This is a genomic window from Streptomyces griseicoloratus (genome assembly GCF_014534645.1).
In the GTDB taxonomy this organism is placed as follows: Bacteria; Actinomycetota; Actinomycetes; order Streptomycetales; family Streptomycetaceae; genus Streptomyces; species Streptomyces griseicoloratus.
In genome coordinates this window covers 111,937-167,146 of the sequence record NZ_JACVQF010000182.1, presented here as the reverse complement: position 1 = coordinate 167,146, position 55,210 = coordinate 111,937, and the positions used below count along the sequence as shown (strand labels likewise).

51 protein-coding genes and 1 pseudogene (1 of these 52 cut by a window edge) are annotated in these 55,210 nt (G+C 73.1%); 39 read left to right on the top strand and 13 right to left on the bottom strand.

Annotated elements, in window-relative coordinates; translation table 11 throughout:
• Window positions 1–181: 181 nt before the first annotated feature.
• A complete protein-coding gene (locus tag H0H10_RS39810) occupies window positions 182–1,084 on the bottom strand; it encodes a hypothetical protein (protein ID WP_223179735.1) in 903 nt (300 codons plus the stop codon).
• A gap of 54 nt (window positions 1,085–1,138) precedes the next feature.
• Between H0H10_RS39810 and H0H10_RS39805 the strand changes: the two genes are divergently transcribed.
• The gene (locus H0H10_RS39805) at window positions 1,139–1,882 is read left to right on the top strand and encodes a tetratricopeptide repeat protein (RefSeq protein ID WP_223179734.1); all 744 of its coding nucleotides are present in this window, start codon (window positions 1,139–1,141) and stop codon (window positions 1,880–1,882) included.
• Between the two features lie 66 nt (window positions 1,883–1,948).
• On the opposite strand, the gene H0H10_RS11320 is transcribed toward H0H10_RS39805, so the two are convergent.
• A complete protein-coding gene (locus H0H10_RS11320) occupies window positions 1,949–3,241 on the bottom strand; it encodes a DUF1015 domain-containing protein (protein WP_188180754.1) in 1,293 nt (430 codons plus the stop codon).
• A gap of 71 nt (window positions 3,242–3,312) precedes the next feature.
• On the opposite strand from H0H10_RS11320, the gene H0H10_RS11315 reads away from it, so the two are divergent.
• The 4 genes from H0H10_RS11315 to H0H10_RS11300 all read left to right on the top strand — a co-directional run bounded on the left by H0H10_RS11315 (window position 3,313) and on the right by H0H10_RS11300 (window position 7,399).
• Complete coding sequence (locus H0H10_RS11315; protein ID WP_188180753.1) at window positions 3,313–4,344, top strand: HAD hydrolase-like protein; 1,032 nt, start codon at window positions 3,313–3,315, stop codon at window positions 4,342–4,344.
• Window positions 4,345–4,440: 96 nt separating this feature from the next.
• On the top strand, window positions 4,441–5,484 hold the full coding sequence (locus H0H10_RS11310) for a FecCD family ABC transporter permease (RefSeq protein ID WP_188180752.1): 1,044 nt from the start codon (window positions 4,441–4,443) through the stop codon (window positions 5,482–5,484).
• On the top strand, window positions 5,481–6,518 hold the full coding sequence (locus H0H10_RS11305; RefSeq protein ID WP_188180751.1) for a FecCD family ABC transporter permease: 1,038 nt from the start codon (window positions 5,481–5,483) through the stop codon (window positions 6,516–6,518). The genes H0H10_RS11310 and H0H10_RS11305 overlap by 4 nt, the downstream gene beginning before the upstream one ends.
• Window positions 6,515–7,399: an ABC transporter ATP-binding protein gene (locus H0H10_RS11300; RefSeq protein ID WP_188180750.1), complete on the top strand. Its 885-nt coding sequence runs from the start codon at window positions 6,515–6,517 to the stop codon at window positions 7,397–7,399. Before H0H10_RS11305 ends, H0H10_RS11300 begins: the two co-directional genes overlap by 4 nt.
• A 165-nt stretch (window positions 7,400–7,564) precedes the next feature.
• On the opposite strand, the gene H0H10_RS11295 is transcribed toward H0H10_RS11300, so the two are convergent.
• Window positions 7,565–7,912, bottom strand: a complete 348-nt coding sequence (locus H0H10_RS11295; protein ID WP_188180749.1) for an SCP2 sterol-binding domain-containing protein — start codon at window positions 7,910–7,912, stop codon at window positions 7,565–7,567.
• A 41-nt stretch (window positions 7,913–7,953) separates the two neighbouring features.
• Between H0H10_RS11295 and H0H10_RS11290 the strand changes: the two genes are divergently transcribed.
• The 6 genes from H0H10_RS11290 to H0H10_RS11265 all read left to right on the top strand — a co-directional run bounded on the left by H0H10_RS11290 (window position 7,954) and on the right by H0H10_RS11265 (window position 13,994).
• Window positions 7,954–8,220 (top strand): hypothetical protein, encoded by a 267-nt coding sequence (locus H0H10_RS11290; protein ID WP_188180748.1) that lies wholly within the window; start codon window positions 7,954–7,956, stop codon window positions 8,218–8,220.
• Window positions 8,221–8,245: 25 nt separating this feature from the next.
• Window positions 8,246–9,061 (top strand): hemolysin, encoded by an 816-nt coding sequence (locus H0H10_RS11285; protein ID WP_188180747.1) that lies wholly within the window; start codon window positions 8,246–8,248, stop codon window positions 9,059–9,061.
• On the top strand, window positions 9,058–9,963 hold the full coding sequence (locus H0H10_RS11280) for an NAD kinase (RefSeq protein WP_188180746.1): 906 nt from the start codon (window positions 9,058–9,060) through the stop codon (window positions 9,961–9,963). The genes H0H10_RS11285 and H0H10_RS11280 overlap by 4 nt, the downstream gene beginning before the upstream one ends.
• A 193-nt stretch (window positions 9,964–10,156) precedes the next feature.
• The gene (recN, locus tag H0H10_RS11275; RefSeq protein WP_188180763.1) at window positions 10,157–11,875 is read left to right on the top strand and encodes a DNA repair protein RecN; all 1,719 of its coding nucleotides are present in this window, start codon (window positions 10,157–10,159) and stop codon (window positions 11,873–11,875) included.
• 32 nt (window positions 11,876–11,907) lie between these two features.
• Complete coding sequence (locus tag H0H10_RS11270) at window positions 11,908–12,669, top strand: hypothetical protein (RefSeq protein WP_188180745.1); 762 nt, start codon at window positions 11,908–11,910, stop codon at window positions 12,667–12,669.
• Window positions 12,670–12,854: 185 nt separating this feature from the next.
• Window positions 12,855–13,994 (top strand): glycosyltransferase family 4 protein, encoded by a 1,140-nt coding sequence (locus tag H0H10_RS11265; RefSeq protein ID WP_188180744.1) that lies wholly within the window; start codon window positions 12,855–12,857, stop codon window positions 13,992–13,994.
• On the opposite strand, the gene H0H10_RS11260 is transcribed toward H0H10_RS11265, so the two are convergent.
• Together H0H10_RS11260 and H0H10_RS11255 are read right to left on the bottom strand one after the other, a co-directional pair.
• Window positions 13,991–15,628, bottom strand: a complete 1,638-nt coding sequence (locus H0H10_RS11260) for a PucR family transcriptional regulator (protein ID WP_188180743.1) — start codon at window positions 15,626–15,628, stop codon at window positions 13,991–13,993. The two genes, H0H10_RS11265 and H0H10_RS11260, sit on opposite strands and share 4 nt — an antisense overlap.
• A 280-nt stretch (window positions 15,629–15,908) precedes the next feature.
• The gene (locus tag H0H10_RS11255) at window positions 15,909–17,711 is read right to left on the bottom strand and encodes a glycoside hydrolase family 15 protein (protein WP_188180762.1); all 1,803 of its coding nucleotides are present in this window, start codon (window positions 17,709–17,711) and stop codon (window positions 15,909–15,911) included.
• Window positions 17,712–18,226: 515 nt separating this feature from the next.
• Here H0H10_RS11255 and pyrG point away from each other — a divergent pair.
• The 12 genes from pyrG to H0H10_RS11195 all read left to right on the top strand — a co-directional run bounded on the left by pyrG (window position 18,227) and on the right by H0H10_RS11195 (window position 31,966).
• Window positions 18,227–19,876, top strand: coding sequence for a CTP synthase (pyrG, locus tag H0H10_RS11250; RefSeq protein WP_188180742.1), 1,650 nt, complete (start codon window positions 18,227–18,229; stop codon window positions 19,874–19,876).
• An 82-nt stretch (window positions 19,877–19,958) separates the two neighbouring features.
• Window positions 19,959–20,585 carry an NUDIX domain-containing protein gene (locus H0H10_RS11245; RefSeq protein WP_188180741.1) on the top strand — a complete coding sequence of 209 codons (627 nt, stop codon included), beginning with the start codon at window positions 19,959–19,961 and terminating at the stop codon, window positions 20,583–20,585.
• A 162-nt stretch (window positions 20,586–20,747) separates the two neighbouring features.
• Window positions 20,748–22,775: a tetratricopeptide repeat protein gene (locus tag H0H10_RS11240; RefSeq protein WP_188180740.1), complete on the top strand. Its 2,028-nt coding sequence runs from the start codon at window positions 20,748–20,750 to the stop codon at window positions 22,773–22,775.
• Between the two features lie 143 nt (window positions 22,776–22,918).
• Window positions 22,919–24,034 carry an alanine dehydrogenase gene (gene ald, locus H0H10_RS11235; RefSeq protein ID WP_188180761.1) on the top strand — a complete coding sequence of 372 codons (1,116 nt, stop codon included), beginning with the start codon at window positions 22,919–22,921 and terminating at the stop codon, window positions 24,032–24,034.
• Between the two features lie 414 nt (window positions 24,035–24,448).
• Window positions 24,449–25,576: a ParA family protein gene (locus H0H10_RS11230; RefSeq protein ID WP_188180739.1), complete on the top strand. Its 1,128-nt coding sequence runs from the start codon at window positions 24,449–24,451 to the stop codon at window positions 25,574–25,576.
• A gap of 41 nt (window positions 25,577–25,617) precedes the next feature.
• Window positions 25,618–26,130, top strand: a complete 513-nt coding sequence (locus H0H10_RS11225) for a hypothetical protein (RefSeq protein ID WP_223179699.1) — start codon at window positions 25,618–25,620, stop codon at window positions 26,128–26,130.
• Between the two features lie 534 nt (window positions 26,131–26,664).
• Window positions 26,665–27,648 carry a segregation and condensation protein A gene (locus H0H10_RS11220; protein ID WP_309141772.1) on the top strand — a complete coding sequence of 328 codons (984 nt, stop codon included), beginning with the start codon at window positions 26,665–26,667 and terminating at the stop codon, window positions 27,646–27,648.
• On the top strand, window positions 27,645–28,337 hold the full coding sequence (gene scpB / locus H0H10_RS11215) for an SMC-Scp complex subunit ScpB (protein ID WP_188180737.1): 693 nt from the start codon (window positions 27,645–27,647) through the stop codon (window positions 28,335–28,337). Before H0H10_RS11220 ends, scpB begins: the two co-directional genes overlap by 4 nt.
• Window positions 28,337–29,398, top strand: a complete 1,062-nt coding sequence (locus tag H0H10_RS11210) for a pseudouridine synthase (protein ID WP_188180736.1) — start codon at window positions 28,337–28,339, stop codon at window positions 29,396–29,398. The genes scpB and H0H10_RS11210 overlap by 1 nt, the downstream gene beginning before the upstream one ends.
• 73 nt (window positions 29,399–29,471) lie before the next feature.
• Window positions 29,472–30,191 carry an NUDIX hydrolase gene (locus tag H0H10_RS40520; protein ID WP_188180735.1) on the top strand — a complete coding sequence of 240 codons (720 nt, stop codon included), beginning with the start codon at window positions 29,472–29,474 and terminating at the stop codon, window positions 30,189–30,191.
• A complete protein-coding gene (locus H0H10_RS11200; protein ID WP_188180734.1) occupies window positions 30,188–31,210 on the top strand; it encodes an ADP-ribosylglycohydrolase family protein in 1,023 nt (340 codons plus the stop codon). Before H0H10_RS40520 ends, H0H10_RS11200 begins: the two co-directional genes overlap by 4 nt.
• A 3-nt stretch (window positions 31,211–31,213) precedes the next feature.
• Window positions 31,214–31,966, top strand: a complete 753-nt coding sequence (locus H0H10_RS11195; RefSeq protein WP_188180733.1) for a nucleotidyltransferase domain-containing protein — start codon at window positions 31,214–31,216, stop codon at window positions 31,964–31,966.
• On the opposite strand, the gene H0H10_RS11190 is transcribed toward H0H10_RS11195, so the two are convergent.
• Complete coding sequence (locus tag H0H10_RS11190; protein WP_188180732.1) at window positions 31,892–32,635, bottom strand: nucleotidyltransferase domain-containing protein; 744 nt, start codon at window positions 32,633–32,635, stop codon at window positions 31,892–31,894. The genes H0H10_RS11195 and H0H10_RS11190 overlap by 75 nt on opposite strands.
• 22 nt (window positions 32,636–32,657) lie before the next feature.
• Window positions 32,658–33,116, bottom strand: coding sequence for a Rieske (2Fe-2S) protein (locus tag H0H10_RS11185; protein WP_188180731.1), 459 nt, complete (start codon window positions 33,114–33,116; stop codon window positions 32,658–32,660).
• A 238-nt stretch (window positions 33,117–33,354) separates the two neighbouring features.
• Between H0H10_RS11185 and aroH the strand changes: the two genes are divergently transcribed.
• The 5 genes from aroH to der all read left to right on the top strand — a co-directional run bounded on the left by aroH (window position 33,355) and on the right by der (window position 37,809).
• Window positions 33,355–33,717 carry a chorismate mutase gene (aroH, locus tag H0H10_RS11180; protein WP_188180730.1) on the top strand — a complete coding sequence of 121 codons (363 nt, stop codon included), beginning with the start codon at window positions 33,355–33,357 and terminating at the stop codon, window positions 33,715–33,717.
• Window positions 33,714–34,799, top strand: a complete 1,086-nt coding sequence (locus H0H10_RS11175) for a prephenate dehydrogenase (RefSeq protein WP_188180729.1) — start codon at window positions 33,714–33,716, stop codon at window positions 34,797–34,799. Before aroH ends, H0H10_RS11175 begins: the two co-directional genes overlap by 4 nt.
• A 111-nt stretch (window positions 34,800–34,910) precedes the next feature.
• Window positions 34,911–35,606, top strand: coding sequence for a (d)CMP kinase (gene cmk / locus H0H10_RS11170; protein ID WP_188180728.1), 696 nt, complete (start codon window positions 34,911–34,913; stop codon window positions 35,604–35,606).
• Window positions 35,603–36,256, top strand: coding sequence for a lysophospholipid acyltransferase family protein (locus tag H0H10_RS11165; protein ID WP_188180727.1), 654 nt, complete (start codon window positions 35,603–35,605; stop codon window positions 36,254–36,256). Before cmk ends, H0H10_RS11165 begins: the two co-directional genes overlap by 4 nt.
• A gap of 74 nt (window positions 36,257–36,330) precedes the next feature.
• On the top strand, window positions 36,331–37,809 hold the full coding sequence (der, locus tag H0H10_RS11160; RefSeq protein WP_188180726.1) for a ribosome biogenesis GTPase Der: 1,479 nt from the start codon (window positions 36,331–36,333) through the stop codon (window positions 37,807–37,809).
• Between the two features lie 62 nt (window positions 37,810–37,871).
• Here the strand turns inward: der and H0H10_RS11155 are convergent, their stop codons facing one another.
• Both H0H10_RS11155 and H0H10_RS11150 read right to left on the bottom strand, forming a co-directional pair.
• On the bottom strand, window positions 37,872–38,186 hold the full coding sequence (locus H0H10_RS11155; protein WP_188180725.1) for a hypothetical protein: 315 nt from the start codon (window positions 38,184–38,186) through the stop codon (window positions 37,872–37,874).
• A gap of 74 nt (window positions 38,187–38,260) precedes the next feature.
• Entirely contained in the window at window positions 38,261–39,043 is a 783-nt protein-coding gene (locus H0H10_RS11150; protein WP_188180724.1) for a DUF8842 C-terminal domain-containing protein, read from the bottom strand.
• A gap of 537 nt (window positions 39,044–39,580) precedes the next feature.
• Between H0H10_RS11150 and H0H10_RS11145 the strand changes: the two genes are divergently transcribed.
• The 5 genes from H0H10_RS11145 to H0H10_RS11125 all read left to right on the top strand — a co-directional run bounded on the left by H0H10_RS11145 (window position 39,581) and on the right by H0H10_RS11125 (window position 43,366).
• Window positions 39,581–40,222 carry a LysM peptidoglycan-binding domain-containing protein gene (locus H0H10_RS11145; protein ID WP_188180723.1) on the top strand — a complete coding sequence of 214 codons (642 nt, stop codon included), beginning with the start codon at window positions 39,581–39,583 and terminating at the stop codon, window positions 40,220–40,222.
• Window positions 40,223–40,572: 350 nt separating this feature from the next.
• Window positions 40,573–40,899 carry a hypothetical protein gene (locus H0H10_RS11140; RefSeq protein ID WP_188180722.1) on the top strand — a complete coding sequence of 109 codons (327 nt, stop codon included), beginning with the start codon at window positions 40,573–40,575 and terminating at the stop codon, window positions 40,897–40,899.
• A gap of 100 nt (window positions 40,900–40,999) precedes the next feature.
• Window positions 41,000–41,806 carry a hypothetical protein gene (locus tag H0H10_RS11135; RefSeq protein ID WP_188180721.1) on the top strand — a complete coding sequence of 269 codons (807 nt, stop codon included), beginning with the start codon at window positions 41,000–41,002 and terminating at the stop codon, window positions 41,804–41,806.
• A gap of 46 nt (window positions 41,807–41,852) precedes the next feature.
• Window positions 41,853–42,851, top strand: a complete 999-nt coding sequence (locus tag H0H10_RS11130) for a helix-turn-helix transcriptional regulator (RefSeq protein ID WP_188180720.1) — start codon at window positions 41,853–41,855, stop codon at window positions 42,849–42,851.
• 299 nt (window positions 42,852–43,150) lie between these two features.
• The gene (locus H0H10_RS11125) at window positions 43,151–43,366 is read left to right on the top strand and encodes an I78 family peptidase inhibitor (protein ID WP_188180719.1); all 216 of its coding nucleotides are present in this window, start codon (window positions 43,151–43,153) and stop codon (window positions 43,364–43,366) included.
• Window positions 43,367–43,474: 108 nt separating this feature from the next.
• Here the strand turns inward: H0H10_RS11125 and H0H10_RS11120 are convergent, their stop codons facing one another.
• Together H0H10_RS11120 and H0H10_RS11115 are read right to left on the bottom strand one after the other, a co-directional pair.
• Window positions 43,475–44,491 (bottom strand): phosphatase PAP2 family protein, encoded by a 1,017-nt coding sequence (locus H0H10_RS11120; protein ID WP_188180718.1) that lies wholly within the window; start codon window positions 44,489–44,491, stop codon window positions 43,475–43,477.
• Between the two features lie 237 nt (window positions 44,492–44,728).
• On the bottom strand, window positions 44,729–45,919 hold the full coding sequence (locus tag H0H10_RS11115; RefSeq protein WP_188180717.1) for a glycosyltransferase family 39 protein: 1,191 nt from the start codon (window positions 45,917–45,919) through the stop codon (window positions 44,729–44,731).
• Window positions 45,920–46,178: 259 nt separating this feature from the next.
• On the opposite strand from H0H10_RS11115, the gene H0H10_RS11110 reads away from it, so the two are divergent.
• On the top strand, window positions 46,179–47,774 hold the full coding sequence (locus tag H0H10_RS11110; RefSeq protein ID WP_188180716.1) for an MFS transporter: 1,596 nt from the start codon (window positions 46,179–46,181) through the stop codon (window positions 47,772–47,774).
• Between the two features lie 192 nt (window positions 47,775–47,966).
• Entirely contained in the window at window positions 47,967–49,160 is a 1,194-nt protein-coding gene (locus H0H10_RS11105) for an acyl-CoA dehydrogenase family protein (protein ID WP_188180715.1), read from the top strand.
• 39 nt (window positions 49,161–49,199) lie between these two features.
• On the opposite strand, the gene H0H10_RS11100 is transcribed toward H0H10_RS11105, so the two are convergent.
• The gene (locus H0H10_RS11100) at window positions 49,200–49,637 is read right to left on the bottom strand and encodes a cell division protein SepF (RefSeq protein WP_188180714.1); all 438 of its coding nucleotides are present in this window, start codon (window positions 49,635–49,637) and stop codon (window positions 49,200–49,202) included.
• A gap of 290 nt (window positions 49,638–49,927) precedes the next feature.
• On the opposite strand from H0H10_RS11100, the gene H0H10_RS11095 reads away from it, so the two are divergent.
• Entirely contained in the window at window positions 49,928–51,106 is a 1,179-nt protein-coding gene (locus H0H10_RS11095; protein ID WP_188180713.1) for a DUF5685 family protein, read from the top strand.
• A gap of 23 nt (window positions 51,107–51,129) precedes the next feature.
• Here H0H10_RS11095 and H0H10_RS11090 read toward each other — a convergent pair whose 3' ends face one another.
• Complete coding sequence (locus H0H10_RS11090) at window positions 51,130–52,083, bottom strand: ABC transporter substrate-binding protein (protein ID WP_188180712.1); 954 nt, start codon at window positions 52,081–52,083, stop codon at window positions 51,130–51,132.
• A 392-nt stretch (window positions 52,084–52,475) separates the two neighbouring features.
• On the opposite strand from H0H10_RS11090, the gene H0H10_RS11085 reads away from it, so the two are divergent.
• The 3 genes and pseudogenes from H0H10_RS11085 to H0H10_RS11075 form a co-directional block, all read left to right on the top strand.
• The gene (locus tag H0H10_RS11085) at window positions 52,476–53,333 is read left to right on the top strand and encodes an amino acid ABC transporter permease (protein ID WP_188180711.1); all 858 of its coding nucleotides are present in this window, start codon (window positions 52,476–52,478) and stop codon (window positions 53,331–53,333) included.
• Window positions 53,330–55,113: pseudogene (locus H0H10_RS11080) on the top strand (FAD/NAD(P)-binding protein). Before H0H10_RS11085 ends, H0H10_RS11080 begins: the two are co-directional and overlap by 4 nt.
• Window positions 55,113–55,210: the start of an amino acid ABC transporter ATP-binding protein gene (locus H0H10_RS11075; protein WP_306420941.1), read on the top strand. The gene runs 664 nt beyond the window's last position; the window shows 98 of its 762 coding nt (coding positions 1–98); its start codon is at window positions 55,113–55,115; the stop codon falls past the right edge of the window. Before H0H10_RS11080 ends, H0H10_RS11075 begins: the two are co-directional and overlap by 1 nt.

The window sequence follows — 55,210 nt, the reverse complement described above, 5'->3', positions numbered from 1 at the left end:
CCTTACAGCGCCGATGGTACTGCAGGGGGGACCCTGTGGGAGAGTAGGACGCCGCCGAACAATCTTTGGAAGGACCCCTGGTCACCAGCGTTCAGCTGGGACCAGGGGTCCTTTGTGTTTTTCCGAAGCGCACCGGGCAGCCGGCTGCGCAAGAATTGACTTGCGGTACCGAAGACAGGAGTCACCGATGTCCACCAACTCTCCCGACGACCGACCGGAGCGCGACCAGCGGCGACGGGACAGTGGTGACCGGGGTGACCGGAGCGGTCGCCGCGGGGACCGCGGCGGCTTCCGTCGCGACAACGACCGTGGCGGCTACGGCCGTCGTGACGGCGATCGTGGTGGTGACCGTGGCGGCTTCCGCCGCGACGACAACCGCGGGGGCGGATACGGGCGGCGTGACGACCGTGACCGAGGGCCGCGCCGTGACGACCGTGGAGACCGTCCTTCCTTCCGCCGTGACGACCGCGGCGACCGGGGTGACCGTCCTTCCTTCCGCCGTGACGACCGCGGCGACCGGGGTGACCGTCCTTCCTTCCGCCGTGACGACCGCGGCGAGCGCGGCGAGCGGGGCGGCTACCCCCGGCGTGACGACCGCCGGGGCGACGAGCGCGGGCAGCGCGGTGGGTTCCGCCGCGATGACAGGCGTGACGACCGCCGTGACGACCGCCGCGATGACAGGCGTGACGACCGCCGTGACGACCGGCGTGACGGTGACCGCGGGTACGGGCGGCGTGACGACCGTGACCGTGGACCGCGTCGTGACGATCGCGACCGTGGGTTCCGGCGTGACGACCGGGGCGACCGTCCCTCCTTCCGCCGTGACGACCGCGGTGACCGCGGTGACCGCGGCGGGTTCCGCCGTGACGACAGCCGCGGTGAGCGCGTCGAGCGGGGCGGCTACCCCCGGCGTGACGACCGCCGCACCGACGAGCGCGGCGGCTACGGCCGCCGCGACGACCGCCGTGACGACCGTGGCGACCGCGGTGGCTTCCGTGGGCGTGACGACCGCGGGGGGCGTGGCCCCCGGCGCGACGACCGCGGCGGGCGTCCCGGCGGGTTCCGCGGGCGTGACGACCGGCATGGTGGCGGCCGCTTCCGCGAGGAGCGGGACCGGGATCGCGAGCCGATCAAGCGGCTGCCGATCCCCGAGGACGTCACCGGCGAAGAGATCGACAAGGACGTACGGCAGGAGCTGCAGAGCCTGCCGAAGACGCTCGCGGACGACGTCGCCAGGAACCTGGTGATGGTCGCCCGGCTCCTCGACGAGGACCCCGAGGCGGCGTACGGCTACTCCAAGGTGGCGCTGCGGCTGGCGTCGCGCGTCGCCGCCGTGCGCGAGGCCGGCGGGTTCGCCGCGTACGCCAACCAGAAGTACGGCGAGGCCCTCGCGGAGTTCCGGGCGGCCCGGCGGATGACCGGCACCGTGGACCTGTGGCCCGTCATGGCCGACTGCGAGCGCGGGCTCGGGCGTCCGGAGAAGGCGCTGGACATGGCCGGGGCCCCCGAGGTGCAGAAGCTGGACAAGGCCGGGCAGGTCGAGATGCGGCTGGTGGCGGCCGGCGCCCGGCGTGACATGGGGCAGCTGGACGCGGCCATCGTGACCCTGCAGAGCCCCGAGCTGGCCTCCAACTCCGTACAGCCCTGGACCGCCCGGCTGCGGTACGCCTATGCGGACGCGCTGCTGGCCGCCGGGCGGGAGCGGGAGGCGCGGGAGTGGTTCGCGAAGGCTGTGGAGTCCGACCGGGACGGCAGCACCGACGCCTCCGACCGGCTCGCCGAGCTGGACGGTGTGGAGTTCACGGACGCCCTCGACGAGAGCGAGGGCGACGGCGAGAACGGCGAGGTGAACCCCTCCGCCGAGGACGGCGGCCGGGACTGACGCCGACGGCATGACGAAGGGGCGGGACCGCGCGGTCCCGCCCCTTCGTCATGTTCTCGTACCGCCTCACAGGTCCAGTGCGCGCAGCACCAGACCCGACGCCGGCTTCGGTCCGAACGACGTCGACTTGCGGGGCATCGTGACGCCCTGCCGGGCCAGGTCGCGGACGACGTCCTCGCGGACCGGGTGCAACAGGACGGCCGTGCCGCCGTCGCGTTCCGCCTTCTCGACCGTGGCGGCGGTGTCGTGGATGTAGGAGATGTGCGCGGCGGAGTCGTCGGGAACGCGCCAGACGTGGGCCAGGAGCGTGGCGTGCAGGACCGTCGCGTCGAGCGTGCGCCACGCCTGCGGGCGGTCGGTGGGGACCGTGCGGGCCAGTAGTGCCGGGTCCGGCCGGTCGACGAGGTGGAAGGCGCCGTCGCCGGCGAGCAGGAAGGCGTTGCCCTCCCCGGCCGCGGCCGCGAGGGCGTCCATGGCCTCGGCCAAGGGCGCCCCGAGGCGGCGGACGCGGAAGCGGCCCTCCAGGGCGGTCAGAGCGTCGCTCACCGGCAGGCCGTGCAGGAGGCGGTGGATGGCGCGGACGCGGAGCGGGTAGCGGGCCGTGTCGACCAGGAGGACGAGGCCGTAGTCCCAGGGGCTGGGGGAGGGGTGTTCGGCGCGTAGCGTGCGGTACGTGGCCCAGCGGTGGTGGCCGTCGGCGATGAGCGCCTGGTGCTGTTCCAGTTCGGACCGGACGGCGGCCATGTCGCCGGGATCGGTGACCGACCACAGGCGGTGGCGGAAGCCGTCCTCCGTGGTCGTCGACAGCAGCGGTGGCAGGCCGGCGGCGCGTTCCACGACGGTGGTCGTGGCGGCCGTGTCGCCGTTGCCGCGGTAGGTCAGCAGCAGGGGTTCGAGGTTCGCCGAGGTGGCCCGCATGAGGGCGGCACGGTCGGCGACGACGTGCGGCATGACGTCCTCGTGCGGCAGGACGACCCGGTCGGCGGGGTCCGACACGCGCAGGGCGCCGATGATGCCGCGTTGCAGCAGGCCGTCGCCGTCGCTCTGCTCGTAGACGTACAGGCAGGGTTCGGGGTCGGCGGTCAGGACGCCCTCGGACAGCCAGCGCCGCAGCGTGCGGGCGGCCTGCTCGTTGCGGGCCTCCGGCGTGGCGGCCTGGGGGAGGATCAGGCGGACGATGTTGTACGGGTCGGCGGATTCGAGGTGGAGCAGGCCGTCGGGGCGGACGACGACGTCGTACGGCGGGGATGTCACGGCGGCAAGGCTGCCGACCCGGTGGGGGTCGTATCGGAGGCCTCGGAACGGGGTGAGTTCCAGGCCCCGGCGCGCCGTTGCTTCCGGGTGACCTGCAGTGTCCATCCCGGCATCGTACGTGTGTCAGTGGCATGGGGGATGATCGGGGAAAGGCGTCGAACGAGGAGCGATGTGCAATGAGCCGGAGCGTCAGGACGAGGCCCGAGGGCAGTGGGCGGGGACTGAGCGAGGCGTACGACACGGCGCTGCTCGATCTGGACGGCGTGGTCTACGCCGGGGGGAACGCGATCGTCCACGCGGTCGAGTCGCTGGCCACGGCCCGCGCGGGCGGCATGCGGCTCGCGTACGTCACGAACAACGCGCTCCGTACGCCCGACGCGGTGGCGGCGCACCTGACCGAGCTGGGCATACCGACGGTTGCGGACGACGTCATCACGTCGGCGCAGGCGGTGGCCCGGCTGATCGCCGAGCAGGTGCCGGCGGGCGCCCGGGTCCTGGTGGTCGGCGGTGAGGGGCTGCGGGTGGCGCTGCGCGAGCGCGGCCTGGAACCGGTGGAGTCGGCGGACGACGATCCGGCGGCGGTGGCGCAGGGGTACGGCGGGCCCGAGCTGCCGTGGGGCCGGTTCGCGGAGGCGTGCTACGCCATCGCGCGCGGCGTGCCGTGGTACGCCTCCAACACCGACCTGACGATCCCGAGCGCGCGCGGGATCGCTCCGGGCAACGGCGCGGCGGTGCAGGTCGTGCGGACGGCCACCGGGGCGGAGCCGCAGGTCGCGGGGAAGCCGCTGCCTCCGATGCACCGGGAGACGATCCTGCGGACCGGGGCCCGGCGGCCCCTGGTGGTGGGGGACCGGCTGGACACGGACATCGAGGGCGCGTTCAACGGGGAGGTCGACTCGCTGCTCGTCCTGACCGGTGTCACCGACGCGGCGCAGTTGCTGGCCGCGCCGCCGCAGCACCGGCCGACGTACGTCGACGCCGATCTGCGCGGGCTGCTCGCCGGGCAGGCCGAGGTCACCGGGGACGAGGACGGTGGGTTCCGCTGCGGTGGCTGGACGGCGACGGCCGGCCGTGAGCGGCTGGAGTTGGAGGGCGACGGCGAGGCCCTGGACGGGCTGCGGGCGCTGTGCGCGGCGGCCTGGACGGCGGCCGGGGAGGGCAGGTGCGAGCTGGACCCGGGGAAGACGCTGGCGCGACTGGGGTTGTGAGGCACCGTCGCGGGGAAGGAGCCCGCCGCGGGGCCGGCCTGCCGGGCCGCGTCCTGGGGATCGTGATCGGTTGGCAGGGTAGGCTAACCTAACTGCGTGTTGGTCGACAGTCCCCCCGAACAGCGCGCGGAGACCGCCCCCGCGCCCCCGAAACGCCGGGCGATACGTGCCGTTGGGTTGCTCGTCTCCGTGGCGGTCCTGGTGGTCGTCGCGTTGGCGAGCATCGCGATCGGTGCGAAGGACCTGGCCCTGGACCAGGTCTGGCACGGTCTGTTCCACGACTCGGGCACCTTCGGCGACGTCGTCGTCGGCGAGCGCCTGTCGAGGACGGTGCTCGGTCTGCTCGCCGGTGCCGCGCTCGGACTGTCCGGGGCCGTGCTGCAGGCGCTCACCCGGAACCCGCTGGCCGACCCCGGCCTGCTCGGCATCAACGCCGGGGCCTCCGCGGCGGTCGTCACGGCCATCACCTTCCTCGGCGTCACTTCCCTGACCGGCTATGTGTGGTTCGCCTTCCTCGGTGCGGCGGCGGTCGGTGCGCTGGTGTGGTTCCTGGGCGGCAGCCGGGGCGCCACGCCGGTGCGGCTGGCGCTGGCCGGCACGGCGATCAGCGCCGCGCTCTTCGGCTACCTCCAGGCCGTGATGATCATGGATGACGCGGCGCTGGGCAGGATGCGCTTCTGGACGGTCGGTTCGCTGTCCTCGGCGACCGACGAGATCATCTGGGAGGTGCTGCCGTTCTTCGTGGTGGGCTCGGTCCTCGCCCTGGCGCTCGCCCGGCCGCTCAACGCCATGGAGATGGGCGACGACACGGCCAAGGCGCTCGGCGCCAACCTGAACCGCACGCGCGCGCTGTCCATGCTCGCCGCGACCGTGCTGTGCGGGGCCGCGACCGCCGCCTGCGGCCCCATCGTGTTCGTGGGCCTGATGGTCCCGCACGTCGTGCGCTCCTTCACCGGGCCCGACCTGCGCTGGATCCTGCCGTACGCGGCGATCCTGTCGCCCGTGCTGCTGCTCGGCGCGGACGTCCTCGGCAGGATCGTCGCCCGGCCCGCGGAGCTCCAGGTCGGCATCGTCACCGCGGTCCTGGGCGGCCCGGTCTTCATCTACCTCGTACGACGGCGGAGGACGGCTCAGCTGTGAAGACCAACCGTGCTGTGCGGAGCCCGGGAGGGCTCTCGGTCCGCCTCGACGTGCGGACCCTCGTCGTGGTCGTTCTGCTGCTGGTCGCCGCGCTCGCCGCGAGCGTCGTGCTGATCGGCACCGGCGACTTCGAGATCCCGGCCGCCGATGTGCTCAGGACCCTGTTCGGCGAGGGCAACGCCAGCCAGGAGTTCATCGTCAACGAACTGCGGCTGCCGCGGGTCCTGGTGGGGCTCCTGGTCGGCGCCTCGCTCGGACTGGGCGGTGCGCTGTTCCAGGCCATCTCCCGCAATCCGCTGGGCAGTCCGGACGTGCTGGGTCTCGGGCAGGGCGCGACGGCCGGTGCGCTCACGATGATCGTGCTGTTCTCCGGGGGCGCGACGCAGGTGACCCTCGGGGCGCTGATGGGCGGCCTGGTGACCGGACTCGGCATCTACCTGCTCGCCTGGAAGCAGGGCGTGCACGGCTACCGACTGGTTCTGGTCGGCATCGGCATGTCCGCGATCGTCACGGCGATCAACGGCTATCTGCTCACCCGGGCCGACATCGTCGACGCCGCCCGCGCGGTCGTGTGGATGACCGGATCCCTCGACGGGCGTGACTGGAACCAGGTCTGGCCGCTGCTCGCGCTGTGCGCCGTGCTGGTGCCGCTCGTCCTCGCCAACGGCCGGGGGCTGCGGATGATGGAGATGGGCGACGACATCTCCTACGCCCTCGGAGTGCGCGTCGAGCGGGTACGGATGCTGCTGCTGGTGGCCGCCGTGCTGCTCACCGCCGCCGCCACCGCCGCGGCGGGACCGGTCAGCTTCGTCGCGCTCACCGCGCCGCAGCTCGCCCGCCGCCTGACCCGCTCGCCCGGACCCAACCTGCTGCCGTCCCTGTGCATGGGCGCCGCCCTCCTGGTCACCGCGGACTGGATCTCCCAGCGGGCCTTCGGCGCCGACCAGCTGCCCGTGGGCGTGGTCACCGGTGTCCTCGGCGGCGTCTACCTGCTGTGGCTCCTCGTCACCGAGCGCAAGGCGGGCCGGATATGAGCGCCGGCGCCGGCACCCGCAGCGGGCTGAACAACCAAAGGAGCATCGTGAACCGCCTGTCCGCCGAGAACGTCACCCTCGCCTACGACCAGCGCGTCATCGCGGAGAAGCTGTCGGTGGAGATACCCGACAACTCCTTCACCGTGATCGTCGGCCCGAACGCGTGCGGCAAGTCCACCCTGCTGCGGGCCCTGTCGCGGATGCTCAAGCCCAGCCAGGGCCGGGTGCTCCTCGACGGCGAGGTCATCCAGTCGATGCCCGCCAAGCAGGTCGCCCGGACCCTCGGCCTGCTGCCGCAGTCGTCGATCGCTCCCGACGGCATCACCGTCGCCGACCTGGTCGGCCGCGGCCGCTACCCGCACCAGGGCCTGCTGCGCCAGTGGTCGACCGAGGACGAGCGGGTCGTCCAGGAGTCGATGGCCCAGACGGGCGTCGCCGAACTCGCCGACCGCTACGTCGACGAGCTCTCCGGCGGTCAGCGGCAGCGCGTGTGGATCGCCATGGCGCTCGCCCAGCAGACCCCGCTGCTGCTCCTCGACGAGCCGACGACGTACCTGGACATCCAGCACCAGATCGACGTCCTCGACCTGTGCGCCGAGCTGCACGAGGAGCAGGGCCGCACCCTCGTGGCCGTCCTGCACGACCTCAACCACGCCGCCCGGTACGCCACCCACCTCATCGCCCTGCGCGGCGGGGAGGTCATCGCCGAGGGCGCGCCGAACGACATCGTCACGTCCGAGCTGGTCGAGGAGGTCTTCGGGCTGCGCTGCCAGGTGATCGACGACCCGGAGACGGGTACGCCGCTGGTGGTGCCTGCCGCGCGCAAGGCCCGCGGGCGCGGCGCCGCCGAGCCCGAGAAGGTGGCCGCGGAAGCCTCCTGAGCCGGACGCCGGACGCCGGTGGTCCGGACCGGCCGTACGGCAGCCGTCCGGGCCGGAGGCCACGGCGCGCTCTCCCGGGGCCGGACGCCTGCGCGGCGGTGGTTCGGGGCGGGCGTGCGGCAGCCGTACGCGCCGGACGGCGCAGCGGCTCTCCGGGGCCGGACGCTACAGCAGCTTTCTGAGCCGGAACAGGTCGCGCAGGCCGGCCTCCAGCCGCACCCGGCCCGAGCCCCAGGCCCTGGCGAAGTTCAGCTCGCCGTCGACCAGGGCCACCAGGTCGTCGCCGGTCATGGCCAGCCGGATCTCGGCCTTCTCGCGCGGGGGCCCGTCAAGGGTCTCGCGCACGTCGATACGGCCGTCCGCCATGCGTCCGGCGAAGGTGACGTCCAGGTCGGTGATGTGGCAGCTCACCGAACGGTTCAGTTCGGCGGCCGCCCGGACGTCGCCTTCGGCGTCCTGCATGTTGTCCGAGAGCTTCTCGAGTGCGGCGCGGCACTCCTCAGTCGTCGCCATCGCGACCGACCGTATCGCAGCGGTTCGGGTAGCGTCGGGGCATGAGCGACGCAGTTCCGCAGCCCGTGGCGCGGGAGGCCGGGGCGGAGGCGCAGCCGGCGCACGATCCCGCCGCCCCCGCCCCGCTGCACGTGCCCCGCACCCCCACCGGCAACGCCGAGGTGGACGCCCGGCTGGCCCGGCTGGCCGACGCCGACCACCTGGCCACGGACGGGCACGTCGAGGTGTACGAGGATGTACACAGGGGGCTGCGCGACGCGCTCACCGCGCTCGACGCCCGCCCGGGACCTCCGGCGCCCCCCGCCTGAGAAGCACAAGGGAGCTGAACCGAACGTGGCAGGAGTCGCACGCCGCCGTCTCGACGCGGAGCTGGTCCGCCGGAAGCTCGCGCGCTCACGCGAGCACGCCAGCCAGCTGATCGCCGCCGGGCGGGTCACCGTCGGCAAGACCGTCGCGACCAAGCCCGCCACGCAGGTGGAGACCGCCGCGGCCATCGTCGTCAGCCAGGACGACAGCGACCCCGACTACGTCTCGCGCGGCGGCCACAAGCTGGCCGGCGCCCTGGCGGCGTTCGTACCGCAGGGCCTGGTCGTCGAGGGACGCCGGGCGCTGGACGCCGGTGCCTCCACCGGGGGGTTCACCGACGTACTGCTGCGGGCGGGCGCCGCGCACGTCGTCGCGGTGGACGTCGGATACGGACAACTCGCCTGGTCCCTGCAGCAGGATGAACGCGTCACCGTCAAGGACCGTACGAACGTACGCGAGTTGACGCTCGAAGCGATCGATGGGGAGCCCGTGGACCTGGTCGTGGGGGATCTGTCCTTCATCCCGCTCGGACTGGTGCTGCCCGCCCTGGTGCGGTGCACGCGGCCGGACGCCGACCTGGTGATGATGGTGAAGCCGCAGTTCGAGGTGGGCAAGGAGCGGCTGGGCAGCGGGGGAGTGGTACGCAGTGCGCAGCTGCGGGCCGAGGCCGTGCGGGGCGTCGCCCGCAGGGCATGGGAGCTCGGGCTCGGCGTGAAGGGGGTCACCGCCAGTCCGCTGCCCGGTCCCTCCGGCAACGTGGAGTACTTTCTGTGGCTGCGGGCCGGGGCCGGCGAACTGGACCCGGCGGACGTTGACCGTGCAGTGGCGGAGGGGCCGCGTTGACACAGAACCGAGCTCGTACTGTTTTCCTGCTCGCCCACACCGGGCGCCCGGCGGCCGTGCGCAGCGCCGAGCTCGTGGTCAAGGGGCTGCTGCGCGCCGGGCTCGGCGTCCGCGTCCTGGCGGCCGAGGCACGGGACCTGCCGTTGCCGGACGAGGTGGAGCTGGTGGGCGAGGCCACTCCGCAGTGCCTCGACGGGTGCGAGCTGCTGATCGTGCTGGGCGGCGACGGGACGCTGCTGCGGGGCGCGGAGTTCGCCCGGGCCTCCGGAGTGCCGATGCTCGGCGTCAACCTGGGCAGGGTCGGTTTCCTCGCGGAGGCCGAGCGGGACGACCTCGACAAGGTCGTCGACCGGGTGGTGAGCCGGGCGTACGAGGTCGAGGAACGGATGACCATCGACGTCACCGTGCACCGCAACGGCGACATCGTGCACACCGACTGGGCGCTGAACGAGGCGGCGGTGCAGAAGGTGTCCGCCGAGCGGATGCTGGAGGTCGTGCTGGCCATCGACGGGCGGCCGGTGACCGGGTTCGGATGCGACGGGATCGTGCTGTCGACGCCGACCGGGTCGACGGCGTACGCCTTCTCCGCCGGGGGACCGGTGGTGTGGCCGGAGGTCGAGGCACTGCTGATGGTGCCGATCTCGGCGCACGCGCTCTTCGCGAAGCCGTTGGTGACCTCGCCGGATTCCGTGCTCGCGGTGGAGGTGCTGCCTCATGTGCCGCCGGGTGTGCTGTGGTGCGACGGGCGGCGGACCGTCGAGCTGCCGCCGGGGGCGCGGGTGGAGGTGCGGCGGGGGGCCGTGCCGGTGCGGCTGGCCCGGCTGCACCATGCTTCTTTCACGGATCGGCTGGTGGCCAAGTTCGCGTTGCCGGTCTCGGGGTGGCGGGGAGCGCCGCACTAGCGGTATCGAAGGGGTGGTTCCTCGGCGCCGGCGGGTGCGGGTGTGCTGTGGCTGGTCGCGCCCACGTGGCGGTGCCGCATATCGACACGGCCCCGCGCCCCTGACGGTGCGCTTCCACTCGGCCGGGTGACAAGGGCGGGCCGGTCGCACTCCCCGGCCCGGACCTCGTAAGGTCGTGTCCGTGTTGGAGGAGATGCGGATACGGTCGCTCGGAGTCATCGACGACGCCGTCGTGGAGCTGTCGCCCGGGTTCACCGCCGTCACCGGTGAGACGGGCGCGGGCAAGACCATGGTGGTCACCAGCCTGGGACTGCTGCTCGGCGGGCGCGCGGACCCGGCGCTGGTGCGGATCGGTGCCAAGAACGCGGTCGTCGAGGGGCGGATCTCCGTGCCCGCGGACGCCGCGGCCGTCGTACGGGCCGAGGAGGCCGGGGCCGAGCTCGACGACGGGGCCCTGCTGATCAGCCGTACCGTGTCCGCCGAGGGCAGGTCGCGGGCGCATCTGGGCGGGCGGTCCGTGCCCGTGGGGATGCTCGCCGAGCTGGCCGACGAGCTGGTGGCCGTGCACGGGCAGACCGACCAGCAGGGGCTGCTCAAGCTGACCCGGCAGCGGCAGGCGCTCGACCGGTACGCGGGCGACGCGGTCGCCGTGCCGCTCGCCAAGTACGCCGGGGCCTACCGGCGGCTGCGGGCCGTCGCCACGGAGCTGGAGGAGATCACCACGCGCGCGCGGGAACGCGCGCAGGAGGCCGACATGCTCCGCTACGGCCTCGACGAGATCGCGGCGGTCGAGCCGCGCGCCGGCGAGGACGTGGAGCTGGCCGAGGAGGCGGAGCGGCTGGGCCACGCCGAGGCGCTGGCGTCCGCCGCCACGGCCGCGCACGCCGCGCTGGCGGGCGACCCGGAGGACCCCGAGGGCGTGGACGCGGCGACGCTCGTCGCCGGCGCCCAGCGCGCCCTGGACGCCGTACGGTCGCACGATCCGGCGCTGGCGGGCCTGGCCGACCGGATCGGCGAGGTCGGGATCCTGCTGCGCGACGTGGCCGGCGAGCTCGCGGGATACGCCGACGACCTGGACGCCGACCCGCTGCGGCTGGCGGCGGTCGAGGAGCGGCGGGCCGCGATCACGGGGCTGACCCGCAAGTACGGCGAGGACGTCGCCGCCGTGCTGGCCTGGGCCGAACAGAGCGCCGCCCGGCTGACCGAGCTGGAGGGCGACGACGAGCGGATCGCCGAGCTGACCGCCGAGCGGGACGCGCTCAGGACGGAGCTGGGCGGACTGGCGCAGGCGCTCACGGACGCGCGGACGGAGGCCGCCGAGCGGTTCGCCGCCGCGGTGACCGCCGAGCTGGCCTCGCTCGCCATGCCTCACGCGCGCGTGTCGTTCGCGATCCGGCAGACCGAGGATCCCGAGGGCGTGGAGGTCGGCGGGCGGACGGTCGCGTACGGGCCGTCGGGCGCCGACGAGGTCGAGCTGCTGCTCGCCCCGCATCCGGGCGCGCCGCCGCGGCCCATCGCCAAGGGTGCCTCCGGTGGTGAGCTGTCGCGCGTGATGCTGGCCGTGGAGGTCGTGTTCGCGGGCACGGACCCGGTGCCGACGTACCTCTTCGACGAGGTCGACGCCGGTGTGGGCGGCAAGGCGGCGGTGGAGATCGGGCGGCGCCTGGCGCGGCTCGCGAAGACCGCGCAGGTCGTCGTCGTCACCCACCTGCCGCAGGTGGCCGCCTTCGCCGACCGGCAGCTGCTGGTGGAGAAGACGAACGACGGGTCGGTGACCCGGTCCGGAGTCAAGGTGCTGGAGGGCGAGGACCGGATCAGGGAGCTGTCCCGGATGCTCGCCGGACAGGAGGACTCGGAGACGGCCCGGGCACACGCCGAGGAACTGCTCGCGACGGCCCGGGCGGACGCGTAGAGGGGCGGCCGGCGGGCCCGTAGGGTGACGGGATGATCAAGAGTGCCCGCCGGACCGGCTCCTCCCTCGCCCTCGCCGCCGCCCTGACCCGCGCCGGCCTGACCGCGCTGCGCGCACAGGCGCCGGGCGGGCCGGAATTCTGGGAGCGGAAGAACCACGCCGGGCGGGCCGTCGGCCTGCACGCCGGGCCCGCCTCCGCCGTGGCGGCCGCGGTGGGCGCCGCGCGGGTGCGGCCCGCCGCCGGGCTCGCCGTGCTCGCCGCCGGAGCGTGCGGGGCCTACGACGACGTGGTGGGGGCCGGCGATCCGAGGCGGGGCTTCCGGGCGCATCTGTCGGCGCTGCGCGGCGGCGAGGTGACCAGCGGGGCCGTGAAGCTGCTCGGGATCTCCGCGGCCGGACTCGTGGCCGGCGCCGCGCTCAAGGAACGGCCCCTGGACAAGGTGCTCGCCGGAGTCGTGATCGCCGGCGCCGCGCACTTCGTCAACCTCGTCGACGTACGCCCCGGACGGGCCGCCGCCACGGTGCTCGCGCTGGGGGCACCGGGTCTGCTGCGGGTGGGCCCGGGCGCGGAGGCGGCCGCCACCGCGATGGGAGCCGCCGCGGCCGTGCTGCCCGGCGACCTCGCCGAGCGCACGATGCTCGGCGACACGGGGGCGCACGCGCTCGGAGCGGCCCTGGGCGTCGCCGTGGTGGCGGGCAACGGCAGGACGGGGCTGGTGGCGCACGCCGCCGCACTCGTGGCCGCGGCGGTGTACGGGGAGAAGGTGAGCGAGTCGGCACGTTCACTCGTGTGAGTGATTGGCGCCGTCTCGTTGTCCCGGAGGTCACGCGCTCGTGGCGTCCGTCGTTCCCGGAACACCCGTACGTCCTGGCATCCTTGACGGAGTAACGCGCAGGAAACCGTGCGGTGTATGTCCACCGTCCCGACCTTCGCTACGTTCTTCGTGACCGCCCACGCCGAACCAGGAGCCCCGGCCACGTGACCCCCGTGAGCACCCACTCACCGCACGGCCAGTCGTCGCTGCGCACCGTGCAGGTGCTCGGCGGCGGCAACGCGGGCAGCAGCGCGCACGTGCGCTCCCTGGCCGCGGGGCTCGTCGCCCGGGGCGTGAAGGTCACGGTGTGCGCCCCCGTCGAGGCCGAGCGCACCTACGATTTCACGGGCACCGGAGCCCATCATGTGCACGTGCCGCGCAGCAGCGACCCCGGCTCGCTGGCCGTGCTGCGGGCCGCCTGCGCGGACGCCGACCTCGTGCACGCGCACGGGCTGCACGCCTCCTTCCGCACCGCGCTCGCCCTCGGCGGGCGCCGCACCCCGCTCGTCGTCACCTGGCACGACCGGGTCCATGCCGACGGGGCGCGCGCCCATCTGCTGCGGCTGCTGGAGCGGAGGGTGATGCGGGCGGCCACCGTCGTGCTCGGCGCCACCTCGGAACTGGTCGACCGGGCGAGGCGGACGGGCGCGCGGGACGCCAGGCTGGCCGCCGTCGCTCTCCCCGGCCACCCCCGCCGGCCGGTCGCACCGGAGGACCCCGACCGGCTGCGGCCCAAGGCCCGGGCCGAACTCGGCGCCATCGGACGCCCGTTGCTGATCGCGGTCGGTTCCCTGGAGCGGCATCGCGGGTACGACGTGCTGCTCGACGCCGCGCGGGTGTGGCGCAGCCTCGACCCCGTGCCGCTGGTCGTCGTCGCCGGGGAGGGGTCGATGCGCGCCGAACTCCAGCGGCGGATCGAGGACGAGGGACTGCCGGTGGTGCTCGCCGGGCGCCGCGACGACGTCACCGAACTGCTCGCGGCGGCCGACCTGGCGCTGCTGCCGAGCCGCCGGGAGTCGCGCTCGGTCCTCGCCCAGGAGGCCCTCCACGCGCGCGTGCCCCTCGTCGCGAGCGATGTGGGCGGCATCCCCGAACTCGTGGGCGATGCCGCCGAACTCGTTCCGCACGGGGACGCCGAGGCGCTCGCCGACGCCGTCGTCCGCCTGCTCGACGACCCCGAGCGGCGGGAACTGCTCAAGGACAGGGGCGTACGGCAGGCGGCCACCTGGCCGACCGAGGACGAGACGGTCGCCCAAGTGCTCTGTGTTTACGACGAGTTGACGCAGCCCGGACTGCTCGGTTAGCCCGTGTGCCTGCGTGCGCGCAGCGCCAGGCTCAACGCCAGCACGGTCTGCGGGTCGTCGAGGTCCGTGCCGAGCAACTCGCCGATGCGGGCGAGGCGGTTGTAAAGCGTCTGGCGGTTGAGGTGCAGTTCGCGTGCCGTCTCCGCCTTGCGGCCCGCGTGCGCCAGGTACGTCTCCAGGGTCGGCAGCAGTGGCGGCCTGGACCGGTTGTCGTGGTCCCGGAGCGGACCGATCGCACGGTCGACGAACGCCGCCAGGTCCGGGTGGTCGCGCAGCCGCCACAGCAGCAGGTCGATGTCCAGGCGCCGGGCGTCGTACCACGGCCGGTCGGTGAGCCCCTGGGCCGCGGTGGCCGTCTCCGCGGCGTGCCTGAGGCCCGCCGACGCCGCCGCCCAGCCGCCGGCCACCCCGACGACCACGACGGGCGGCTGGGCCCCCGGCCGCTGCATCCCGGCCCGTTCCACCCCCGCCCGCAGCGCCGCCGCGACCCGGTCCGCGACCGCGGCCCGCTCCGACTCCGAGCGCAGGCCGAGCAGGAGCGGCACCCGCCCTTCCACCGGCCGTACGCCCAGCAGGACCGGAACGCCGACCGCGGCCAGCTCCTCCGCGACCGCGCGCGCCAGCACCGCCCAGCCGCCGCCGGCGGCGGGGGAGAGGCTGTCACCCAGCCGCATCACCACCGGCAGCAGCGGGCTCGCGCCCGGCTTGAAGCCCAGGACGCGGGCCTGCGCCGGGGCGTCCTCCGCCGTGATCCGGCCCTCGGCGAGGTCGGTGAGGAAGTCGCCGCGGCCGCGCGCCGCCAGCTCCTCCTCCTGCCGTGCCTGCATCAGCACCACGGCGAGGATGCCGGCGGCCCGCTCCGCCGCCATCCGGTGCACCGGCGCCAGCGGTGAGCGCACGGGGAGCATGACCAGGCGCGCGCGTACCGAGCCGGTGCCGGGGCCGCCGCCGGGCACGTCCACCAGGACCGAGCCCGCCGGGGGCGGCGCGTCCTTGTGCGGGCCGCGCAGTCCCTCCCAGACCTGGAGCGGGTCGGCGCCCTCGGGTCCGGGCCCGGCGGCGTACAGGAGGCGTCCGTCGGCGGTCTCCAGGAAGACCGGGTTGTCGCCGAAGTCGGCCAGGATCCCCAGCACCTGCGGGACCCCGCCGCCGCCCAGCAGGGCCTGGGTGCAGCGGCGGTGCACCTCCTCGGCCCGCTGGAGGAGCGCGTAGTGGCCGTTGACGATCTCGGTGTGGATCTCCTCGGTGACGGTCACGAACGGCACCTCGCGGTGCAGCTGGACCAGCGGCAGCCCGGCCGCGCGGGCGGTGTCGACGAGGGCGGCGGGCAGCCGGGCGAAGCGGGGGCCCAGTTCCACGACGAGGGCCGCAATGCCGCGCTCGGCCAGTGTGCGGACGAACACGCGCTGCTCGGCGGGCCGGGTGCCGAGGCCGTAGCCGGTGGTCAGCAGGAGTTCGCCGCCCTTGAGGAGGGAGGCGATGTTGGGGACCTCGCCCGCGTGCACCCAGCGCACGGTGCGGTGCAGGCGGTCGGCGCCGGCGAGGATCTCGGGCAGGCCGCTGCGGAGGCCGGGGAGCTCGAGGGCGCGCTGCACGGTGATCCCCGTGGGCTGGGGGGCGCTGGGGGTGTCCATGGAGCGGACGGTACCTCGGGGTGTGCGCCGGGCGTCATGGTGGCCGTCGGTTTGCTGTGCGCGCGGCGTCACGGTGGCCGTCGGGTGGGTCGCGTGGCCCGGCGCTGCCGGGGTGCCGCTGCGCCCACCCGTGCCGCCCCAGCGGCACGACTGCCCGCAGCTACGGCGAGCTACGGCGTCTGCCCGCAGCTACGGCGAGCTACGGCGTCTGCCCGCAGCTACGGCGAGCTGTGGCGGCTGGCCGTAGCTGCGGTGGTGGGTGTTGTGGGCGTCGGGTGCGTCAGCCCGCGTACGCGCCGCTCGCCGTCAGGCGCAGGGCCGTGTCGATCAGGGGGACGTGGCTGAAGGCCTGCGGGAAGTTGCCGACCTGGCGTTGCAGGCGCGGGTCCCACTCCTCCGCCAGCAGGCCCAGGTCGTTGCGCAGGGACAGCAGCTTCTCGAAGAGCTTCCTCGCCTCGTCCACCCGGCCGATCATCGCCAGGTCGTCGGCCATCCAGAACGAGCAGGCCAGGAAGGCGCCCTCGTCGCCGGGCAGGCCGTCGACGCCCGCGTGCCGGCCCTCGGTGGGGTAGCGCAGGATGAAGCCGTCCGGCGTGGACAGCTCCCGCTGGATCGCCTCGATCGTGCCGATGACCCGCTTGTCGTCCGGGGGCAGGAAGCCCATCTGCGGGATCAGCAGCAGCGAGGCGTCCAGCTCCTGGGAGCCGTAGGACTGCGTGAAGGTGTTGCGCTCCTTGTCGTAGCCCTTCTCGCACACGTCCCGGTGGATGTCGTCGCGCAGCTGCTTCCAGCGCTCCAGCGGGCCGTCGGCGTCACCGGACTCGATCAGCTTGATGGTGCGGTCGACGGCGACCCAGGCCATCACCTTGGAGTGCACGAAGTGGCGGCGCGGCCCGCGCACCTCCCAGATGCCCTCGTCCGGCTCCTGCCAGTGGTCCTCCAGGTAGCGGATCAGCTTCAGCTGGAGCAGGGAGGCGTAGTCGCTGCGTGCCAGGCCGGTCATGTGGCCGAGGTGCAGGGCCTCGGTGACCTCGCCGTACACGTCCAGCTGGAGCTGGTGCGCGGCGCCGTTGCCGACCCGCACCGGGGCGGAGTTCTCGTAGCCGGGCAGCCAGTCCAGCTCCGCCTCGCCCAGCTCGCGCTCGCCCGCGATGCCGTACATGATCTGCAGGTTCTCCGGGTCGCCGGCGACCGCCCGCAGCAGCCACTCGCGCCAGGCGCGGGCCTCCTCGCGGTAGCCGGTGCGCAGCAGCGAGGACAGGGTGATCGCCGCGTCCCGCAGCCAGGTGTAGCGGTAGTCCCAGTTGCGCACGCCGCCGATCTCCTCAGGCAGGGAGGTGGTGGGCGCGGCGACGATTCCGCCGGTCGGGGCGTACGTCAGGGCCTTCAGCGTGATCAGGGAGCGGACCACGGCCTCGCGGTAGGGACCGTGGTACGTGCAGTGCTCCACCCACTCCCGCCAGAAGTCCTCCGTCGCCTCCAGCGACTGCTCCGGCTCCGGCAGCGGCGGCGGCTCCTTGTGCGAGGGCTCCCAGGAGATGGTGAACGCGATCCGGTCACCCGGTGCGACCGTGAAGTCCGCGTACGTGGTGAGCGCCTTGCCGTAGGTCTCGGCCTCCGTGTCGAACCACACGGAGTCGGGGCCCGCGACGGCCACCGTGCGTCCCTCGTGCCGGTGCACCCACGGGACCACCCGGCCGTAGCTGAACCGCATCCGCAGCTCCGAGCGCATCGGCACCCGGCCGGAGAGGCCCTCCACGATCCGGATGAGCTGGGGTGCCCCGTCGCGCGGGGGCATGAAATCGGTCACTCGGACCGTGCCGCGCGGGGTGTCCCACTCCGACTCCAGGATCAGCGAGTCGCCGCGGTAGTTCCGCCGGTGGGCGGAGGGAGGCTTCTCGCCGGGGGCGTACGCGGGACCGAGCCGCCAGAATCCGTGCTCCTCGGTGCCCAGCAGGCCGGCGAAGATGGCGTGCGAGTCGAAGCGGGGCAGGCACAGCCAGTCGACCGTGCCGTCCCGGCAGACCAGGGCAGCGGTCTGCATGTCTCCGATGAGTGCGTAGTCTTCGATGCGCCCGGCCACGTGCAACTCCAGTCGAACGGCCACGTCACCCCGCGTGGGGGCGGTCGCTAGTGCGGTCAAGGGGTGGTTGTGATGCGTCGTTGAGCGATGAAGCAAAGCAGTCACCCTGTTGTGACGCCAAACGACAATTCTTGCTCAACGAACTGACGAGCTCTTGTTGTTCCGGTGCAGACGGGCGAGGGGTGGTGCCGTGTCGCCGGGCCGGCTCGGCAGTGAATGTCCGAGCAGGATACGACGCACACAGATGATCTGTGTGCCGCTCCGGGCAACGCGGGTCCGCCGGACGAGTGAGCACCGGGTGAGAAAACAGTAAGCGGTGCACGTGCGTGTCGGCGCGTGCGCGGAGCGTGGCCGGGAGCCATCACCTTCCGGCGCTGATACGCTGGTAGCCCGTGGACCGGTGGGAGACAAACCCCGGAACCGCAGCGACGGCGCCGCCGACAAAAACCCGGGACGACCGGGCCGGACGGCCGCGCCGCACCCCAGACCGCGACCACGGGAGCCCCCTCTTGGCCATGCCGCCCAAATCCACGACGACCAAGCACATCTTCGTCACCGGGGGTGTCGCCTCCTCGCTCGGCAAGGGGCTGACCGCCTCCAGCCTGGGCATGCTGCTCAAGGCCCGGGGCCTGCGCGTGGTGATGCAGAAGCTCGACCCGTACCTGAACGTCGACCCGGGCACGATGAACCCCTTCCAGCACGGTGAGGTGTTCGTCACCAACGACGGCGCCGAGACCGACCTGGACATCGGCCACTACGAGCGTTTCCTCGACCGCGACCTGGACGGCTCGGCCAACGTCACCACCGGCCAGGTGTACTCCACGGTGATCGCCAAGGAGCGGCGCGGCGAGTACCTGGGCGACACGGTCCAGGTCATCCCGCACATCACCAACGAGATCAAGCACCGCATCCGCCGCATGGCGACGGACGAGGTGGACGTCGTGATCACCGAGGTCGGCGGCACGGTCGGCGACATCGAGTCGCTGCCGTTCCTGGAGACCGTCCGCCAGGTCCGGCACGAGGTCGGCCGCGACAACGTCTTCGTGGTGCACATCTCCCTCCTTCCCTACATCGGCCCCTCCGGCGAGCTCAAGACCAAGCCGACCCAGCACTCGGTCGCCGCCCTGCGCAACATCGGCATCCAGCCGGACGCGATCGTGCTGCGCTGCGACCGCGAGGTGCCGACCGCGATCAAGCGCAAGATCTCGCTGATGTGCGACGTCGACGAGGCCGCCGTCGTGGCCTGCCCCGACGCCCGGTCGATCTACGACATCCCGAAGGTCGTCCACACCGAGGGCCTGGACGCCTACGTCGTCCGCAAGCTGGACCTGCCGTTCCGTGACGTGGACTGGACGACCTGGGACGACCTGCTCGACCGCGTCCACAACCCCGAGCACGAGGTCACCCTCGCCCTGGTCGGCAAGTACATCGACCTGCCCGACGCCTACCTGTCGGTCACCGAGGCGCTGCGCGCGGGCGGCTTCGCCAACCGGGCCCGCGTGAAGATCAAGTGGGTCACGTCGGACGACTGCAAGACCCCGGCCGGCGCCAAGGCGCAGCTCGGCGACGTCGACGCCATCTGCATCCCGGGCGGCTTCGGCGACCGCGGTGTGCTCGGCAAGGTCGGCGCGATCAAGTACGCCCGCGAGAACAAGGTCCCGCTGCTGGGCCTGTGCCTGGGCCTGCAGTGCATCGTGATCGAGGCCGCGCGCAACCTGGCCGGCATCACGGACGCCAACTCCACCGAGTTCGACCCGGCCACCGGCCACCCGGTGATCTCCACCATGGCCGAGCAGCTGGACATCGTCGCCGGCGAGGGCGACATGGGTGGCACGATGAGGCTCGGCATGTACCCGGCCAAGCTGGCCGAGGGCTCCATCGTGCGCGAGGTCTACGACGGCAAGGAGTACATCGAGGAGCGGCACCGCCACCGCTACGAGGTGAACAACGCCTACCGCGCGGAGCTGGAGAAGAAGGCCGGCATCGTCTTCTCGGGCACCTCTCCGGACGGCAAGCTCGTGGAGTACGTCGAGTACCCGCGTGACGTCCACCCCTACCTGGTCGCCACCCAGGCGCACCCGGAGCTGCGCTCGCGCCCCACCCGCCCGCACCCGCTGTTCGCCGGGCTGGTCAAGGCCGCGGTCGAGCGGAAGACGTCGAAGTAGCACACCAGTTGTACGGTGGCCGGGGCGCGCCCATTCAGCGGGGCGTGCCCCGGCTTTTCGCGCACGTCTGGAAGGACAGGGCATGACGATCAAGGACACCCCCGAGGAGTGGGAGATCCGGGCGACGAGCACCCCGTTCCGGGGCAACAAGACCTCCGTCCGCACCGACGACGTGGTCATGCCCGACGGCTCGGTGGTGACCCGCGACTACCAGGTCCACCCCGGCTCCGTGGCCGTCCTCGCCCTCGACGACGCCGGCCGGGTCCTGGTCATCCGCCAGTACCGCCACCCGGTGCGCGAGAAGCTGTGGGAGATCCCGGCCGGCCTGCTCGACGTGCCCGGCGAGAACCCGCTGCACGCCGCCCAGCGCGAGCTGTACGAGGAGGCGCACGTCAAGGCCGAGGACTGGCGGGTGCTGACCGACGTCTACACCACCCCCGGCGGCTGCGACGAGGCCGTACGGATCTTCCTCGCCCGGAACCTGTCCGAGGCGGAGGGCGAGCGCTTCAAGGTCGAGCACGAAGAGGCCGACATGGAGCTGGAGCGGGTGCCGGTCGAGGACCTGGTCCGCGGAGTCCTCGCGGGCGAGCTGCACAACAACTGCCTCGTCGTCGGCGTGCTCTCGCTGGTCGCCGCACAGCACGGCGACGGCCTCGACGCGCTGCGGCCCGCCGAGGCGCCGTGGCCGGCACGGCCCTTCGAGGCGTGAGCCCACTCGGGTCATTTCCGGTGTGACCATCGGTTGATCCGATCGAGCGACGTGACCGCCGTGCTCCGCCCGGGACGTAGCAGAGCGTGAACTAGGCTCGGGAAACGCCCGGACCGGAGTACCGGCGGGCGCCGGCGTGCGGTGGGATCGGGAGTGTGGCCCGTGACGGAACAGGCGGTGGACACGGACGGCGTGCGGCTGTCGGACGACGCGCTCGATGAGGGTCGTTTCCTCGGCCGCACCCGGGAGCTGAAGGAGCTGCGCGCCGACATCGAGCGCGCCGGGCTGGACACCCTCTCCGGCCGCAAGGCCCCCCGCGCGCGCGTGCTGCTCATCGCCGGCCGGCCCGGCTCGGGCCGGACCGCACTCGCCGAGGAACTCGTCTCTCAGGTCGCCGACCGCTACCCGGACGGCGTACTGCGCGCCCGGCTGAGCGAGCCGGACGGCACGCGCGTGCCCGTCGCCGACCTCGCCCGGGAACTGCTCACCGAGCTGGAGCGGACCGTTCCGCCCGGAGCCCGCGAGGACGACCTCACCCAGGAGCTGCGCACCGCCCTCGCCGACCGCCGGTCACTGCTCCTGCTCGACGACGCCGTCGACGCCGAGCAGGTCGACGCCCTGCTCCCGGACAGCCCGGACTGCCTGGTCGTCGCCGTCGCCGAGGGCCCGCTGACCGGTATCGCGGACGTCCGCCCGTGCACCCTCGGGGGCATGGACACCAAGTCGGCCGTACGGCTGCTGTCCCGGCACGCCGGCTCGGTCCGCATCACCGTCGACCCCCGCGCCGCCGAGCAGCTGGTCGAGGCCTGCCAGGCCCAGCCCGCCGCGCTGACCCTGGCCGGCGGCTGGCTGGCCGCCCGCCCCAAGGCGGCCGTCGCCGACCTCGCCCGGCAGCTGCACGGCGACGGTGACGCGGCGGGACCCCTCGGCCGCGTCTTCCGGCTCGCCTACGCGTCCCTGCCCGGCCCGGCCGCCCGGACGCTGCGGCTGCTCTCCCTCGCCCCGGCCGGCCTGGTCGACCCGCACACCGCCTCCGCGCTCGCCGGCTGCTCCGTGGAGGGCGCCCGCACCACCCTGGACGGCTTCGTCGCCCTCGGCATGCTGCGCGCGGTCGGCTCGCCGCTGCCGCAGTACGAGGTGCCGGGCTGTCTGCACCCCCTGCTGGAGGCGCTCGCCGAGGCGCACGACCGGCCCGCCGAACTGCAGCTCGCCCGCGCGCGCATGCTGGAGCGGACCGTGCGGCTGCTGCAGTCCTGCCGGGCGATCACCGAGACCGACAGCCCGCAGGCCCGCGAGAAGCTCCTCGGCATGCCGCGCGCCCTGCGCTTCCCCACCCCCCGGGCCGCCGCCGACTGGCTGCGCATCCGCCGCCCCGCCCTGCTGGCCGCGGCCCGCCTCGCGGTCGCCGACGGGGAGCTGGACACCCTCGCCCGGCGGCTGATGTCCCAGCTCGTGCGGGCCATGGTGGCGCACTTCGGCACCCATGCGGCGGCTGCCGACCTGTACGGGATCCACCGGCTCGTCCTCGACGTGGCCGAGCGCCGCGAGCTGCCCCGCGAGAAGGCCGCGGCCCTGCTGAACCTGGGCGACCTGGACGCCCGCACGGGCCGTACGGCCGAGGCGCTGGTGCGCTACCGGGCCGCGCTGGACGCCGGACGCGAAGCAAATGACCCGTACGCGACCGGCCGCGCGATGGAATCCGTAGGCGGCGCCCATCTGGAGCTGGGCGACTACGACCGGGCCGCCGACTGGTTCGGCCGCGCCCTCGTCCAGCGGCTCGCCCGGGACGAGCGCGCCGACGCCGCCCGGATCTACGGCCGGATCGCCACCGCCCACACCTACGCCGGCCGCTACGGCGAGGCGGTGCGGGGCTGGCGCGCCGCGATTGCCGGGTACCGCAGGACCGGCGATGCGACCGCACACGCACGGGCGTTGAGCGAGCTGGCCCGGGTCCAGGAGTACGCCGGACGGCCCGAGGAGTCGCTGCGCACCTGCGAGGAGGCGGTCGAGCAGGCCCGCCGGGCCGATGACGTACGGCTGCAGGCGGCGCTGCACCTGCGCCTCGCCGACACGCTGGACCACCTCGGCGATCCCGCGGCGGCCGGGCTGCACCGGGCCGCAGCAGAGCGATTGTTGGGGGAGGACCCCGTTAACACCTGCGAAATCCGCAGCACACCCGCTGAAGATTGATGCTTTGAAAGGCTAGACAGCGGGAACACCTTCATTAGACTGGCTCTGCCGCACCTTCTCCTGCGGTCTCTCCCGGTGTGCCCACGCACGTACGGGTATGTCTTGTAATAGCCCTATCCTCTGAGTCAAGGACCGTGATCGACGTGAAGGTCGGCATTCCCCGCGAGGTCAAGAACAACGAGTTCCGGGTGGCCATCACCCCCGCCGGCGTCCACGAGCTGGTGCGCAACGGTCACCAGGTCGTCGTGGAGCGCGACGCCGGTGTCGGCTCCTCGATCCCGAACGACGAGTACGTCGCCGCCGGTGCGCAGATACTCGACACCGCCGACGAGGTCTGGGCCGCCGCCGACCTGCTGCTGAAGGTCAAGGAGCCCATCGCGGAGGAGTACCACCGCCTCCGCAAGGACCAGACGCTCTTCACCTACCTGCACCTGGCCGCGTCCAAGGAGTGCACGGACGCCCTCCTGCAGTCCGGCACCACCGCGATCGCCTACGAGACGGTCGAGCTGCCGAACCGCGCGCTGCCCCTGCTCGCCCCGATGTCCGAGGTCGCGGGCCGGCTCGCCCCGCAGGTCGGCGCCTACCACCTGATGGCCGCCAACGGCGGCCGCGGTGTGCTGCCCGGCGGCGTCCCCGGTGTGCTGGCCGGCAAGGCCGTCGTCATCGGCGGCGGCGTCTCCGGCTGGAACGCCGCGCAGATCGCCATCGGCCTGGGCTTCCACGTGACCCTGCTCGACAAGGACATCAACAAGCTGAAGGAGGCCGACAAGATCTTCGGTACGAAGATCCAGACCGTCGTCTCCAACGCCTTCGAGCTGGAGAAGGCCTGCCTTGAGGCCGACCTCGTGATCGGCGCCGTCCTGATCCCGGGCGCCAAGGCCCCCAAGCTGGTCAGCAACGAGCTGGTGTCCCGGATGAAGCCGGGAAGTGTCCTTGTCGACATCGCGATCGACCAGGGCGGCTGCTTCGAGGACTCCCACCCGACCACGCACGCCGAGCCGACCTTCAAGGTCCACGAGTCGGTCTTCTACTGCGTCGCCAACATGCCCGGCGCGGTGCCCAACACCTCCACCTACGCGCTGACCAACGCGACCCTGCCGTACATCGTCGAGCTGGCCAACCGCGGCTGGGCCGACGCCCTGCGCCGCGACCCCGCGCTCGCCAAGGGTCTCAACACCCATGACGGCAAGGTGGTTTACAAGGAGGTCGCCGAGGCCCACGGCCTGGAGCACGTGGAGCTGTCCTCGCTGCTCGGCTGACCCGCCGCAGGCCGGTAAATCGGCTAAGTCATCAACCGGTAAAGGCGATACGTCAACAGACGCCGTCAACCCCGCACGCCCGGCCGGACCTTGCCCGACAAGGTCCGGCCGGATGTGTGTATGGTCACTTTGCGATTCTCGGTCAACTCGCCTCGAACGTAACGCTTCAACCGATTCGCGCACCGGTGAAACCTGCTGTGCGACGGCCGTACGCCCTTGACAGGGGGATGTTTCATTGCCGACACATCGGGCCGGGTCCGGCGGATTGTGTTGCTGCGGACCGCCGACACGCCATAGAGTCGCCAACCGTCGGCATGGTGCCACGCTGACCTGTCTAGAAGTTTCCTGGTCACCAAGGAGGTAAGACGACTTGTGAATGAGTCGACATTTACTCCCGGGGGTGGTCAACCAGGAATGCCTGCACGGGCCCACGGCCCCGGGCGTCTCGAGGCTGTCGGCTCCGTCGCGGTACGCACCTTCGCAGCCCACCAGAGTCCGCAGGCAACTCAGACAGCACACATGAGCATGGATGGCCAACACGTGAACGCCATGGCCGGCGACGGAAGTGGCGCGCCCCGCAACCACTTCGCCGACTACGACGAACTGCCCGAGGGGCACTTCTACGACCCGGACGCGGAGTACGAGCCCGATCCCGAGTACGCGGCCACGCTCGCGCCCGACGCGGCCCGTCAGCGCCGCGAGCGCATCGGCCCGACGGGACGCCCGCTGCCGTACTTCCCGATCCCGGGCCCGCTGACCGACCACGGCCCCGCCAAGATCATCGCGATGTGCAACCAGAAGGGCGGCGTCGGCAAGACGACGTCGACCATCAACCTGGGTGCCGCGCTCGCCGAGTACGGGCGCCGGGTGCTGCTCGTCGACTTCGACCCGCAGGGCGCGCTGTCCGTCGGTCTCGGCGTCAACCCGATGGAGCTCGACCTCACCGTCTACAACCTGCTCATGGAGCGGGGCATGGCGGCCGACGAGGTGCTGCTGAAGACCGCGGTCCCCAACATGGACCTGCTGCCCAGCAACATCGACCTGTCGGCGGCCGAGGTCCAGCTCGTCAGCGAGGTCGCCCGCGAGTCCACGCTCCAGCGCGCGCTGAAGCCGCTGATGGACGACTACGACTACATCGTGATCGACTGCCAGCCCTCGCTCGGCCTGCTCACGGTGAACGCCCTGACGGCCGCGCACAAGGTGATCGTGCCGCTGGAGTGCGAGTTCTTCGCGCTGCGCGGTGTGGCGCTGCTGACCGAGACCATCGAGAAGGTCCAGGAGCGGCTCAACCCCGACCTGGAGCTCGACGGCATCCTCGCCACGATGTACGACTCGCGCACGGTGCACAGCCGTGAGGTGCTCGCGCGTGTCGTCGAGGCGTTCGACGACCACGTCTACCACACGGTCATCGGGCGCACGGTCCGCTTCCCGGAGACCACGGTCGCCGGTGAGCCGATCACCACGTACGCCTCCAACTCCGTCGGTGCCGCCGCCTACCGCCAGCTCGCCAGGGAGGTGCTCGCCCGGTGTCACGCCGAGTGAGTCTGCCGGGGGCCGACGAACTCTTCCGTACGACAGGGGGTATGGCGCTGCAGGCGTCCACCCCGCGGCGACCGGCCGGCGGCGACGCCAGGGTGCCGGCGCCGGCGGGGGAGAGCGACCCGGCGGCCGCCGAGGACGCGCCGCAGTCGGTGCCCGCGCAGGCCGGTGACGGCGAGGGCGCGGAGCACGTCGCGGCGGACGCGGAGCCGGCCGCGGCCGGCGAGTCGCGCAGCCGGGGCGCGGAGCGCTCCACGCGGCGCGGCGGCGCCGGGACGGGCGCGCAGGACGGATCCGCCTCCGCCCAGCCCCGCAAGCGCGGGCGGGGTGCCGCGCGCCGCCCCAGCGGGCGCGAGCGGCACGACGAGAAGATCACCGTGTACGTCTCCGCCGAGGAGCTCATGGACCTGGAGCACGCCCGTCTGGTGCTCCGGGGCGAGCACGGCCTCGCCGTCGACCGCGGCAGGATCGTCCGCGAGGCGGTCGCCGTGGTGCTCGCCGACCTGGAGACCCGCGGGGACGCCAGCATCCTCGTACGACGGCTGCGCGGGCGGTAGCGGTAGCCTTCCGGGGCCATGACCTCGAACGACGCCCCCCGCTCCGGTGCTCTCGCCGGTCGTCGGCGTGCGCTGGGCAGGGGGCCGGGAATGCCGCCGGCCGCCGCCGGGCCGTCCGAGGCTCCGGAGCCCGTGGGCACGGAGCCTGCCGGGGAGCGGCCGGACGCCCCCGGGCCCGGGGCGCCCCGGCCACGGCCGCAGGGCGAGCCGGACTCCCGGGACGTTCCCCGGATGGCACACGCACCGGAGCCCCAGCCGGACCCGGAAGCGACGTCTGGCGAACTGGGTCAGGGCGGTGCCGTCCCGGAAGGTGCCACCTCGGAAGCGACGCCGGGTGAGCCGGGCCCGGGCGGTGCCGCCCCGCAAGCGACGCCCGGCGAGCCGGGCCCGTCGGCCGTCGCCCGGCCGGACGCGGTGGCAGGAACCGGCTCCGAGCAGTACGACGCCCCGCCACAGGACGCGTCCCGCCGGGTTCCGCCACGAGCCCCTTCCGAGCCCGAGCACGGGCCCGGGAGCAGCGCTCCCGGCGCTTCCGTGACGGACGAGCCGTACCGGGCGGGCGGTGCGGGGGAAGCGGATGACGGAGTCTTCAAGGCCCGCCTCGGGCCCGAGACCGGTCTCAAGCCTGAGCCCGAGACCGAGGGCGGCGCTGCCGGTGCTGCCGCGGCGGACGAGGCGCGCCGGGCGGGCGGTGGTGGGGAAGCGGATGACGGGGTCTTCAAGGTTCGGCTTGCCAACTTCGAGGGGCCCTTCGATCTGCTGTTGCAGCTGATCTCCAAGCACAAGATGGACGTCACCGAGGTCGCCCTGTCCCGGGTGACCGACGAGTTCATGGCGCACATCCGGGCGATGGGGCCGGAGTGGGACCTCGACGAGACGACCGAGTTCCTGGTCGTGGCGGCCACGCTGCTCGATCTGAAGGCGGCGCGGCTGCTGCCCGCCGCCGAGGTGGAGGACGAGGCCGACCTGGCGCTGCTGGAGGCCCGTGACCTGCTCTTCGCGCGGCTGCTGCAGTACCGCGCCTACAAGCGGATCGCGGAGATCTTCAGCGAGCGGCTGGACGCGGAGGCCCGCCGCTACCCTCGTACCGTCGGCCTGGAACCCCACCACGCCGAGCTGCTGCCCGAGGTGGTCATCAGCATCGGGGCCGAGGGATTCGCCAGGCTCGCCGTCAAGGCGATGCAGCCCAGGCCCAAGCCGCAGGTGTACGTGGAGCACATCCACGCTCCGCTGGTCAGCGTGCAGGAACAGGCCGGGATCGTCGTCGCGCGGCTGAAGGACCTGGGCGAGGCGAGCTTCCGCGCCCTCGTCGAGGACACCGAGGACACGCTGACCGTCGTGGCGCGGTTCCTGGCCCTGCTGGAGCTGTACCGGGAGAAGGCCGTCGCCCTGGAGCAGGAGACCGCGCTCGGTGAGCTGCTGGTGCGCTGGACCGGCGGGGACGCGGAGGCCGGGCCCATGGTGACCGACGAGTTCGACCGGCCGGCCGAGGAGACCGAGGAGGAGAAGAAGGCGTGAGCGACGACACCACGGAGGTTCCGGCGGGGCTGCGGGCCGTCGCCGGCCTGGACCTCAAGCCGGCGCTCGAAGCCGTCCTCATGGTCGTGGACGAACCCGCGACCGAGGAACACCTCGCGAAGGTCCTCCAGCGGCCCCGGCGGCAGATCGCGGACGCCCTGCGCGAGCTGGCCGACGAGTACACCGTCCAGGGCCGGGGCTTCGAGCTCAGGCTCGTCGCGGGCGGCTGGCGCTTCTACACCCGGCCCGAGTACGCCGCGGCCGTCGAGGGCTTCGTCCTGGACGGCCAGCAGGCCCGCCTCACCCAGGCCGCGCTGGAGACCCTGGCGGTGGTCGCCTACCGGCAGCCGGTCAGCCGCAGCCGCGTCTCGGCGGTGCGCGGGGTGAACTGCGACGGCGTGATGCGCACCCTCCTGCAGCGCGGTCTGGTGGAGGAGGCGGGCACGGAACCCGAAACAGGTGCGATCCTGTACGTGACGACGAACTACTTCCTGGAGCGGATGGGCCTGCGCGGTCTGGACGAGCTCCCGGAGCTCGCGCCCTTCCTCCCGGAGGCGGAGGCGATCGAGGCCGAGACCCAGGAGGGCGTGCCGTCGTTCGACCCGGACGCGCCCGACGCGGACGACGGTCACCCGGCGGGCACGACCAGTACGCCGAACACGACGAACACGACGACGACGGAACTTTGATGCGAAGCAGCGGCAGCGGCAAGAGCGGCGGGCGCGGTAACTACCGCGGCGCCGGCAACAACAGGGACCAGAAGCAGGGGCAGGGCCGCCCCCGCAAGCCCCGCCCGGAGGAGCGCCGCTACGACGTCGGTCCCGGCGCCTCCCCCGACGGGCCCAGGTCCGGGCGCGGCGGCGCGGCCCGCGGCGGAGCCAAGGGCGGTCCGAAGAAGCCCCAGCAGCGGGGACGTACCGCCCCCGCCCGGTCCCGCGAGTACGAGACGCGGGCGGAGGAGCGCAACCGCGAGCGGTACGCGGGCAAGAAGGACATCAAGCTGCCCAAGACCTTCCCGGGCGCCGAGCAGGAGGGCGAGCGGCTGCAGAAGGTCCTCGCGCGCGCGGGCTACGGTTCCCGCCGCGCCTGCGAGGAGCTGATCGACCAGGCGCGCGTCGAGGTGAACGGCGAGATCGTCACCGAGCAGGGCAAGCGCGTCGACCCGGAGAAGGACGAGGTCAAGGTCGACGGCCTGACCGTGGCGACGCAGTCGTACCAGTTCTTCTCGCTGAACAAGCCCGCCGGCGTGGTGTCCACCATGGAGGATCCGGAGGGCCGCCAGTGCCTCGGTGACTACGTCACCAACCGCGAGACCCGGCTCTTCCACGTCGGCCGGCTGGACACCGAGACCGAGGGCGTCATCCTGCTCACCAACCACGGCGAGCTGGCGCACCGGCTGACCCACCCCAAGTACGGCGTGAAGAAGACCTACCTCGCGCACATCGTGGGCCCGATCCCGCGCGACCTCGGCAAGCGCCTGAAGGACGGCATCCAGCTGGAGGACGGGTACGCGCGCGCGGACCACTTCCGCGTGGTGGAGCAGACCGGGAAGAACTACCTCGTCGAGGTCACCCTCCACGAGGGCCGCAAGCACATCGTGCGGCGGATGCTGGCAGAGGCGGGCTTCCCCGTCGACAAGCTGGTGCGCACCGCCTTCGGCCCGATCACGCTGGGCGACCAGAAGTCGGGCTGGCTGCGCCGGCTGTCCAACACCGAGGTCGGGATGCTCATGCAGGAGGTCGACCTGTAGGCGGCCCTGAAGGGTTGTTCCGGTCGCCCGCCCTCTTTATAGTCGTACTGACTATTAAAGGGGGTGGGCGATCGTGCGCGGATACGACAAGCACGCCTTCGAGCCCTTCGCCGTCACCGTCGACCTCGCCGTCCTCACACTCCGCGCGGGCGCGCTGCACGTGCTGCTGGTCGAGCGCGGGCAGGAGCCGTACGCGGGCCGCTGGGCACTGCCCGGCGGCTTCCTGCTGCCGGAGGAGTCGGCGGAGACGGCCGCCCGCCGGGAGCTGGCCGAGGAGACCGGCCTGGCGGACGTGACCGGACTGCACCTGGAGCAGCTGCGCACCTACAGCGAGCCCGGCCGCGACCCGCGGATGCGGGTGGTGTCGGTGGCGTTCGCCGCGCTGCTGCCCGGCCCTCCCGAGCCGCACGCCGGCACCGACGCGGCCGAGGCCCGCTGGGTGCCGTACGAGAAGGCCGGTCCCCTCGCCTTCGACCACGACCGGATCCTGGCCGACGCCCGGACCCGCGTCGGCGCCAAGCTGGAGTACACCTGCCTGGCCACCGCCTTCTGCCCGGCCGAGTTCACCCTCGGCGAGCTCCAGCAGGTCTACGAGGCCGTGTGGGGCACGCCGCTGGACCGGCCCAACTTCCGCCGCAAGGTCCTCGCCACGCCCGGCTTCGTCGAACCGGTGCCGGGTGCCGCCCGCCTGACCGGCGGCCGCGGCAAACCCGCCGCCCTGTACCGCGCGGGCACCGCCACCGCCCTGAACCCGCCCCTGCTCCGACCGTCCCGGGAAGGACGCCCCGCATGACCACGACCACCGTCACCAAGCGCGCCGCCACCGGGGCGCTCACCGGACTCGCCCTCGGGGACGCGCTCGGCTTCCCCACCGAGTTCAGCGACGTCCCGTCGATCCTCGCCAAGTGCGGCCCGTGGCGGGAGATGGAGCTGCCCACGCCGGCGATCGTCACCGACGACACGCAGATGACGCTGGCGCTGGGAAGGGCGCTGCGGACGGTCACGGACCGGGGGGTGCTCACGCCCGAGGCGATGACCGAGCCCGTACGGCAGGAGTTCATCGCCTGGAACCGGTCGCCGGAGAACAACCGGGCACCGGGCAACACCTGCATCAGGGCCTGCGAACTCCTGGAGGCCCCCGGCCGGCCCTGGCAGGACGCCTCCCAGATCGGCTCCAAGGGCTGCGGCGCCAACATGCGGGTCGCCCCGGTCGGGCTCGTCCCCGGACTGAGCGACGAACAGCGCGCGGGTGCCGCCCAGTTGCAGTCGGCGCTCACCCACGGACACCCGACGGCACTCGCCGCCTCCGACCTCACCGCGCACGCCGTACGGCTGCTCGCCGAGGGCGCCGACCCGACCGGACTGGTCGGGCGGCTGCGGTCGTACGCCTACGACAACCGCGCCCGCTACCACGAGCGCTGGCTCGGCGACCTGTGGACCCGCGCCCAGGACCCCACGCCCGAGCACTTCATCGCCCGCGGCTGGGACGAGTGCCTTGCGGTCCTCGACCGCCTCCAGCACGCCGTGCGCACCGTCTCGCCCGAGACCGACCCGTGCCTGGTCACCGGCGAGGGCTGGATCGCCGAGGAGGCCCTGGCGACCGGGCTGCTGTGCTTCCTGCTGTTCGTCGACGAACCCCTGACGGCTCTGCGCCGCGCCGCCTGCACCTCGGGCGACTCCGACTCCATCGCCTGCCTGGCGGGGGCCTTCGCGGGCGCGTACCTGGGCGCCGACGCCTGGCCGGCCCCGTGGGCCGACCGGATCGAGTACCGGGGGGACCTGCTGGCGCTCGGGGCGCTCTGGGACGCCTGAGCCATGACCGACGCCCTGGACATCGACCTGGCCCCGGTGGTCGCGCAGCAGCCCTTCCCGCTGCTGTTCGCCACCGTCTCCGGCGCCCACCTGTACGGCTTCCCGTCCCGCGACTCGGACGTCGACCTGCGCGGCGTCCACCTGCTGCCGGCCGCCGACCTCGTCGGCCTGCGCGAGCCGGAGGAGACCAGGTCCCGGATGTGGGACCGGGACGGTGTCGAGATGGATCTCGTCACGCACGACCTGCGCAAGTTCGTACGGCTGATGCTCCGGCGCAACGGCTACGTGCTGGAGCAGCTGCTGTCGCCGCTGGTCGTGCACACCACCGAGGCGCACCGGGAACTGGCCGCGCTCGCGCCGGGCGTCCTCACCGGTCACCACGCCCACCACTACCGGGGTTTCGCGACCACGCAGTGGCGGCTGTTCGAGAAGAGCGGCGAGCTCAAGCCGCTGCTGTACACCTTCCGGGTGCTGCTCACCGGCATCCACCTGATGCGCGGCGGCGAGGTGCAGGCCCATCTGCCCACGCTCGCCGGGGAGGTCGACGCCGCCCCGGCCTACCTGCCGGAGCTGATCGCCGCCAAGGCGGAGCGCGAGCACGGGGAGGCCGGCGTCGACCACGCGCGCGTGCGGGCCGACGTGGAGCGGCTGCACGGCGTGCTGGACGAGGCGCAGGCGGCGTCATCCCTGCCCGACGCCCCCACCGCCCACGACGCCCTGCACGACTTCGTCGTACGGACCCGGCTGGAGGGCTGAGGCGCGGCGGGTGCGGACGAGGAAGTCCTCCACGCGGCGCCGGTCCGGCTCCTTTGGCAGCGGGCTGCGGCGGGCGGCCTCCTCGCCCTCCTCCTCCAGCCGGGCCATCCGGGAGCCGACCTCCGACCAGGGCACCTCACCCCGCTTCACGGCGAGCAGCGCCTCGCGCCGGTCGCCGACGTCGACGGTGAGCGTGCCCGTGCGCAGCAGGTCGCGGGCGCTCGTCAGCAGCCGCAGCAGGTGCATCGCGTGCTTCCAGCGCGGGGCGCCGTGCGTGCGCACGTCGGCGTCCAGCTTGCGGCGCTGGCCGTGGGCGTACCGCGTGAACGTCTCGTGGACCCGGCGGGACAGGAACGCCCCGCGCAGGTCGAGCAGCTCGCGGCCGGTGTCGTCGGCGTACTCCACGAGCGGGGAGTGCAGGCACTCCAGGATGTTCGGGTTGGCGCGCAGGGCCAGCCCGCAGAAGCGTTCCAGCTCCCAGCTGAACTGCTCCGGAGCCGGGCCCTCGACATGCGTCGGCGGCTTGTCGAACCGCCAGAAAAGGGGAGTGGGTGCGAGGTACACGCCCCGGCGGTCGGTGTCGCTGCCGTCCGTCGCCAGACCGAAGGCACGCGAACCCATGACACAGGCGTAGATCGTGTGGTCGCGTACCAGGGTCTCGGGGCGCATGCCCGGAGCGTACGCGGGCCCGTCACACCAGGCGGACCGAATTTCCGTCCACCGTGATCCGCTGCTCGGACAGCGGCTGGGTGGCGGGGCCCTGCTCCACCGAGCCGTCGGCGATGCGGAACCTGCTGTTGTGGCAGGCGCAGTCGATGGTGCCGTCCCGCACCTCCGTGACGGTGCAGCCCTGGTGGGTGCAGACGGCCGAGAAGGCCTTGAAGTCGCCCTGCGTCGGCTGGGTCACCACGATCTGCTCGTCCGCGAAGATCTTGCCGCCGCCGACCGGGATGTCGCTCGTCGCCGCCAGCTCCCGCCCGGCGGGGGCGTCCGTGGCCGCGGGGGCCTTCGTGGCCGCGGAGTCGCCGCCGCCGTCGCCGCCCGTGTCGCTGCCGGTGCCGCCGTCGCCGTTGCCGTCGCCGCAGCCCATGGCGAGCGCCGCCGCGCCCGTCGAGAGGAGAACCGTACGGCGCGTCGTGCTGGGGGTCATTCGTCACTCCGAGAAAGACGTGGGGAAGGGGAGGGGAGGGGAAGCCGTGCCGGAACAAGCATCTTGACACCGAAGACATCGAAGAGGAAGCAACCCGGACAAGCAGGTCAAAACACGCTGCCCGGCGGTGCGGGACGTGTCACCGTCTCAGGACGCGGGCGCCGCGCACCGGTGCCGCGCGGGCTGACTAGGCTGGACGGACCAAGAGCCGATCAGCACGTCAGCAAGGAGCATCGCCGTGGCGGTACGAGCGGTCCGGGGCGCGGTCCAACTGGAACGGGACGAGGCCGGGCACATGGACGAGCAGGTCGCGGCCCTGCTCACCGCCATCCTGGAACGCAACGGGCTGACCGTCGACGACCTGATCAGCATCTGGTTCACGGCCACCCCCGACCTGCACAGCGACTTCCCGGCCGCCGCGGCCCGGGGGCTCGGGATCACCGACGTCCCGCTGATCTGCGCCCAGGAACTGGACATCGAGGGCGCCATGCCGCGCGTCGTCCGCGTCCTCGCCCACATCGAGTCGGACCGGCCGCGCGCCGACATCGCGCACGTCTACCTCGGCGCCGCGGCCGCCCTGCGCAAGGACATCGCCCAGTGAGAACCGCACTCGTCATCGGCACCGGCCTCATCGGCACCTCTGCCGCCCTCGCCCTGACCCAGCGGGGCGTCACCGTCCACCTCGCCGACCACGACCCCGAGCAGGCCCGCACGGCCGCCGCGCTCGGCGCCGGCACCGACGAGGCGCCGGACGGGCCCGTCGACCTCGCGATCGTCGCCGCACCGCCGGCCCTGGTGGCCGACGTGCTCGCCGGCGCGATGGGACGCGGCGCGGCCCGCGGCTACATCGACGTGGCCAGCGTCAAGGGCGGCCCGCGCCGCGAGCTGGAGGCCCGCGGGCTCGACCTCTCCCGTTACATCGGCACCCACCCCATGTCCGGCCGCGAGAAGTCCGGCCCGCTGGCGGCCACCGGCGACCTCTTCGAGGGCCGCCCCTGGGTGCTGACCCCGACCCGGGACACCGACACCGAGGTGCTGAACCTCGCCCTGGAGCTGATCTCGCACTGCCGCGCGGTGCCGGTCGTCATGGACGCCGACGCCCACGACCGCGCCGTCGCCCTCGTCTCCCACATGCCGCACCTGGTCTCCAGCATGGTCGCCGCGCGTCTGGAGCACGCCGAGGAGGCCGCCGTACGGCTGTGCGGGCAGGGAATCCGGGACGTGACCCGGATCGCCGCCTCCGATCCCCGCATGTGGATCGACATCCTCGCCGCCAACCCGGGGCCGGTCGCCGACCTGCTCGGCGACGTCGCCGCCGACCTGGAGGAGACGGTGCGGGCCCTGCGCGCCCTGCAGTCCTCCGACGAGGACAAGCGCCGCGAGGGCAGCTCCGGCATCGAGGCGGTGCTGCGGCGCGGGAACGCCGGCCAGGTGCGGGTCCCCGGCAAGCACGGCTCCGCCCCGCGGGTCTACGAGACCGTGGCCGTCCTCATCGACGACCAGCCCGGCCAGCTGGCCCGCATCTTCGCGGACGCGGGACGGGCCGGCGTCAACATCGAGGACGTGCGGATCGAGCACGCCACCGGGCAGCAGGCCGGTCTGGTGCAGCTGATGGTCGAGCCGAAGGCCGCCCCCGTGCTCACGGCGGCGCTGCGGGAGAGGGGCTGGGCGATCCGCCAGTGAGCCCGGGGGGCCCACGCCTGTCGGAGGGGTTCCGGAGAGCCAGTAACCTTGTGCGGGGCACGTTCGCGCCCCGCACACCACCCACCGCACCGCACCAGGAAGGTGTCCCCCGTGGAAAACGGCGCCGCCCCGACCGCCCCGGCCGTGATTGTCGCCATCGACGGCCCCTCCGGCACGGGCAAGTCGAGCACGTCGAAGGCCGTCGCCGCACAGCTCGGCCTGAGCTACCTGGACACCGGCGCCCAGTACCGGGCGATCACGTGGTGGATGGTGACCAACGGCATCGACATAGACGACCCGCACGCCGTCGCCGCCGCGGCCGGCAAGCCCGAGATCGTCTCCGGCACCGACCCGGCGCGCCCGACCATCACGGTCGACGGCGTGGACGTCGCCGGCCCGATCCGCACCCAGGAGGTCACCTCCAAGGTCAGCGCGGTCAGCGCCGTCCCCGAGGTGCGCTCCCGGATCACCGAGCTGCAGCGCAGCATCGCCGCCTCCGCCCCGGCCGGCATCGTCGTCGAGGGCCGCGACATCGGTACGACCGTGCTGCCGGACGCCGACCTGAAGATCTTCCTCACCGCCTCGGCGGAGGCCCGCGCCGCCCGCCGCAACGGAGAGCTCAAGGGCGCCGACGTCAACGCCACCCGCGAGGCCCTGATCAAGCGGGACGCGGCCGACTCGAGCCGCAAGACCTCCCCGCTCGCCAAGGCGGACGACGCGGTCGAGGTGGACACCACCGACCTCACGCTGCCGCAGGTCATCGAGTGCGTCGTCACCCTCGTCGAGGAGAAGCGGGCCGGGAAGTGAGTCTTCCCCCCGTTCCGTCCGAGCAGGGTGCCGAGGTCGGGCGGCGCATCGGCGTCGGCCTGATGTACGGGCTGTGGCGGCCGCGCGTGCTCGGCGCCTGGCGGGTGCCGACGACCGGCCCGGTGATCTACGCCGTCAACCACTCGCACAACATCGACGGCCCGATGGTCATGGGCGTGGCGCCCCGGCCGACGCACTTCCTGATCAAGAAGGAGGCGTTCGTCGGCCCCCTCGGACGGTTCCTGACCGGCATCGGCCAGCTGAAGGTGGACCGGCACTCCACCGACCGCACCGCCATCGCCCAGGCCCTCGGGGTGCTGGAGAGCGGCGGCGTCCTGGGCATCTTCCCGGAGGGCACCCGGGGCGAGGGCGACTTCGCCTCGCTGCGCGCCGGGCTCGCCTATTTCGCGGTCCGCAGCGGCGCCCCCATCGTCCCGGTGGCGGTGCTGGGAAGTTCCGAGCGGCGCGGACGGTTGATTAAGGGACTGCCGCCGCTGCGCTCCCGCGTCGACGTCGTCTTCGGCGACCCGTTCGAGGCGGGCGACGGCAGCGGACGGCGTACGCGCAAGGCGCTGGACGAGGCGACCGAACGCATCCAGAAGCAGCTCACCGCGCACCTGGAAAACGCCAAGCGCCTGACCGGCCGCTAGGCGACACTTGAGTAGTGGATCACCCGGTACAGGGGTGCTTCACCGATCACCACGATGAACGAGGTACGGACTTCATGAACGACCACATCCACTCCGAGGGCTCGGGCGAGGAGCACGACCACGGGGCGCTTGGCGACGCCGAGTACGCGGAGTTCATGGAGCTCGCCGCGGAAGAGGGCTTCGACGTCGAGGAGGTCGAGGGCGCGATCGAGGCGGCCGGGCACGGCCCGCTGCCCGTCCTCGCCGTCGTCGGCCGCCCCAATGTCGGCAAGTCGACCCTGGTGAACCGGATCATCGGCCGCCGCGAGGCGGTCGTCGAGGACAAGCCCGGCGTCACCCGCGACCGCGTCACCTACGAGGCCGAGTGGGCGGGCCGCCGCTTCAAGGTCGTCGACACCGGCGGCTGGGAGCAGGACGTCCTCGGCATCGACGCCTCCGTGGCCGCCCAGGCCGAGTACGCGATCGAGGCCGCCGACGCGGTCGTCTTCGTCGTGGACGCCAAGGTCGGCGCCACCGACACCGACGAGGCGGTCGTCCGGCTGCTGCGCAAGGCCGGCAAGCCCGTCGTGCTGTGCGCCAACAAGGTGGACGGCCCGAGCGGCGAGGCCGACGCGGCCTACCTGTGGTCGCTGGGGCTGGGTGAGCCGTACCCGGTCTCCGCGCTGCACGGCCGCGGCACCGGCGACATGCTGGACAAGGTCCTGGAGGCCCTTCCGGAGGCCCCGGCGCAGACCTTCGGCACCGCCGTCGGCGGCCCGCGCCGCGTCGCCCTGATCGGCCGGCCCAACGTCGGCAAGTCCTCGCTGCTGAACAAGGTGGCGGGCGAGGAGCGCGTCGTCGTCAACGAACTCGCCGGCACCACCCGCGACCCGGTCGACGAGCTGATCGAACTCGGCGGCAAGACCTGGAAGTTCGTCGACACCGCGGGCATCCGCAAGCGCGTCCACCTGCAGCAGGGCGCCGACTACTACGCCTCGCTGCGCACCGCGGCCGCCGTGGAGAAGGCGGAGGTCGCCGTCGTCCTCATCGACGCCTCGGAGTCGATCTCGGTCCAGGACCAGCGGATCGTCACCATGGCCGTCGAGGCGGGACGCGCCCTCGTCGTCGCCTACAACAAGTGGGACACCCTCGACGAGGAGCGCCGCTACTACCTGGAGCGGGAGATCGAGACCGAGTTCGGCCAGGTGGCGTGGGCGCCGCGGGTGAACGTCTCGGCGCAGACCGGACGGCACATGGAGAAGCTGGTCCCGGCGATCGAGACCGCCCTGGCCGGCTGGGAGACCCGGGTCCCCACGGGCCGGCTGAACGCCTTCCTCGGCGAGCTGGTCGCCGCCCACCCGCACCCGGTGCGCGGCGGCAAGCAGCCCCGCATCCTGTTCGGCACGCAGGCGGGCACCAAGCCCCCGCGGTTCGTGCTCTTCGCCTCCGGCTTCATCGAGGCCGGCTACCGGCGCTTCATCGAGCGCCGGCTGCGCGAGGAGTTCGGCTTCGAGGGGACGCCGATCCACATCTCGGTGCGGGTGCGCGAGAAGCGCGGCGCGAAGAAGAAGTAGCGCGAGCAGCGAAGAGAGGGGCGGCCCCGGCGGGGCCGCCCCTCTCTTCGTGCGTGTGCCGTTCAGGCGCCCCTGCGCGGGGCCGGTGGCAGCGCGGCCGGGACGTGCCGTGTCCCGGTGCCGTGCGGGCCGAGGTACCCGACGCGCTGCCAGGGCGACTGCTGGCCGATACGGGCGCTGTGGGCGCCCGCGCTGTAGGCGCTGTACGCGCCCCGGCCGCGGGTCATGTTCCCGAACGCGATGAACCCCAGTTCCTCCTCGCCGCTGCGATCACCCGGCAGTGAACGGAAGGACTTGACGTACTCGGCGTAGAGCGCGTCGTAGATCGGCGTGGCCGAGGGGCCACCGTGTCGGCGGGAATTGTCGTATGCGTGCACGTATGTCCAAACGACCCCGAGCCGGAAGGGATGCGGCCCGGACGGTCGCCGTCAGGGGGTCGCACCGAGGGTGGTCACGTCCCCGCCAGGGGCAGCCCGGCCGCGACCAGCCGGCCGTTCGTCGCCGCCTTGTCCAGGGCGTCCCGCAGCAGGTCCTCCCGCGGCTGGCGGCCGATCGTCCCGACCGGCGCCGCGAACATCAGCACCTGCTGGTGCTTGGCTGCCGCCGCGCGCCAGCCCTCGGTGACCTGGAGGGGCTGGTGCGCCTGCCACCAGGCCACCTGCGGGCCGCCGTTCGCCCCCGGCTGGAGCACCGCGTGCAGCCGGCCCATGGCGAGCAGCACGGACCAGCCGTGCAGCACGGCCGGTGCGGTGGACAGGTCACCGACCGGCATGAAGCCCTGCTCGATGAGCAGCGGCAGGAAGTCGTCGCCGGGCCCGTTGGTGCCGGGCCGCGCGATGGGCGCCGTCGGCTCCACCACCAGCGCCGGGTGCAGCTCGCCGGAGATCAGGACCAGCCCGCTCGTCACGCCGAGCACCGCCTGCTCGGGGGCGGCCTGCTCGGAGCCGTGGCCGGAGGTGTCGCCGCTGATGGACTTCACGGCTCCCTGGAGCTGTTCCTCGGTGACCTTGACGACCTGCGAGGGCAGGCAGCCGGCGTGGGCGAAGGCGAGGACGGCGGTCTCCTCCCCGATGAACAGTACGGTGCTGGTGCGCTCCTGCTCGGAGTCGCCCGGGGTGCGGCAGGACGTGCAGTCGTAACTGCCCGGGGCGGTCTCTCCGGCGAGCAGGCGATCGGCTTCTTCGTCGCCGATCTCGGCGCGTACCTCGTCGCTGACGTCGAGCATGCGCGGCACGGGTGGCTCCCTCGGGATGCGGTACGTGGCGAGGCCGGGTGGCTCCCGGCCCGTGGTCCGGGTGGGTCCCCGGCTCATGAAGAAGACAACGGGCGATCTGTGGCGGGAGTCACGCCCCACGGCGAACGGAATCGAACCATCCGACGCACAGGGTCACATGCCGGGCGGAAGCGCTCACGCATCGTCAACTGGCCCGAAGATCAGGGACGTTGATCCGGTGAAGTGGGTCACAGGTGGTCGGATCGGTGAGTCGACAAATCCTGAAATCGGCGAATGAAGTGGGTGTCCGAAAGTAGTCGATACCCCCGGTAACCGTGAACTGGCCTGGAGTGACGGGCGATTGGTTGATCCCGGCACGAGGCGCTCCCTACATTCCTCCGCCGTGTGCAACGAGCACCGCTCGGGTACGTCCGCCGAACCGCACAGCCGGCCCGCACCACGGGCCTCCGGCGGACGGGGCGGAGCGCGACGACCGCGTTCAACGCGCGGGGTCGCGCCCCGCCTTGGGGGACCCCGGGTCCGTGGAGAGGGAAATACATGTCCGAATGTGCCGATACCACTCGCGACAACGTTCGCAGGAACCGTACGACGGCGGTCCTCGCCGGGGCGGCACTGCTCGCGCCCCTCGGACTGCTGGCCGCGACCGGCAGCGCCGCGGCGGCGGACGGCGCGGTGTGGGACCGCATCGCCCAGTGCGAGAGCGGCGGCAACTGGCACATCAACACCGGCAACGGCTACTACGGCGGGCTGCAGTTCTCCGCCTCCACCTGGCGCGCGTACGGCGGCACCGCCTACGCCCCGACCGCCGACCAGGCGTCGAAATCCCAGCAGATCGCCGTGGCGACCAAGGTCCAGCGGGCCCAGGGCTGGGGCGCGTGGCCGACCTGCTCGGCGCGGGCCGGGGCGTCCGGCGGCGCACCCGCCGCGTCCGGGGCGGGCCCCGCGGCGACAGGGGCTGCCCCGTCCGCGTCCGCGAAGCCGTCGAAGGCGCCGGCGCGGCAGTCCGGCCACACCGAACGCGGCTCGTCCCGCGGTGACTACACCGTCCGCCCGGGCGACACCCTGAGCGGCATCGCCGAACGGCACGGCACCACCTGGCAGCGGCTCTTCGCCGCCAACGAGGCCGTCATCGGCGGCGACCCCGACGTGATCGTGCCGGGGCAGCGCCTCGACGTCTGAGCCGTTCGTCCCCGGCCTGGAGAGGGCCCTGTCCGGCAGGCCGGACAGGGCCCTCAGCCATCTGCGGTGCGGCGCCGTCCGTACACGGAGGCGGTGCCGGGGCCGGGACCGGCGTGCGGCGGCCACCGCCCGGCGACGACCACGCACGCGTCGTGCGAGCACAGCGGCTCGTACGCGCGGGCCGCGACCGAGGCGACATCCCCGCGCGCACTCGTCGACGAGTGCCGCGCGCGTGTCGGCACGGCCCGGGACATCGCGAGGGTGCGCAGGCGCCCTGGGCGGTGATCGGGCGAGCAGCGCGTCGGCCCGATCGCCGCCGCGGTCCTCGGCTGCGCGGGTGCCCTGCCGACGTGGGTGGCCGGCCTCCCGGCGCCGCCTGCGGCACCGGCCCGCCCCTCTACGGCATCCACGGCCACGCGCGCACCCGCGAGGGCACGGCGGCGGCGGCCGTGCCCCGCCTCGAACGCGTCCACGGCACCCGTGCGGCCGGGGCCGTCTCCGAGCCGGGCCCGCGGGACGAGGGCGGCCGGGTGGCCGTTTCGTGGACCGCGGCGACGGCTACACGGGGGAGTGGCCCGCTGCCCACCGTCGGCCGGGAGAACCGCCGGGGCCGGGTCTCCCAGGGCGACATCGACCGGGCCTGCTTCGAGGTGCCGCTGCCGTCCCACCGGCCGTGACCGCCGAGCCGTGACCACATCGCAATCGGACACGGACAACCAGTAGCCCGGGTTCCGGGTCTGAACGGACGACGAGAAGCCCGAGGAGGAACCGCACCGCATGACGTCGCCGGCCCCCCTGGCCGCCCCGCTGCGTGCCGACTGCATCGCCGACTCCGCGGGCGGGCTGACCTTCGACGTCGCCGCGTACGGGGACACCGCGGCGGCCCACCTGGTGCTGCGCCGCCGTGACGGGGACGACGAGGTCAGCCTGCCGCTCGCCCCGGCGGCGGAGGGCCGGCTGCGTGCCGCGCTGCCCAGCAGCGTCGCCCTGCCGGAGGGCCGCTGGGACGCCTACGCGCGCGTGGCCGACGGCGCGCCTCGGCGCCTGGCACCCGGCGTCACCGATCTGCGCTCCCTCGCGGACCGCACCCCGGGCGGCCTCCTCGGCCACGTGGCCGTCCGCATCCCGTACGCCACCCGGCAGGGCAACCTGACCGTCCGCAGCTGGCTGCGCGCCCCGCACGCCGAAGCGGGCGACCTCGGCCTCACCGACAGCGGGGTGACCGTGCAGGGGCGCTTGTACGGCACCGAGCTCGCGCCCGGCGCCCACGCCGAGCTGCGCTGCCGGACCGGCGGCCACCGGGCCCGCCGGCTGGACGTCACGGCCGAGCGGGCGGACGAGTTCCGCCTCACCGTGGCCTACGGCGCCCTGGCCCCGGGCACATGGGACCTGTGGCTGCGTCCCGCCGGCGCCCGGGGCCCGGCCGTGCGCGTCGCCCGGCTGCTGGACGACATCGCCGACAAGAACCCGGTCCTCACCTATCCACGCGCCCGCGTGGAGACGCCGCACGGCCCGGTGGAGGCCGGGCCGTACTACACGCGGGACAACGATCTGTCGGTGTCGGTCACCGCATCGCGTCCCTGACCAACGCGGACAGAAGCTGTCCGCGACTGCTGGCACACTCGGTCCCATGCTCGAGACCTCGGCACGACTGCTGCGCCTGCTCTCCCTCCTCCAGGCCCACCGCGAATGGTCCGGGCCCGACCTCGCCGACCGCCTCGGCGTCTCCCCGCGCACCGTGCGCCGCGACGTGGAACGGCTGCGCGAGCTGGGCTACCCCGTCAACGCCAGCCCCGGCACCGGCGGCGGCTACCAGCTGGGCGCGGGCGCCGAGCTGCCGCCGCTGCTCCTGGACGACGACGAGGCGGTCGCGGTCGCCGTCGGACTGCGCACGGCGGCCGGACAGGGCGTCGAGGGCATCGGGGAGACGTCGGTGCGGGCCCTCGCCAAGCTGGAACAGGTGCTGCCGGACCGGCTGCGCCGGCGCGTGAGCGCCCTGAACACCTTCACCGTGCCGATGATGCGCGCCGCCCGCCCCACCGCGGTCGACCCGGCCGTGCTGACCGAGCTGGCGCACCTGTGCCGGGACGCCGAGCGGCTGCGCTTCGAGTACCGCGGGCACGACGGCACGGCCACGCGCCGCACCGTCGAGCCGTACCGGCTGGTGTGCTCCGAGCGGCGCTGGTACCTGGTCGCCTTCGACCTCGACCGCGCGGACTGGCGCACCTTCCGGGTGGACCGGATCGAGCCGAGGCCGCCGCACGGTCCGCGTTTCGTCCCGCGCGAGCCGCCCGCCGAGGACCTGGCCGCCTACGTCTCGCAGGGCGTCTCCACCCGGGCGTACGCCACGCAGGCCGTCGTCCGGCTGCTGGTGCCGCTGGAGGAGGCGGCCGAGGAGATCTCACCGATCGCCGGCGTCCTGGAGCCGGAGGGCCCCGGCAGCTGTCTCCTGCGCACCGGCGCCGGGAGCCTGGAGGTCATGGTGGTGCACGTGATGATGCTGGGCTTCGAGTTCGAGGTGCTGGAGCCGGCGGAGCTGATCGGGGAGATCAGGACGGCCCGGGACCGCCTCACCCGCGCCCTGGCCCGGGCCGGGGAGACGGCCGCCGCCCACAAGGAGATCCTGTGACGGAGGCGTGGAATTCCTGTGCCTTCATTCGCTTCCCGCAAACCCGTTCGGGCTCGTAGTGAAATGGCGCCCGGAGTGCACCGACGCCTTTTCCGTCATTTATTCGAAGGGCGGTCGCGGTGCACGGGAATTTCCCTCCGGTGCTCGTGGAAGTTGACCGGAACCGTCCGTCCGTGTGACGTGGATCGACCAAAACACATGTCTTGGTCCTGTGACAGAAGTGTGACCGGAGAGGTATCTGTGACATCGGTTACCGGCTTGGGCTTCCGCCTCCGAGGAGCAGGGCATAGCGTGGCGGCATGGCACCGATTCCGACACCTCCGGCCGAACCCCAGGACAGTCCGGACGCATACGTCGGCCTCGATTCCGGCGCGGCCGAACGGCTCGCGCGCGAACGGGGATGGTCGACGGTGCGGTCCTTGCCGCCCGGAGCGATCATCACCATGGAGTACCGCGTGGGCCGGCTGAACTTCGAGGTGAAGGACGGCCGCGTGGCGCGGGCGTGGAAGGGCTGACACAGGGTGACGGCGACGGCCCCGGCCTCCGTGTGCGGAGGGCCGGGGCCGTCGCCGTCGTGCGCGCGGGGCGCTGTGCGCACCGGCCCCGCGTCGTCGTGTCCGTGGTCAGCCGCCCGACAGGTGCCGGGCGGCCGGGGCCGTGTTGCGTGGATGCCGGTCGGCGTGCGGCGGCCGGCGGCTGCCGGCCGGAGTGACCGGGGTGCGCTCCGAGCGGGCCGTGTGCGGGCCCGGTGCCAGGTACGCCGGGGCCCGGGAGCGGGACGCGGGGACCGGCTCGAGCGCCGGGGCGTCCTCCCGCTCGGAGGCCGGCGGCGTGGCCGCCACGGGCGTGCCGGCCGGCACGCGTGCCGGTTCCGTGCGCCCGCGACGGGCGTACAGGCGGTCGCGCAGACCGAGGATCCAGGACTCGGCACGGCTGATCAGCGGTTCGAACCAGGGCAGCGCCAGCAGGATCAGCAGCCCCGCGGCCCAGCCGAGGAGCACATCGCTCAGCCAGTGCGTACCGAGGTAGACGGTCGACATCCCGACCCCGAGGGAGACGACCGCGGACAGGGCGGACAGCCAGCGGCGCGCCCTCGGCGTCGAGGCCAGGTAGGCCAGGATGCCCCAGGTCACCACGGCGTTGGCGGTGTGACCGCTCGGAAATATATCGCCGCCGAGCCACATCTCGTTCGAGCCGATCGTGGTCGCGTAGTGCGGTCCGAGCCGGCCCATGCCGATCTTGGCGGCACCGACGGTGACGTTCAGCAGCAGCAGGGAGACGCCGAGCGCGATCAGCGGCCGCAGCGTGTGCTGCCGCCAGGAGCGCCAGCCGAGCCAGGCCGCCACCATCACGGCGGTGGGGCCGCGCTGGCCCAGCACCACGTAGTAGTCGACGAACGCGTGGATCTCCGGCCACTGCTGGTACGGCCGGAAGAACATGACCTGCCAGTCGAGCCGGACGAGCCACGAGGTGATCAGCACGGCCCACACGATCGCGAGGTAGAAGGCGAGGGTCGCGGCGAACAGCGCGATCCTGTGCCGGCTCATCTTCGGCACATCCAGGTGGGCCGGTCGTTCCGGCTCCCGGTCCAGTCTCGCGAACACCCGGTCCAGACGGGTGAGGTTCCGTTCGGTACGCACCCAATCGACGTTACAGCGAGTGAGCTCTGAACCCGGCCGATTCAAGGGCTTTGTGATGACGATGTGATGTGGGATTCCTCTCAGCGGGCGGATCATTTCCAGGGAATCCGTAATCCTGGCCGACGGCGGACTTCAATTCCTTTGATCAGTCCGGTCGGCGGTTTTATCGTGATTATGAATTCGTTCACCGAATGCTGGTGTGGAATTCTCCGCCCGCTCATCGGCCGCCCGGGCCGGTCAGGGCGGACCGGAGCCGTTCAGCCAGAGGGCCCCGTACACCGCCGATGCCACCGCCACGCCGCCCACCACCAGCGCTGACCTGGAGGTTCGCAGCCGGGCCAGGGCGAGGGCGAGGGGCAGCAGCAGGGGGAAGGCGGGCATCAGCAGGCGTGGCTTGGAGCCGAAGTAGCTCGACGCGCACAGGGCGAGGACGGCGACGAGTCCGGAGTACACCAGCAGCGCGAGCGGCTGGCGCTGCCGTACGCACACGGCGTACAGCCGGATGAGCAGGGCGACCCCGACGACGAGCCCGACGCCCGCCAGGGCGGACGGGAACGACGTGAACTTCGCGGCGACGAAACGGGCGAAGGCCACGCCCCCGTCGAAGCCGTTGCCCCAGCCTGCCTGGACGTCGAGGTAGCCGAGCGGGCCCTTGCCGGTGCGGTGGCCGACCCAGAGCACGTATCCGGCGGCGCCCAGAGGCGCGAGCAGGAGGCCGAGCACGAGTCGCGCGCCCCCGGCAGGGGCGCCTTCCGGCCCGCGGGCGCCGTCCGGCGAGGCAGCGCTCCGGTTTCGCACGAATGCCGTGATCCCGGCCGCCCACACCGCCGCCGTCACCGCCAGTCCCACCGGCCGGGTCAGCCCGGCCAGCGCGGCCAGCGCCCCCGCCGTCACCCAGCGCCCGGTCAGCACCGCGTACAGCGACCAGGCGGCGAGCGCGGTGAACAGCGACTCGCTGTACGCCATCGACTGCACGATGCCGACCGGCAGGACGGCCCACAGCAGCACGGCGCACACACCCGCCCGGCGGCCGTACACGTGGTCGGCGACCGCGAAGATCCCCCAGGCGGCCGCGAGCGAGGCGAGCACGGCGACGACGAAGCCCGCGTCGGCGTGCGACAGGGGGGTCACCGCCGCCCCCAGCCGCTCCAGCCAGGGCAGCAGCGGGAAGAAGGCGAGGTTGGAGTGCACGTCGCCGCCCGGCAGCCGCACCTCGTAGCCGTAACCCAGCTCGGCGACCCTCGTGTACCAGAGGGAGTCCCACCGGGCGGTGAGCAGTGTGTACGCGCTCTTGTCGCGCGCGGCGCTCCACACGGCCAGCGCGAGCAGGCCCAGGGCGCGTACGGCCGCGTAGCCGAGGAGCGCCGGGGCGGCCCGGCGCAGGGCCCCGGGGCGGCCCGGCGTCACGCGCGTTTCAAGATCGGTCACGGGCTCGATTATCTGCCGCCCCCGCGGCCCGCCGGCCGGCCGGGGCGTGCGGGCGGACCGGGCAGTGGCGCACGCCACAGCCCTGACCCGCGATGTGTGAGGCCCGCCACGTGTGTGTGTCTCGGACTCGCGTACGCTGACCAGTCACTCGCGTTCCGTCGCACGGCCCGGAGGCACCCGCTCCGCTCCGGCCGAGCCGCAGGGGAGTCCCCACCCCGCGCGCCCGCCGGACGCGAGGGAACATCTTGGAGGTACGTACATGTCCGGGACGACCACGGCTGCCGCACCGCCGCGCCGTCGGGCGGCCGGGGCCGGTGCCAACCGCTGGGTGGTCCTGGTCGTCCTCTGCGTCAGCCTGCTGCTCGTCGCCGTCGACGCGACCGTGCTGCACGTGGCGGTCCCCGCCGTCACCGAGGACCTGAGGCCCGGCGCGATCGAGCTGCTCTGGATCGTCGACGTCTACCCGCTCGTCTGCGCCTCGCTGCTGATCCTCTTCGGCACGCTGGGTGACCGGGTGGGACGCAGACGGATCCTTCTGCTGGGATACGGGCTCTTCGGCGTCGCCTCCGCGCTGGCCGCCCTCGCCGACGGCGCCCAGGTGCTGATCCTGGCGCGTGCCCTGCTCGGCGTCGGCGGAGCGATGATCATGCCTGCGACGCTGTCGATCCTGCGGCAGGTCTTCCCGGACCGGCGGGAGCGGGCCCTCGCGATCGGCGTCTGGAGCGCGGTGGCCGCCGTGGGCGCGGCGGTCGGGCCCCTGCTCGGCGGCTTCCTGCTGGAGCACTTCTGGTGGGGCTCGGTCTTCCTCGTCAACATCCCCCTCATGCTGGTCAGCCTCCCGGTGGGACGGCTGCTGCTGCCCGAGTCGAAGGGCGACGGCGCGGGCCCCTGGGACGTGGCCGGCGCGCTGATGGCGGCGGCCGGGCTGTTCGGGGTGGTACTGGGCGTGAAACGGCTCGGCGGCGGCGAGCCCGTGGCCAGTGCCGTCACGGTGCTCCCGCTGCTGGTGGGTGCCGCCCTGCTGGCCGCCTTCGTACGGCGGCAGCGGCGGCGTACGCATCCGCTGGTGGACCTGCGGATGTTCCGGCGGCCGGCGTTCAGCACGTCGGTGGGCTGCATCGTGCTGGCGATGCTGGCACTGGTGGGGCTGGAGCTGATCGCGGCGCAGTACCTGCAACTGGTGCTCGGACTGTCCCCGCTGCAGACGGGGCTGCGGCTGCTGCCGCTGACGTTCGCGGCGATGGCGGCGGGCCTGGCCGGGGCGCGGATGCTGCGGCGCTTCGGGCCGCGCCGGATGGTGTGCGCCGGGTTCTGCCTGACGGCGGGGGCGGTGGTGCTGCTGACGGCCATGGGCCGCGAGGACCACTGCGCGCTGCTGCTGACCGGGTTCGTGCTGCTCGGCTTCGGTCTGGAGACGACGCTGTTCGGGGCCTACGAGTCGATGCTGAGCGAGGCGCCGCAGGCGCAGGCCGGCGGGGCGGCGGCGATCGGGGAGACGTCGTACCAGCTGGGCGCCGGGATCGGCATCGCGCTGCTGGGCAGCGTGATGAACGCGGCGTACGGGCCGGGGCTGGCGGACGTGCCCGGGGTGCCGGCGTCGGCGTCCTCGGCGGCGGGGCATTCACTGGGCGAGGCCTACGAGGTCGCCGCGCAGCTGGGCGGGCCCGCGGGGGCCGCGCTGCGGCGGGCGGCGGCGGACGCGTTCGTGCACGGGCTGCATGTGACGCTGCTCGTGAGTGCGGGGCTGTTGCTGCTGGGGGCCGCGATGGCGTTGCGGCTGCCACGGGTGATGCAGTGCGAGGCGGTCGCCGTGCCCGCGCCGCGGGACGCGGTGGAGTCCCGCGTCTCGGTGTGAGCGGACGGGTCTCCCACCCGCGCACCACCCGTTCACCGTTCGCCGAGGTGGACGTCACCCGCGCGGGTGCGCCGCCGCCGGCTGCTTGCGGTGCGCGGGCGGGAAAGCATGGTGGACGTGCGGCGCGGTGCGTCGTAACGTCGGCGTGAAGCCGTGACTAGCGATGCTAGTTTTAACGTCCCGGAGGGTTCCATGGCCGCGTCCCCGAAGTTGCCCCCGTTCGATCCCGCCGACCCCCTCGGCATCGACGACCTGCTGGACCCGGAGGACCTCGCGGTCCGGGACACCGTGCGGGACTGGGCCGCGGACCGCGTGCTGCCGCACGTCGCCGACTGGTACGAGAAGGGCGAGCTGCCCGGCGTCCGGGAGCTCGCCCGGGAACTCGGCGCCATCGGTGCCCTCGGCATGTCGCTGCAGGGCTACGGCTGCGCCGGGGCGAGCGCGGTGCAGTACGGGCTGGCCTGTCTGGAGCTGGAGGCGGCCGACTCGGGCATCCGCTCCCTGGTCTCCGTCCAGGGATCCCTCGCCATGTACGCCATCCACCGCTTCGGCAGCGAGGAGCAGAAGCAGGCGTGGCTGCCGCGCATGGCCTCCGGCGAGGTCATCGGCTGCTTCGGGCTGACCGAGCCCGACCACGGCTCCGACCCGGCGGGCATGCGCACCCACGCCAAGCGCGACGCCGGGGGAGACTGGGTCCTCAACGGACGCAAGATGTGGATCACCAACGGCTCGGTGGCCGGCGTCGCCGTCGTCTGGGCGCGGACCGAGGACGGCATCCGCGGGTTCGTCGTACCGGCCGGCACCCCCGGTTTCTCCGCGCCCGAGATCAGGCACAAGTGGTCCCTGCGCGCCTCCGTCACCAGCGAGCTGGTCCTGGACGACGTACGGCTGCCCGCCGACGCCGTGCTGCCGGAGGCGGCCGGTCTGCGCGGACCGCTCAGCTGTCTCACCCACGCCCGCTACGGCATCGTCTGGGGCGCGATGGGCGCGGCCCGCAGCTGCTTCGAGGCGGCCGTGGAGTACGCGAAGTCGCGGGAGCAGTTCGGGCGGCCCATCGGCGGCTTCCAGCTGACCCAGGCCAAGCTCGCCGACATGGCGGTCGAACTGCACAAGGGGATTCTGCTCGCCCACCACCTCGGGCGGCGCATGGACGCCGGCCGCCTGCGTCCCGAGCAGGTCAGCTTCGGCAAGCTCAACAACGTGCGCGAGGCCATCGACATCTGCCGCACGGCCCGGACGATCCTCGGCGCCAACGGGATCTCGCTGGAGTACCCCGTGATGCGGCATGCGACGAACCTGGAATCGGTGCTCACCTACGAGGGCACCGTCGAGATGCACCAGCTCGTGCTGGGCAAGGCGCTCACCGGGATCGACGCCTTCCGGTGAACCGGCGAGAGGGGCAGGGCCGGCGTGCGCGGCCCTGCCTCAGCTCTGGTTGAAGAATCCGTCCGACCGGTGCGCGGCCGACTCGCCGCTGATGACCTGCGTGTCGGACGGGCTCAGCAGGAACACGCGGGTCGACACCCGCTCGATCGAACCCCGCAGGCCGAAGATCAGCCCGGCCGCGAAGTCGACCACACGCTTGGCGTCGCCGGGCTCCATCGCCGTCAGGTTCACGATGACCGGGACCCCCTCCCGGAACAGCTCGCCGATGGCACGCGCGTCCCGGAAGCTGTCCGGGGTGACCGTGGCGATGCGGCGGCCCTTGTCCTCGGCCGAGTCCGCGGCCACCTTGACCCGGGGGTCCGTGACCCAGGCGTCGCCGGAGTCGTTCCCCTCGGCGTAGTCGTCGTCGTAGTAGCGCTCGTCATCGTTGTCGTCGACGAGGCCGAGCCACGCACTCGCCTTGCGTACCGATCCCATGGACGCCTCCTCTCAAGCGGTCTTTCGTGCTTTCCGCATCCCTATGGTCATCCATGATGCGGACATCGCGCCAAGTGAACAGACGCCGCGCGGGGGGTTTGTGACGGTACTGGTGCACAGCGGATCCGTCGAGAGTCCGTGTGTCCCAAGGGTCCTTACTCAAACGGCTGCTGACTGTGAGTGAAATATGATTCTTCCCGGCGGACGGGTGAGGGACGAGGCGTACGGGTGAACGCGTCGGCCGGTACGATGCCGCAGCTCAAGCGTCGTACGAACCACGGGGGAGTGTCGTGTTCGGAATCGTCAGGCCTTGCCGGCACCGGCTCGGAGAGCGTCTCACGAGCCAGTGGATGGCGCATCTGTGCGGGCTGTGCCTCGCGTTGCGCGGGGACCACGGCCAGTTCGCTCGGCTCGTGACGAACTATGACGGGCTGCTCATATCGGTGTTGACGGAGGCTCAGTCCGGACCCGACGGCGCCGGTGCCGGTCGGCGCACGGCGGGCCCCTGCCCGCTGCGCGGGATGCGCACCGCGTCCGTCGCCCACGGCGAGGGTGCGCGGCTCGCGGCGGCCGTGTCCCTGGTGCTGGCCTCGGCGAAGGTCCGCGACCACGTCGTCGACGGGGACGGGCTGCTGGCCCGCAGGCCGGTGGCGCGTGCGGCCCGCCGGGTCGCCGCCGGCTGGGACGCGGCCGGGGCCCGGGCCGGGACGGCCGTCGGGTTCGACACCGCCGTCCTGGTGGACGCCGTGGACCGGCAGTCCGGCATCGAGGCGCTCGCCGGGCCGGGGACGCCGGTGCTCGTCGTCACCGAGCCCACCGAGACGGCCACCGCCGCCGCCTTCGCGCACACCGCGCACCTCGCCGGCCGGCCGCACAACGCCGCACCGCTCGCCGAGGCGGGACGCCTCTTCGGCCGGCTCGCCCACCTCCTGGACGCCGTGGAGGACCTGGAGACTGACGCAGCGTCAGGCGCCTGGAACCCGCTCACCGCCACCGGTACCTCCCTCACGGAGGCCCGGCGGCTGGCGGACGACGCCGTGCACGGGGTGCGGCTCGCGCTGCGCGAGGTGGAGTTCACCGACGGCAGGCTGGCTCACCGGCTGCTCGTGCACGAGCTGCGCACTTCCGTCGACCGCGCCTTCGGCACCCCCTCCTGCGCGCACGGCGCCGGACCGTACGCGCCGCCCGGCGCTCCGGGCGGACCCGGTGCGCCGATGCCGCCCGAGCCGCCGCGCCGCAACCGGCGCGGACTGCTCGCGGGCTGCGCCGTGTGGCTCGGGCTGGCCTGCACGTGCCAGCTGTGCTGCGGCACGTACTCCGACCCCTGGACCGGGGAGCGCAAGGAGGGCCAGTGCGCCAACTGCGACTGCAGCGGGTGCGACGGCTGCTGCAGTTGCTGCGACTGCTGCAGCAACTGCTGCGGAGAGGACGGGTGCGGGTGCGACGGCTGCGACTGCGGCTGCAGCTGAGACCGCGCCGGTCCGGCAGGACCTCAGTTGCCGTCCTTCAGCTCCGGAGGTGAGATCTCGGACTTCGCGATCGCGGAGTCCGTGGTCCCCCACTTCCGCAGGATCCTGTCGTACGTCCCATCGGCGATGAGCCCGTTCACCGCGGCCTGGAGGGCGGGCGCCAGCTTCGAGCCCTTCTTGAGGGCGAAGCCGACGTCCAGGCGGCGGAACTCGTTGAGGAACTTCAGGCCCTGCTGGTGGGCGACCGCGTAGCGCAGCCCGTTGATGGTGGACATCACGACGTCGCTGCGGCCCTGCTGGAGGGAGGACCAGAGTGCGCCGGGCTCGCTGTAGGTCTGCACCTCGTACGGCTTCTTCCCGGCGTCCGCGCACAGGTGCGCGTTCTCCTCCAGCGTGGCCTCGAAGGTGGTTCCGGCGCCGGTCGCCACGTTCAGCCCGCACAGCTGCGTGAGGTCGGTGACCTTCGACAGCTCGCTGTCCTCGCGGGCCGCGAAGCCCTGGCCGTCGTTGATGTAGGTGACGAAGTCGATGGTCCTGCGGCGTTCCTCGGTCACGCCGAAGTTGCCGGCGCCGACGTCGTACTTGCCGCTGCCCAGGGCGGGCAGGATCGCCTCGAAGGAGGCCTTCTCCGTGGTCAGCCGGATGTCGAGCGCCTTGGCGACGGCGTCGGCGAAGTCGACGTCCTGGCCGGTCAGCGTCCTGCCGTCGGGCAGGTAGGTGGTACCCGGCGGAGAGCCGCCGACGCTGACGGCGAGGGTGAGTTCCTCGGTGCCGGGCGGCAGCAGCTTCGCGGCGGCCGCGTTCCGTCCGACGCCGGAGACGACGTCGGTGGTGGGGAGCGCGTCGGAGCCGGCCGCCGCGCCCGCGACGTCCGCGGCGGGATCGCCGGAGCCGCACGCGGTGAGCAGCAGGGCCGCCGAGGTGATCAGGGCAAAGGGGGCGAAGAGTCTTTTTCGGGCGCGCGTGGGCGTACGCATGGTGAGCGGTCTCCTGGGAGCGAAGGCATGAGGGCAGCGCGAGGGGAGCGGTGCGTGTGAAGGCGGGACGGGAGAGGCGAAACCCGAAGAGGCCCCGACGGAGTCAGGAGGTCAGGGCAGGCAGGGAGGGTCGGCTCAACAGGAAGAGGACCACACGCGACCGAAGTCGATGTGGGAGCGCGTGACCAGCCACTGCTGCGGATGCATGGGCCAAGTGGAACAGGCATCCGGTTCCGCGTCAACGACTTGAGACAAGCAGCTCACAGTGTGGACAGCCTTGACAACGGACCGAAACGGCCCCGTACTCTCGGCGCACGGCCCTGCTGAGGGGCTCGGCCGTGTGAAGGCACCACCCACCGTGTCCGACTGACCCGATGTCACGGAGCCTTCGCATGTCCTCCGACACCCTCGCCCAGCATGCCGCCGTCCCGGAGACCCCGGACAAGGCCGGCACGCCGCGGATCGTCCCGCAACGCCGCTTCGGCCAGTGGACCGCCGCGGCCGCGGTCCTCCTCCTGCTCGCCCTGGCAGCCAACTCCGTCCTGCGCAACGACGCCTTCCAGTGGGGAGTCGTCGCCGACTACTTCACCTCCACCGCCGTCCTGCGCGGACTGTGGCTCACCCTCTGGCTGACCGCCGTCGTCATGGTCCTGGGCTTCGCCCTGGGCACGCTGCTCGCCGCGTTCCGCCTCTCCGCCAACCCCGTGCTGCGCGCGGTGAGCTGGGGCTACGTGTGGCTGTTCCGCTCCATCCCGATCCTGGTGCAGCTCCTGCTGTGGTTCAACATCGGCGCCCTGTACCCGCAGATCTTCGGCGTGAAGACCGTCGACCTGCTCGGCCCGGTCACCGTCGCGATCATCGGTCTGACCCTGCACGAGGCCGCCTACGCCGCCGAGGTGGTGCGCGGCGGCATCCTGTCCGTCGACCGCGGGCAGATCGAGGCCGCGCAGGCGCTCGGCCTGAGCCGCCGGCGCCGCTGGTGGCGGATCGTCCTGCCGCAGGCCATGCGCTCCATCGTGCCGCCCGCCGGCAACATGCTGATCGGCACCCTCAAGGGCACCTCCATCGTCAGCGTCATCGCCGTCCAGGACCTGCTGTACTCGGTGCAGCTCGTCTACCACCGCACCTACCAGGTCATCCCGCTGCTGATGGTGGCCACCGTCTGGTACACCGTCGTCACCTCGCTGCTCGGCGTCGGCCAGTACTACGTCGAGAAGCACTACGCGCGCGGCACGGAGCGCACCCGATGACCCGGCACTCCCTGGTCATCGTCGGCGCCGGACCGCGGGGCACGGGACTGCTGGAGCGCATCGCCGCCAACGCGCCGGAGCTGTACGCCGGTTCCGGCCTCGACATCCACCTCGTCGACCCGCACCCGCCGGGCGCCGGGCGCATCTGGCGCGAGCGGCAGTCCCCGCTGCTGTGGATGAACTCGCACGCCGAGGACGTCACCATGTTCACCGACGAGACGGTGGAGATGGCCGGACCCGTACGGCCGGGCCCCACCCTGCACGAATGGGCGGGCCTGGACGGCCGCACCTTCGCCGGCCGCCGGGTCCAGGGCGCGTACCTGCGCTGGGTGTACGAGCGTGCCGTGGCCGGCCTGCCCCCCGGCACCACCGTCCACCACCACCCGAGGCGTGCGGTGCGGGTCGACGGCCCGCGCGAGGCCGCCAGCGGGTGTGGCTGGAGGGCCGGACCCTTCCCCTCCTCGCCGACCTGGTCGTCCTCACCCTCGGCCACCTCGACGCCGAACCCGACGAGGAGCAACGGGAGCTGTCGGCGTATGCCCGCGCCCACGGCCTGGTCCACCTCCCGCCGGACTTCACGGCCGACAGCGACCTGTCCGCGCTGCGCCCCGGGGAACCGGTCCTCGTGCGCGGATTCGGGCTGGCCTTCGTCGACCTGATGGTGCTGCTGACCGAGGGCAGGGGCGGACGGTACGAAGGGGACGCATACGTCCCGTCCGGGCGGGAGCCGGTGCTGTACGTCGGCTCGCGGCGCGGGGTGCCGTACCACTCCAAGATCGGCTACGGCCTCACCGGCGTCCGGCCACCGCTGCCGAGGTTCCTCGGGCCCGCCGAGACCGACGCGCTGCTCGCCCGGCCGGACGGCTTCGACTTCCGCCGGGACGTGTGGCCGCTGGTGGAGAAGGAGCTGGGCTTCGCCCACTACCACCGGCTGTTCACCGCCCACCCCGAGCGGGTGTCCGGCGCCTGGGCCGCCTTCGAGGAGCAGTACGCGGCCGCCGGCCCGGCCGAGCGCGCCGCCCTCGTCGCCTCCGCCGTGCCCGACCCCGCCGACCGGCTCGACCTCGCCGCGCTCGACCGCCCGCTGGACGGGGTGAGGTACGGCTCCCCCGAGGAGCTGCAGGCCGGGCTGCGCCGGTACATCGAGGACGACCTCAGACGCCGTCACGACCCGGAGCACAGCCCCGACCTGGCGGTCTTCCTCGCCCTGCTCTCCGTCTACGGGCAGCTCGTCCGGCTCGGCGACATCGGCCCCTGGTGGCACGGCTTCTTCAGCCACCTGGCGTCCGGCCCGCCCGGCCCCCGGCTGCGGCAGATGCTCGCGCTGTCCCGGGCGGGCGTCCTGCGCTTCCTGGGCGCCGGCATGACGGTCGGCGCCGCCGACGGGGTCTTCCGGGCCGCCGGTGCCACCGTGCCCGGTGCCGTCGTCGAGGCCCGGGCGCTGGTCGAGGCGCGGCTGCCGCATCCCACCGTAGAGCGGGCCCGCGACCCGCTGCTGCGCTCGCTGCACGCCGACGGGGCCGCCGCGACCCCGGACGGGCTGCTGGCCGTGGACCGGGCCGACGGACGGGTGCTGGACCGGGCCGGCCGGCCGCACCCGCGGCGGTTCGCGCTCGGGCCGCACACCGACGCGCGCGGATCCGGCGCGTTCACCCGGCCCCGCACCGGCGGACCGGCGTTCCGGCAGAACGACGCCACCGCCCGGGCCGCGCTGGCGTTCCTGGGGCCGCCGAAGGCCCCCGCGGCGGCCCGGCGTCAACTTCTCAAGGAGTCCTCGTGATGAGCGTCATGGTCGACATCAGGTCCGTGCACAAGTCCTTCGGTCCGCTCCAGGTGCTCAAGGGCATCGACCTCGCCGTGCGCACCGGCGAGGTCAC

Excerpts from the sequence above, each read along its gene's own strand:
- H0H10_RS39810 (WP_223179735.1), bottom strand. The coding sequence starts at position 1,084 with ATGCCGGTCGTCACGCCCGCGGAACCCGCCGGGACGCCCGCCGCGGTC.
- H0H10_RS11320 (WP_188180754.1), bottom strand. The coding sequence starts at position 3,241 with ATGGACACTGCAGGTCACCCGGAAGCAACGGCGCGCCGGGGCCTGGAA.
- H0H10_RS11315 (WP_188180753.1), top strand. The coding sequence starts at position 3,313 with ATGAGCCGGAGCGTCAGGACGAGGCCCGAGGGCAGTGGGCGGGGACTG.
- H0H10_RS11300 (WP_188180750.1), top strand. The coding sequence starts at position 6,515 with ATGAGCGCCGGCGCCGGCACCCGCAGCGGGCTGAACAACCAAAGGAGC.
- H0H10_RS11295 (WP_188180749.1), bottom strand. The coding sequence starts at position 7,912 with ATGGCGACGACTGAGGAGTGCCGCGCCGCACTCGAGAAGCTCTCGGAC.
- H0H10_RS11290 (WP_188180748.1), top strand. The coding sequence starts at position 7,954 with ATGAGCGACGCAGTTCCGCAGCCCGTGGCGCGGGAGGCCGGGGCGGAG.
- recN (WP_188180763.1), top strand. The coding sequence starts at position 10,157 with ATGCGGATACGGTCGCTCGGAGTCATCGACGACGCCGTCGTGGAGCTG.
- H0H10_RS11270 (WP_188180745.1), top strand. The coding sequence starts at position 11,908 with ATGATCAAGAGTGCCCGCCGGACCGGCTCCTCCCTCGCCCTCGCCGCC.
- H0H10_RS11260 (WP_188180743.1), bottom strand. The coding sequence starts at position 15,628 with ATGGACACCCCCAGCGCCCCCCAGCCCACGGGGATCACCGTGCAGCGC.
- pyrG (WP_188180742.1), top strand. The coding sequence starts at position 18,227 with ATGCCGCCCAAATCCACGACGACCAAGCACATCTTCGTCACCGGGGGT.
- H0H10_RS11245 (WP_188180741.1), top strand. The coding sequence starts at position 19,959 with ATGACGATCAAGGACACCCCCGAGGAGTGGGAGATCCGGGCGACGAGC.
- H0H10_RS11230 (WP_188180739.1), top strand. The coding sequence starts at position 24,449 with ATGCCTGCACGGGCCCACGGCCCCGGGCGTCTCGAGGCTGTCGGCTCC.
- H0H10_RS11225 (WP_223179699.1), top strand. The coding sequence starts at position 25,618 with ATGGCGCTGCAGGCGTCCACCCCGCGGCGACCGGCCGGCGGCGACGCC.
- H0H10_RS11210 (WP_188180736.1), top strand. The coding sequence starts at position 28,337 with ATGCGAAGCAGCGGCAGCGGCAAGAGCGGCGGGCGCGGTAACTACCGC.
- H0H10_RS11200 (WP_188180734.1), top strand. The coding sequence starts at position 30,188 with ATGACCACGACCACCGTCACCAAGCGCGCCGCCACCGGGGCGCTCACC.
- H0H10_RS11195 (WP_188180733.1), top strand. The coding sequence starts at position 31,214 with ATGACCGACGCCCTGGACATCGACCTGGCCCCGGTGGTCGCGCAGCAG.
- H0H10_RS11190 (WP_188180732.1), bottom strand. The coding sequence starts at position 32,635 with ATGCGCCCCGAGACCCTGGTACGCGACCACACGATCTACGCCTGTGTC.
- H0H10_RS11185 (WP_188180731.1), bottom strand. The coding sequence starts at position 33,116 with ATGACCCCCAGCACGACGCGCCGTACGGTTCTCCTCTCGACGGGCGCG.
- der (WP_188180726.1), top strand. The coding sequence starts at position 36,331 with ATGAACGACCACATCCACTCCGAGGGCTCGGGCGAGGAGCACGACCAC.
- H0H10_RS11145 (WP_188180723.1), top strand. The coding sequence starts at position 39,581 with ATGTCCGAATGTGCCGATACCACTCGCGACAACGTTCGCAGGAACCGT.
- H0H10_RS11135 (WP_188180721.1), top strand. The coding sequence starts at position 41,000 with ATGACGTCGCCGGCCCCCCTGGCCGCCCCGCTGCGTGCCGACTGCATC.
- H0H10_RS11130 (WP_188180720.1), top strand. The coding sequence starts at position 41,853 with ATGCTCGAGACCTCGGCACGACTGCTGCGCCTGCTCTCCCTCCTCCAG.
- H0H10_RS11125 (WP_188180719.1), top strand. The coding sequence starts at position 43,151 with ATGGCACCGATTCCGACACCTCCGGCCGAACCCCAGGACAGTCCGGAC.
- H0H10_RS11110 (WP_188180716.1), top strand. The coding sequence starts at position 46,179 with ATGTCCGGGACGACCACGGCTGCCGCACCGCCGCGCCGTCGGGCGGCC.
- H0H10_RS11105 (WP_188180715.1), top strand. The coding sequence starts at position 47,967 with ATGGCCGCGTCCCCGAAGTTGCCCCCGTTCGATCCCGCCGACCCCCTC.
- H0H10_RS11100 (WP_188180714.1), bottom strand. The coding sequence starts at position 49,637 with ATGGGATCGGTACGCAAGGCGAGTGCGTGGCTCGGCCTCGTCGACGAC.
- H0H10_RS11090 (WP_188180712.1), bottom strand. The coding sequence starts at position 52,083 with ATGCGTACGCCCACGCGCGCCCGAAAAAGACTCTTCGCCCCCTTTGCC.
- H0H10_RS11085 (WP_188180711.1), top strand. The coding sequence starts at position 52,476 with ATGTCCTCCGACACCCTCGCCCAGCATGCCGCCGTCCCGGAGACCCCG.